This is a genomic window from Actinoplanes sp. NPDC049265 (genome assembly GCF_043197135.1).
Classification (GTDB): Bacteria; Actinomycetota; Actinomycetes; order Mycobacteriales; family Micromonosporaceae; genus Actinoplanes.
Genome location: NZ_JBICSP010000030.1, coordinates 57,672 through 100,499, shown reverse-complemented (window position 1 = coordinate 100,499; position 42,828 = coordinate 57,672). Strand labels below are relative to the sequence as shown.

The 42,828-nt window shown below is 69.3% G+C and carries 23 protein-coding genes (1 of these 23 cut by a window edge); 18 read left to right on the top strand and 5 right to left on the bottom strand.

Annotated features, from left to right (window positions below):
* Positions 1-414 precede the first annotated feature (414 nt).
* The 3 genes from ACGFIO_RS41185 (at position 415) to ACGFIO_RS41175 (ending at position 16,480) form a co-directional block, all read left to right on the top strand.
* A complete protein-coding gene (locus tag ACGFIO_RS41185; protein WP_392835919.1) occupies positions 415-8,796 on the top strand; it encodes a neuraminidase-like domain-containing protein in 8,382 nt (2,793 codons plus the stop codon).
* A 25-nt stretch (positions 8,797-8,821) separates the two neighbouring features.
* Positions 8,822-15,469 (top strand): SpvB/TcaC N-terminal domain-containing protein, encoded by a 6,648-nt coding sequence (locus ACGFIO_RS41180; RefSeq protein ID WP_392835917.1) that lies wholly within the window; start codon positions 8,822-8,824, stop codon positions 15,467-15,469.
* Between the two features lie 699 nt (positions 15,470-16,168).
* A complete protein-coding gene (locus ACGFIO_RS41175) occupies positions 16,169-16,480 on the top strand; it encodes a DUF4326 domain-containing protein (protein ID WP_392835915.1) in 312 nt (103 codons plus the stop codon).
* On the opposite strand, the gene ACGFIO_RS41170 is transcribed toward ACGFIO_RS41175, so the two are convergent.
* From ACGFIO_RS41170 to ACGFIO_RS41155, 4 genes are all read right to left on the bottom strand, one after another.
* The gene (locus ACGFIO_RS41170) at positions 16,470-17,339 is read right to left on the bottom strand and encodes a hypothetical protein (RefSeq protein ID WP_392835914.1); all 870 of its coding nucleotides are present in this window, start codon (positions 17,337-17,339) and stop codon (positions 16,470-16,472) included. The genes ACGFIO_RS41175 and ACGFIO_RS41170 overlap by 11 nt on opposite strands.
* Before the next feature lie 446 nt (positions 17,340-17,785).
* Complete coding sequence (locus ACGFIO_RS41165; protein WP_392835913.1) at positions 17,786-18,223, bottom strand: chemotaxis protein CheW; 438 nt, start codon at positions 18,221-18,223, stop codon at positions 17,786-17,788.
* A gap of 357 nt (positions 18,224-18,580) precedes the next feature.
* Positions 18,581-19,579 (bottom strand): HD domain-containing protein, encoded by a 999-nt coding sequence (locus ACGFIO_RS41160; RefSeq protein ID WP_392835911.1) that lies wholly within the window; start codon positions 19,577-19,579, stop codon positions 18,581-18,583.
* A gap of 207 nt (positions 19,580-19,786) precedes the next feature.
* A complete protein-coding gene (locus ACGFIO_RS41155; RefSeq protein WP_392835908.1) occupies positions 19,787-22,987 on the bottom strand; it encodes a family 78 glycoside hydrolase catalytic domain in 3,201 nt (1,066 codons plus the stop codon).
* Positions 22,988-23,370: 383 nt separating this feature from the next.
* Between ACGFIO_RS41155 and ACGFIO_RS41150 the strand changes: the two genes are divergently transcribed.
* From ACGFIO_RS41150 to ACGFIO_RS41135, 4 genes are all read left to right on the top strand, one after another.
* A complete protein-coding gene (locus tag ACGFIO_RS41150; protein WP_392835906.1) occupies positions 23,371-23,793 on the top strand; it encodes a nuclear transport factor 2 family protein in 423 nt (140 codons plus the stop codon).
* Positions 23,794-23,930: 137 nt separating this feature from the next.
* On the top strand, positions 23,931-24,095 hold the full coding sequence (locus ACGFIO_RS41145; protein ID WP_392835904.1) for a hypothetical protein: 165 nt from the start codon (positions 23,931-23,933) through the stop codon (positions 24,093-24,095).
* Positions 24,096-24,127: 32 nt separating this feature from the next.
* On the top strand, positions 24,128-25,666 hold the full coding sequence (locus ACGFIO_RS41140; RefSeq protein ID WP_392835902.1) for a GMC family oxidoreductase: 1,539 nt from the start codon (positions 24,128-24,130) through the stop codon (positions 25,664-25,666).
* 61 nt (positions 25,667-25,727) lie between these two features.
* On the top strand, positions 25,728-26,210 hold the full coding sequence (locus ACGFIO_RS41135) for a cupin domain-containing protein (RefSeq protein ID WP_392835900.1): 483 nt from the start codon (positions 25,728-25,730) through the stop codon (positions 26,208-26,210).
* Positions 26,211-26,287: 77 nt separating this feature from the next.
* Here ACGFIO_RS41135 and ACGFIO_RS41130 read toward each other — a convergent pair whose 3' ends face one another.
* A complete protein-coding gene (locus tag ACGFIO_RS41130; RefSeq protein WP_392835898.1) occupies positions 26,288-27,034 on the bottom strand; it encodes a S1 family peptidase in 747 nt (248 codons plus the stop codon).
* A gap of 274 nt (positions 27,035-27,308) precedes the next feature.
* Here ACGFIO_RS41130 and ACGFIO_RS41125 point away from each other — a divergent pair, with 274 nt between their 5' ends.
* From ACGFIO_RS41125 to ACGFIO_RS41075, 11 genes are all read left to right on the top strand, one after another.
* Positions 27,309-29,642: a ricin-type beta-trefoil lectin domain protein gene (locus ACGFIO_RS41125; RefSeq protein ID WP_392835896.1), complete on the top strand. Its 2,334-nt coding sequence runs from the start codon at positions 27,309-27,311 to the stop codon at positions 29,640-29,642.
* Between the two features lie 96 nt (positions 29,643-29,738).
* Positions 29,739-30,176, top strand: coding sequence for a peptidase inhibitor family I36 protein (locus ACGFIO_RS41120; protein ID WP_392835894.1), 438 nt, complete (start codon positions 29,739-29,741; stop codon positions 30,174-30,176).
* A 147-nt stretch (positions 30,177-30,323) separates the two neighbouring features.
* Positions 30,324-31,706: a serine hydrolase domain-containing protein gene (locus tag ACGFIO_RS41115; protein WP_392835891.1), complete on the top strand. Its 1,383-nt coding sequence runs from the start codon at positions 30,324-30,326 to the stop codon at positions 31,704-31,706.
* 139 nt (positions 31,707-31,845) lie between these two features.
* Positions 31,846-33,429, top strand: coding sequence for an ABC transporter substrate-binding protein (locus ACGFIO_RS41110; RefSeq protein ID WP_392835890.1), 1,584 nt, complete (start codon positions 31,846-31,848; stop codon positions 33,427-33,429).
* Between the two features lie 80 nt (positions 33,430-33,509).
* Positions 33,510-34,469 carry an ABC transporter permease gene (locus ACGFIO_RS41105; RefSeq protein ID WP_392835887.1) on the top strand — a complete coding sequence of 320 codons (960 nt, stop codon included), beginning with the start codon at positions 33,510-33,512 and terminating at the stop codon, positions 34,467-34,469.
* A gap of 3 nt (positions 34,470-34,472) precedes the next feature.
* Positions 34,473-36,467 (top strand): dipeptide/oligopeptide/nickel ABC transporter permease/ATP-binding protein, encoded by a 1,995-nt coding sequence (locus ACGFIO_RS41100; protein WP_392835885.1) that lies wholly within the window; start codon positions 34,473-34,475, stop codon positions 36,465-36,467.
* Positions 36,464-37,426, top strand: coding sequence for an ABC transporter ATP-binding protein (locus ACGFIO_RS41095; RefSeq protein ID WP_392835883.1), 963 nt, complete (start codon positions 36,464-36,466; stop codon positions 37,424-37,426). Before ACGFIO_RS41100 ends, ACGFIO_RS41095 begins: the two co-directional genes overlap by 4 nt.
* Before the next feature lie 70 nt (positions 37,427-37,496).
* On the top strand, positions 37,497-39,053 hold the full coding sequence (locus tag ACGFIO_RS41090; protein WP_392835881.1) for a PucR family transcriptional regulator: 1,557 nt from the start codon (positions 37,497-37,499) through the stop codon (positions 39,051-39,053).
* Between the two features lie 92 nt (positions 39,054-39,145).
* A complete protein-coding gene (gene pepN / locus ACGFIO_RS41085; RefSeq protein WP_392835878.1) occupies positions 39,146-41,650 on the top strand; it encodes an aminopeptidase N in 2,505 nt (834 codons plus the stop codon).
* A gap of 67 nt (positions 41,651-41,717) precedes the next feature.
* Positions 41,718-42,761 carry a Glu/Leu/Phe/Val dehydrogenase dimerization domain-containing protein gene (locus ACGFIO_RS41080; RefSeq protein WP_392835876.1) on the top strand — a complete coding sequence of 348 codons (1,044 nt, stop codon included), beginning with the start codon at positions 41,718-41,720 and terminating at the stop codon, positions 42,759-42,761.
* Between the two features lie 13 nt (positions 42,762-42,774).
* Positions 42,775-42,828: the 5' end (the start) of an indolepyruvate ferredoxin oxidoreductase family protein gene (locus ACGFIO_RS41075; protein ID WP_392835875.1), read on the top strand. The gene runs 3,486 nt beyond the window's last position; only the first 54 of its 3,540 coding nucleotides appear in the window; it begins with the start codon at positions 42,775-42,777; its stop codon lies beyond the right edge, outside the window.

Below are 42,828 nucleotides of genomic sequence, written 5' to 3'. Positions count from 1 at the left end.
TATCCACGACGGCTTCGTCGGTCTCGCCTGCGCCCTGATCTGCTGGCGCCGCTTGATCAACTGGACCAAACAGAGATCGTGATAGGAGCTTTTAGCGTGCCTGAGCCCGCCGCGTGACTAACAGAGAGTTAGAACGGCACCGTCTGAACGTGGCGTCGTCGCTCTGGTTGCGAGTGTCGGGTCGAACGCCCATATCCCTGCCCCTTGGGTCTCAGCGTCTACCCGGTGAGGCGCTACCTGAGGACGATCATGCTGAAGCTTGGCGCGTTGTCCAGGGTGGGAAGCCGTGGTCGCCGGTGCTGTTCCAGTCCTTGTCGGGCGCGATCGCAACGTGTTACGGTGCCGTTACTTTCCACTGTGGACATTCTCGGCCGCTGATGTAGGCCGATCTCTCCCGCGAGCTGGAGTCGTCTGGTGACCAGTGAAGATGTGCGTGTCCGCCTCGGAAAGCTGCACCCGGACGGCGATGTCCGACGAGCGATGGTCGACGCGGGATTCACCTCGGCGATGGAGATGAGTCAGCTTTCCCGAAGCGTGGCCGTCCGCCGGATCGCGGCGAAGCTGAATGGTGACGAGGTCCGTGCCGGCCAGGCGTACAGCGAGGCGGTATGGATCGGGAACGCCGTGATGCACGCCTGGGCCAACGGTCATTCCGCGGTGAGGGACCGGCACTTCAACGCGCTCAAGGTGAGCAATCTCGGGTCGGGCGGCTCGGTCTCGTTCGACGACCTGCCCGGATATCAGGCGTTGTTCGGATCACTGGACTACTGCTCCTGCGACGAGTGCCGCTCCATTCTTGGTCCGGCCGCCTATCTCGTGGACCTGTTGCGCGTCATCGACACCCATGTCACCCAGCCGAATGCCGCGACGCTGCCGGTGGGTCTCTCCTTCGCCGAGCGGCGGCCCGACATCGGTGCGATCCCGCTGACCTGCGAGTCCACGAACATCACCGTTCCGACGCTGCAGATCGTCAACGCCAGGCTGTCCGGCCAGGCCAGGGAGATCCTGAACGAACCCAGTGACCTGAATCAGCGATTGAGCACCTTGACGTACCCGTTCCAGCTGCCCCTGCATCTGCCGTTGCGGCAGGTCATCAGTTGCCTCGATCAGCTGGGTGCCCCGCTGCCGGCGGTGCTGAGCGCGTTCGGCTCGCCGCCCGCGGAAGTCGGCCGGGCGCAGTTCGGGCTGTCCGCCGAGCAGGCGGCGTTCGTGGCGACTCCGCTTGCCGCAGACCCGGACGCGCTGGCCGCCGCCTACGGCACCGATCGCGATGGGCTCGCCGCGCTGGCCACCGTGCCCACCTTCCTGGAGCGCACCGGACTGACCCTGACCGAGTTGCGCGCTCTGCTCCGGCAGGATCTCAGCGATGCGGAACTGGAGGCGGGCGTGGCGGCCGGCCTCTTTATCAACCGGGGCATGGACGGGGCCTGGCTGACCTTCCAGCCGGGAGACAGCACCACCGGGACCGCCGCCACCATCGGCGGGCTCGACGGCACACCGCATGACCCGCTGGACCGGATGGGCCGCTTCGTACGGCTCGCGGCCTGGATCGGCTGGGACCACCCGACCACCGACTGGGTGTTCCGGTGCATCGGTGCCGCGGCGCCGCTGTCGGCAGGTGCGATCGCCCAAGCCGCGCAGGTCGCGTCGCTGGCCGACCGGCTCCGCGTCGACATCGTGACGACGTGCGCCATCTTCGCAACAGTCAAGCCTTACGGCGAGAGCGCCGGGAACACCCCGTTCGACAGTGCGTTCAACGATCCCCGTCTGGTCGGCGGTGACGTCTATCGGCCTGCGACACCCTTGAACCCCCTGTACACCAGCGCTGTGCGGAGCTGGATCGTCGGGTCGGGCGACCCCGCCCAGACCGCTGCGGCGTCCCGGCTCGCCGCGGCCACCGGCCTATCGCCGCGCCAGCTCGTCACCCTCGCGTCGGAGCTCTGGGGACATGGCAGTGAGGTGGCGCTGAGCTTCGACAACCTGGCCGCGCTGTATCGGCACGCGACGCTGCAGCAGGCGCTGGGTTTGACGGTCGTCGACTACTGCCGCCTGGTGGAGCTTCTCGGCCTGTCGACCAGCGGTCGGCTGCCCGCGGCACTGAGCCTGGATGACATCACGCTCATCTGCGACCGGGCAGACTGGCTGGCCGGCTCCGGGCTGAGCCTCGACCTGCTGGCCTACGTCCTCGGCGGGCCGCCTGCGGCCACCGTCGACCCCGCCTTCCAGCCCGAGGAGGTGCCCGGCTGGCTGACGGCGCTGCGTACGGCCGTCGGCGCGCCGGGCGCCGCGGCGGACATAGCGATCAGCGGGCAACTCGCACTGCTGTTCTCGATCACCGAGGAGCGGTCCGCGGCGCTGACCGCCCGGGCTCTGGCCGCCGCGCCACTCCCGAGCGGGCGGACCTTGGCCCAAGTCTTTCTCGCCACGCCGGACGACCCGGACGACCCGGACGACCCGGACGACCCGGACCTGGCCTATGTGCGGACCTTCCTCGGCTGGTTCTCGCGCTGGCTCGTCTTCTGCGACGCGCTGGCCCTGCCCGTGCCGGTGCTGAACAGCCTGAGCGCCCGCCCGGAGGTCTACGGCGTCACCCTGCCGCTCGATCTCGACTCCGTCCACCGACTCTCGCGATTCCAGCAGCTGGTGACCGGGTACGCGGACCGCGCCGGTCGCATCCTGACCTTCGTCGATCCGGGCCCCGGCGACGATCCGGCCGCGGAGTTGGTCAAGGCGACCGGCTGGGACGCGGTGACGCTTGCCACGCTGCTCGAGCCGTTCGCCGGCCGGCGGGACCGGGTGTCGGTCCTATTGTCGGTCGCCGCCCAGTTTGATCTGCTGCAGCGGCTTGGCGCCGAGCCGGCGTTCGCCCGGGACCAGCTGGTCGCCGTCGTCACCGGCCGGGAGGTGACCTGGGAGTCCTGGACCGGGGTGGCCCAGCACCTGCTCGGGTTGGTGCGCTCGCGGGTTCCCGCCGCGCAGTGGCCTGCGGTCGCGGCTCAGCTCGGCGGCGCGGAGCAGGTCCGCCTTCGGGACGCCCTGGCGTCCCTGGTGATGTCGCGCCCGTCCGGTGGGTCGTTCCCCCTCCGAAGCCAGGGCGATCTCTCGGATTATCTGCTGACCGACGTCGCGACCAGCGGCGTGCCACGCGTGTCGCTGATCAGGGAGGCGCTCAACGCGGCGCAACGTTATCTGCAGCGCTGCCGTCTGGGCCTGGAGCCACTCGGGACCTTCGATATTCCTGAGGCGTGGTGGCCGTGGTTGAACAACTACACCGTCTGGTCGGCGAACCGGCAGGTGTTCCTGTATCCGGAGAACTACCTGAGCCCGGGCTTGCGCAAGGGCAGCACCAGGCTCTTCGATGCCCTGCAGGACCAGCTGTCGCAGGGGGAGGTCGCCGAGGGGGCGGTCGACGCGGTCTTTCAGACCTACGTCGACGGCTTGGTGCGGCTGACCGACCTGGAATACGTGGACGCCTACCACTGCACCGTCGACGATATTGAGCAGGGACCGCTCGACACGACGTACCTGTTCGCGCGTACGGCCACCGATCCGTACGCCTATTACCTGATTTCCTACGCCAACGGCGTGTGGGGATCCTGGCAGCAGATCGGCATCACCATCCCCGCCCCGTTCATCAGCCCGGTGCGTGTCTTCAACCGGCTGTTCCTGTTTTGGGTCGAGCAGTCGGTCGTCAAGGACGCGCCGGCCGAACCGGCGCCGTCCGCTGCGGGCGCCACCCAGGAGATCGCCTACCAGGCGACCGTCAAGTACTCCTTCGTGGACCTCAACGGCAACTGGATCCAGCCGCAGACCCTGGTGGACGACGCGGTGGTCTTGTACATGCCGTCTCGATCCGATCGGACCGGCGCGCTGGGCCCTCTCGCGGACCGGACGGATCTGTTCGATATGACCGATCCGGCCTGGAACAAGGTGTCGCTGGTCGTCGTCGACCCGCCGGAGCAGGACCGCCGCGGGCTGGCCGACCCGGCAGCACAGAAGCTGGTCGTCACCTACGGGACGATGCTGAAGAAGGAGGCCGGCTCCGGGCTGCTCGACCAGCCGGCCGGGCCGCCGGCGACGCTGGTCGATCCCGGATCGAGAGCGCAGGCCTTCGAGCAACTGATCCACGACGCCACCGCCGGCTACAACCAGCTGATGGGCGCTGATCTGTACGGCTACCTGCCGGTGGTCCGCAGTGTCGTGCTGGATCACCAGCTCCAGCCCAGCTTTGTCCGCCGCCCGAACGAGGTGCTCGTGTTCGAGGCGGACCTGCGCGAGACGGCTCCACCGGTCATCGAGCCCGAGGTCGACCGGTTGCTGGGGACTGTCTCGGTGGTGGGCGCCGACTGTGCGTACGTGCCCGCCGCAAAGACCGGCACCGGTCCGGCGATTCCCACCGCGCGCCCGCCCTCTCTCGTCACCGCGGCGTCGTTCCGGTCTCCGTTCATCTACGGCGAGACCGCGCAGACCATCTTCGACGTGCTCAAAGCCTTCGTGATCGAGGACGGCGTCGTGGGGCCGATGTGGGCCAGATTCCCTTATCTGGCCCCGCTGGACGGGGTGGTCAGCGAGGCGGCCATCGCCCATGCCCGTGCGGTGCTGTGGGCGGCGTGGGGCGATCGGCCCCTGTTCACCCAGCTCCCATCGCTGACCGCGCGGACCTGCTCCGTCAAGAACCAGGTCGGCAGTCACCTGCTCGCAGTCGGGGACGAGACGTTCCTGCTGACTCCGCGGGCGGTGCGTTACCCCGACCTGTCCGGCTCGACCCGAACGGCGACGGTCGCGTCGTCGCCGGTGATCTTCGACTCCCTTTTCCGGCCGGTCGACGGCACCCGCTACCACGCGATCTTCCTGGAGCTGGCCGGCATCGGCGTCATTCGGAGGGGCGGCGACGACGCAGGTTGGGGCTGGCTGTCGGACAGTTTCGGGCGGGACACTGACCTCTCCGCCATGTTCGCTGGGGAGCCGTCGGCGGTGCGCCGCGGGAAACTGATCGAGCAGACCCGCCGGATCCTGCTGGCGGCACCGTCGATCACGTCGCTGACCTACGACGACCGGGCCATCGAGCGCTTCATCACCGAGGACTCCTTCGTCACTGACGACATCAGTCCGGGGCTCTCCGGCGAGGTGTACGACGACCTGGTCATGTCCGGCTTCGCCACCCCTGTCCCGGGCGAACGTTACGCGGTCCTGCGCACCGTGGTTACCGCGACGACCGATTTGCCGCCGCTCCCGTCGCACATGCCGGAGCCGATGCGTGAGTCCGTCCGTACCGTCCTGATGTCCACGCCCAAACAGGTGCAACCGGCGTCCTTCCGTGCCACCGGGCTCAGCCGTGCGCAAGCGGTCGAGGCGATCGGGCGGCTGGTGGACAATCGGGTGCTGAAGGCGACCCGCGTGGTGGCGCCTGGGTTCTCCGCGTCCGGCGACCTCTCTTTCCTGTTCCCAGAGGTGCCCGAGCCGGCTCGCGATCTGCTGACCGGGCAGGTGCGCTCGGTGTTGCTGAAGTTCTGGGACGCGACCTACCGGACCGACCCCAACGAGATCGGTTTCACCGTTGAGCGGATCAGCGCGCGCACCAGCGCGCGCACGCTGAGCTATACGCTCTTCGCGGGTGGGGTCAGGCAGGCTCTATCGCTGGAGAGCCAGAACGCGCCGGTGACCGCGCGGCTGCCGTTCAGCCGGCTGGGCGGCGACGGACTGCGTCTCACGGCACCGACGCCGGCCGACGGCGCCCAGATCGACTTCGACGGTCCGTACGGGTTGTACTACTGGGAGCTGTTCTACCATGCGCCGCTGTTGGTGTCGGCGAGCCTGGCGGCCAACCAGCAGTTCGAGGCGGCCGAGCGGTGGCTGCGCCTGGTGCTCGACCCGACCGCGACCGAGCAGTTCCTCCGGCCGGCCTCGTTCGAGACCGCCGAGATCACCGCGCTGGACGCGGTCGCATACTACGGCGCTTTGCTGGACGCCGGCGTTCTCGTCGCGGCCGGTGACGGCGCCCGGGTCGCGCCGGGTTACACCGACGCCACCTCGCTTGGCGGGTTCTTCGCCGGCTTCTCTGAGGAGACCATCGGCCAGGTCCGGGCGGTGCTGTCGAACTTCCGGCTCGCCACGCCGGCCGGTCATCACTGGCAGTTTCGGCCGTTCCGCCAGCACACCCTGGAATCGCTGCTGGACACGCTGACCGACCAGGGGCAGATCGCAGTATACGAGGACGACCCCTTCGATCCGGACGCCCTGGCCCGGCTGCGGATCGGCGCGTACGAGAAGGCGACGGTGATGCGGTACGTCGATCTGCTACTCGCCTGGGGCGATGCCCTGTTCACCAAGTACACGTGGGAGGCGGTCACCAGCGCCACGCAGCTGTACACCTTCGCCCAGGATCTGCTCGGTGACCGACCGGTGGATCTCGGCCCGGGCCCGGCGCCCGCCGGCGACCTCACGTTCGACGAGATCAGGAGCAGGTACGGCGAGCAAGGCATTCCGGAGTTCCTGATCGGCCTGGAGGACGCGCTGCCGCCGCTGTCCGGGCCGGTCGCCGGTCCGAACCCGCCCGGCACCCCGTTCAACGCGCTCGACGCCTGTTTCGGCGTGCCCCCGAACAGTCACCTCGCCTCCTACTGGGACCGGGTTGAGGACCGGCTGACCAAGATCCGCAACGGTGAGAACATTGACGGTGTCGCCGCCCCGCTCGCACTGTGGGATCCGCCGCTGGACCCGATGGCGCTGGTCACGGCCGCGGCGTCGGGGAACGGCTACCTGCCTGCGGCGGGCCCGAAGGTCGCCGAGCCGACCTCCGGTTACCGCTTCGGCCCTCTCCTCGAGCGCGCGGTCACGCTGGCCAGCCACGTCTCCGCGCTCGGCTCGGCGCTGCTCGGCGCGCTGCAGAGCCGTGACGTCAGCGCCTTGGAGATGCTCCGGAACACGCAGGAAGCCGCCCTGCTCACCCTGACCACCACGGCCAAGCTGCAGCAGATCGAGGACCTGACCGCCGGCCTCGACGGCCTCACCCTGAGCAGGGACAAGGCGCAGTTCGAGGCCGACTTCTACGGCCGGCTGCTCACCGCCGGCCTGTCGGTCGAGGAGTCGACCTCGCGTAAGCTCGACATCGCGGCGATCGCGGCGCAGACGATGTCCCTGCCCTACAGCGGCCTGGCCGTTGCCGCCTACCTCGTGCCGACCATCTTCGGTCTCGCCGACGGCGGCATGCAGCCGGGCAATGCGATCAGCCAGGTATCGCAGGTCATGGCCGGCTCGGCACAGGTCCTGTCGCTCAGTTCGGCGCTCACCTCGGCGACCGGCGCGTTCGGGCGCCGGGCCGAGGAATGGGAGTTCCAGGCCCAGCGAGCCGCCAAGGACGTAGAGATCTGCGGCAAACAGATCGACGCCGTCACCGCACAACTCGCCGCGGCCCGCCAGGACCTGCTGACGCACCAGCGGAGCATCGACCAGGTGGCGACGGTGTCGGCGTTCCTCGGGTCGCGGTTCACCGGCATGGCCCTGTACGACTGGATGGCGCAGCGCCTGGCCGCGGTTTATTTCCAGTCCTACACCGCGGCGGTCGCCGCCGCCCATGACGCGGAACTCGCCTACCAGTTCGAGCAGAACCGCACGGACAACTTCATCGTCTACGGGTATTGGGACAGCCTGCACCGGGGGCTGTGCGCGGGGGAGAACCTGATGTTCTCCCTGGACCAGCTCAGGACCGCGTACCAGCAAGCCGATCGGAGCCGGTTGCAGATCACCAAGACGATCTCGCTGCGCCACCTCGATCCGTACCAGCTGGAGAAACTGCGGACCGGATCGCCGGCCACCTTCGCCATCACCGAGACGATGCTCGACCTCGACTTCCCCGGACACTACGGACGGCAGCTCAGCTCGGTGACGGTCTCAATACCGGCGATCGTCGGACCGTACGAGAACCTGAACGCGGTGCTCACGCAAACGTCCAGCGCGGTCGTGCTGAGCGCCACCCCGACCGTCGTCGAGTCCCTGGTCGCGGGCGACAGCGGAAACATGCGCGATCTGCGCCGGGACTGGCTACCCGGCCAGCAGGTGGCGCTCTCCCGCGGGGTCGACGACAACGGCGTGTTCCGGCTGGACTTCAGCGGCCCCACGTTCATGCCCTTCGAGGGCACCGGCGCGGTCTCCACCTGGCAGCTGGCGATCCCGCCGGAGAACAACCGTGTCGACCTGAGCGACCTGTCCGACGTCATCGTCACCATCAACTACACGGCTCTCGACGGCGGAAGCACCTTCGACGGCAGCCGATCCTTCCGCCAGGACGTGATCGACATCCTGCGCAAGCACCAAGCCCGCTACACCGGCGGCCTGTATCTCGACGCCGCACAGTCCTTCGCCGCGGACTGGTACACCTTCCTGCATCCGGCGCCGGAACCGGGCACGCAGAGCCTCTCCTTCGACGTCCGGGCGACGATGCTGCCTCACCTGCCGACCGCGGTGCTGCGCAAGGTCCTGATCAAGATGGCCGTCGGGCCGTCCGTCACCAGCACCGATTCGAGCACCTTCGCAACGCTGTCGATCGGCGCGGGCCACTACCCGCTCGTTTTCGCTGGTGGCTGGGCCGGCGTCGAACCGCTCCAGCTCGCCGCCGCAGACTTCCAGCAGCGCTGGACGCTGACCCTCGACCTGGCCGACCCTCCCGACCCGCACCTGGTGCGGGACGGCTGCCTCGACCCGGTGGCCCTGCTCGACATCAGCTTCCTGCTGTTCTACGACGCCGACGTACTCGGCCGCGGCCCGTCCGCAGCAGGTGGGCTCAGCAATGAACGGTGACAGGGGGAGTGGCGGTCCCGCCACGATGCCGGAAATCGCCGCGCCGGGCGGGCAGCAGATCGCCGGCCTCGGCGAGACCTTCCGGCCGGACACGGTGACCGGCGCAGCCGAAGTGACGGTGTCGATCTTCTCCGCGCCGGCCCGGGGAGCGGAACCTCACCTGGCCCTGCGCTACACCAGCGGGGGCGGCAACGGCGTGTTCGGCCTCGGCTTCCAGCTTCCGATGCCGTCGGTGACGCGCCGCACCGAACTCGGCGTGCCCATGTACGCGGGCGACGACACCTTCGTGCTGGACGGCGGTGACATACTCGTGCCGCGGTACGCCCCGGGAGGTGGAGCGTGGCAGCCGGTGCTGCGAGTCGCCGGCCTCGAGGGGAGCTCTTACCGTGTCGCGGCCTTCCGGCGTGGGGTCGAGTCGACGTTCGACGTTATCGAGTGGTGGACGAACGTCGCGGACCCCGTGGACTCCTTCTGGATCATCGTGGGCAGCCGCAACGAGCGCACGGTGCTCGGCCGCGACCCGGCCTGCCGCATCGCCGATCCGGCTGACCCTGGGCATGTGTGGCGCTGGCTGGTCGAGGAGCAGACCGACCCGCATGGTAACCGCACGGTGTACACGTACACCGGCGACGAGCACGCAGCCAACCGCTACCTCACGCGGATCGACTACGGGCCGTATCGCGACGATGCCGGGCTGACCAAGTATGCGTTCGCCATGCACTTCGACTACGGCGACCGGACCGGCGGAGCACCCGCGTCCCGGCCGGACCCGTTCTCAACCTTCCGCGCCGGCTTCGAGATTCGCACGGATCGGCTGTGCCGCGCCATCCGGGTGACCCACCATCTGCCGGAGGAGCTCGGACCCGAGCCGGTGACCGTCAGCGAGACCACGCTCGACTACGAGGACGCGGGCGTTTCCCTGCTCAGCCGCATCACCCGGACCGGGCGGCGAGACGACGGACCGGACGGAGCATGGACCATGTCGCTGCCCGCGACAACGTTCGGATACACCCGGTGGGAACCGGCGCGGACGGGTCTCCGTGACGTCGCGGTACGGGGTGCCGTTCCCTTCGACCACGGCAGGGTCCGCTTCGTCGACCTCAACGCCGACGGCCTGCCCGGAGTGCTCACCGCGGCCCCGGGCGCCTTGCTCTACGCCCGCCCGCTTGGCGGCGGCGCGTTCGCCGCTCCGGCCGTGCTGCCCTCGGCGCCGACCCACCGGCCGGGGGAGTCCCGCCGCGCCGCACTGCTCGATATCACCGGCACCGGCCGGCTCGACCTGGTGATCGCCGAGCGGACATGGGGCGGCTTCTACGCCAACGAGAGCACCGGTTGGACCGCCTTCGAACCCTTCCGCGCGTACACGCCGGAGCTTCGGGACGCCTCCGCCCGGCTGGTGGACCTCACGGGTGACGGTCGTCCCGACCTGCTCAGCCGGTGGGCCGGCACCTGGTGGGTGAGCCGGTCGGCCGGGACGGCGGGGTTCGCCGCGCCGGTCCCGACCGCGCCGCCGCCGGGCATCAGCGCGCTGGACGGTGGCGGCGAGACTGTTTTCACCGGCTTCGCCGATGTGTTCGGCGACGGGCTGTCCCATCTGGTGCGGATCAGCGACGACGGCTTCGAGGTATGGCCCAGTCTCGGCCACGGCCGGTTCGGTGACCGACGGCAGGTACCGGGAGCCCCGCGAGCCGAATCGGTGCTCACAGCGTCGCACCTCCTGCTCGCCGACGTGGACGGCGACGGCGCCGACGACCTCGTCTGCGTGCGGCCTGGCCGCGTTGAGCTCTACCGCAACCGGTTCGGTCGCTGCTTCGAGCCGCCGGTCGTGCACCGGCTGCCGGACGGCCTCGCGACGGCCGACGGCGTGCTCATGGCCGACCTGCTGGGCCACGGCACAGCGGCGCTGGTGGTCAGCCGGGCGGTCGGCGGCGGGCACAGCTATCTCGGCTACGCCGGCAAAACACGGCCGTACCTGCTCTGCACGATAGGCACGGGAACGGGCGCGACGACACAGATCGAGTACCGCAGCTCGACGGAGTACTCGCTGGCCGACCGTGCCGCCGGGCGGCCGTGGAGCAGCACGCTGCCCTTCCCGGTGCCTGTTGTGGCGCGGGTAAAGTCGGTCGATCCGGCCTCGGGGAGCCGCCTGGACCGCGTGTTCCAATACCGCGACGGATACTTCGACCCGGTCCGGCGCCGGTTCGGCGGCTTCGGCTTCGTCCAGTCCCAGGACCGCCCCTCAGACGACCGGCAAACGTGGCACTTTCCCGCCGCGGCCGGTGACACCGCCGACGAGATGACCGGCGAGGCCCGGCTGCACCGGACCTGGACGCACAACGGCGCGCTGCCCGCCGGCGACCCCGGTATGCCGCATCAGGCGGCGGACGAGCTCCGGCGACAGGATCCCGGCGCCCTCGTGCTGCCGGCGGCACGTATCGAACCGGCCATCGTCGCGCTCGGCGCGGACGCGGTCGACCAGGCGTGGCAGGCGCTGGCCGGCGAGCAGTACTGCGGGACCGAGTTCGGGGTGGGTCCGGCCGGTCGCCCCGGCGACGTCCCCTACCGGGTCAGCCAGAGAACGCCGTCGGTCTGCCTGATCCAGCCGCCGCTAGACGGCCACCCGGGCGTCTATCGGGTGGTGGATTGGGAGAGCGCACGGTCGGAATACGGCGACGACGCCGATGACCCGCGTACCGAGCACTGGCTCAACGTCGGGTTCGACAGCTTCGGTCACCCGCTTCGCACCGCGATGGTGGCCTACCCCCGGCGCCCGGCACCGGGCCGGGAACGCCTGCCGGAACAGCAGAACACGCAGATTCACCTCCGAACCGCCGGTGTGGTGAACCATGTCGACGGCGGTTACCGCAACGGCCTGCCCCTCGGCGTGGACGTCCAGGACGACGGGGCCGGGTTCCACGTGGTCGGCCTGGCCGTTGAGGAGACTCAGTACTGGCTCTCCGGCTTCTCTGCGCCGCCCAGCTATCTAGGTCACGGCCAAGCGGCGGACATCGTGACGGCGAGCCTGTCCGGCGACGGGGACGTCCTCGCCCACCTGACCGGCTGCCGGCGCAGCGTCTTCTGGGACGACGAGCAGACCGGCCCGCTGCCGCTGTTCCGGATCGGCGCGCACATCCTGCCGCATCACAGCCGGACCGCCGTGCTGCCGGACGCCTTGGTGGCCGAGGTGTACGGCGACCGGGTGACCGACGAGATCCTCCGGCAGCGCTGCGGGTACCGCCACGAGGACGGGTGCTGGTGGTCGTGGCCGCAGGTGATCCACTACGAGGATGTCGGCCGCCATCACCTGGTGCGGGCGACCGAGGACCCGTTCGGCGGCATGACCACCGTGGAGCACGACCGGTACGCGCTGGCTCTGACCAGCAGCACCAACGCGCTCGGGCATCAGGTCACGGCCGTCACCGACTACTACGCGCTGCAACCGAAGCGCGTGGTGGATATCAACGCGAACGTGTCCGAGGTGCTTTACGATCCGCTTGGCCGGCAACTGGTGCTCAGCCACCACGGCATACGGGACGGCCGGCTGGTCGGCGACGACCCGCTGGCCGGCTATAGCCTGATTATTGGCGCGACCGTGGCGGACGTGCTAGCCGACCCGCTCCGCTTCGTCCAGGGCGCCGGCGCCTTCACCCTGGCCGACCTGGAGGGCGAACCGGCTCGGTCGGTCACAGTGCGGCGCAGGCATTGGCACCATCCCGAGGAGCATGACGACGTCCCCGACGACCAACTCGCCGTCGAGGTGTCCTTCCTCGACGGCTTCCTGCGGCCGCTGGGGCGGGCCGACCGCGAGACCACCGGCCCCGCCGCCAGCTGGGTGTACGCAGCGGCCGTCCGGTACGACGATCGGGGCGCACCCGTCCACCACTACCTGCCCTATCGGGTGAGCTCGCCGGATTTCGAGATCAGCCCGGCCGCCCCTCACCGGCGGACGCGCTACGACGCGGCCGGACGCGAGGTGGAGACGCGGACACCAGACGGCTTCCTCACCCGCACGAGACATCATCCCTGGCACGTGACGCTCGCCGACGAAAACGACACCGTGCTCGAATCCCCGTACTACCGCGCACATGCGGATGACCCCGATCTGCCCGCGCCGGAGCGGGAGGCCTTGGCCACGGCGGTCCGGCTGCGGGACACACCTGCGGTGCACGACAGCGACGTCCTCGGCCGAACCGTCCGGATCACCGACATCCTCGTCGACCCGGACGGCCAGAACCGGCGGGAACTGCGGGAACAGCAGTTTCTCAACGCCCGCGGCGACGTCGTCGCCACCGCCGACGCGCGCTTCACGACGCCGGACGGTATCGGGCCGCCGCGCTACCACAACACCATGTCGGCGCACGATCTGGCCGGCCGCGTCATCGCCCTGCGCTCCTGCGATGCGGGCCGGGCAGCCCTCGACCGACCGGACGCTGGAGTACCCACAATCACGCTGTACGACGCCGCGGGCGCCGTCACCGACAGCTGGGACCCGCGCGGCTACCACGTCGCCCGCCACGTCGACGAACTGCGGCGGCTGGTCCGCGTTCACGTCACCGGCGACGATCTGGATCAAGACACCCAGCTGGTGCGATACGGCTCGGATCCCGGTGCCAACACAACCGGCCGTGTGGTCCAGCGATTCGACCAGGCCGGAGTCGTGATGTGCAGCGCCTACGCATTGAACGGCGGCCCTTCGGTCTGGGCCCGCCAGTATCGGGCCGACGATCGCGCCGAGGCGGACTGGACCGACCCGGCAGGCGTACCGCTCTCCCCGGAGATCTGGGCGGGCGGCAACCGGTACGACGCACTCGGCCTACCCATCTCGACCTCCGGCCCGGCCGGCGTGGAAGTGATCCACCAGCGGTACGACAACGGCTGGACCCGGGCCGTCGCGGTGCGCACCAGCGCCGGCGACACCCCCATCGTGACCGGCGTCGAATATCAGCCGTGGGGCGAACCCGCGCTGGTACGGCACGGTAACGGGACCACCGTCGAGTACCGGTTCTCGGAAACCACCCAGCGGCTCACCGCGATTCTCGCGCGAGCCGGGGCGGAAGCGCCGGTTCTCGATGTCGGCTATACCCATGACCCTCGGGGCAACGTGACGCGGCTGACGAACCGATCGGCCCTCCCGGGCGACGCGGCACCGGCCGTGGACGGCTCTGGCGACTATCGCTACGACTCTCTGTACCGGCTGCGCACCGCGACCGGCCGGGCGGCGGCCGGATCAGCCTCACCGGACGGCCGCGCCACGGCGGCGACGAGGCCGGCGCGATACACGGAACGCTACGAGTACGACGACGCAGGCAACCTGACACGAACGGAGCATCGCGGCGAGGCGGTTCAGACTCGGTCGATCGCGGTCTCCATGTTCGCGAACCACGGCGTGCCGGTGGAGCAGGCGCGCGGACGGGCGCCGGACAACCTCTTCGACGCCGGAGGCAACCTGACCGAACTGCCGAATGGAGCACGTCTCAGCTACGACCACCTCGGCCGCACGACGACCGCGCGGCTGGAGGAGGCCACAACCCGGTTCCAGTACGACCACACCGGCAAGCGGGTCCGGCGGGTGACCGGAGACGCCGAGACGCTCTACGTCGATGACCTGGTCGTCGAACGAAGTGGATCGGCTCGAATGACGGTCCGGGTCGGCATCGACGGACACCTCGCGGCCCTGGTGGACATCGAGGCCGACGGAGAACCGCGCGTCGCCGCCAAGCGCTACCAGCTCACCGACCGGCTCGGCTCGGTGGCCTACGAGATGGACGACGACGGCGCCATCCTGACCTGCGAGGAATATCTGCCATTTGGGGGAAGCGCGCTGATCCTGGGGCGGCCGGAGGCCACCGCGACCAAACGCTACCGATTCGGCGGCAAGGAACGCGACCAGGCCACCGGCCTGTACGACCATGGGCGCCGCTACTACCTTCCCGGCCAGGGTCGATGGTGCACGCCGGACCCCGCGGGACAACTCGACGGACTCAACCTGTTCGCCTTCGCCCGAGGCAATCCGGTGACGCTGTCCGACCCGACCGGGCTCAACGGCGAAAAAGAGAAGGAGAGGAAGCCGACCACGGTCCTCAAGGATATCAGCGACGCGACGCTGGCCGCGCACATCGCGGCGGAATACCGCACCTACAAAAATGCCGAGACAGGTTCCAAAGGCTTTATTCACGCATTCAGGTCGCTGTTCACATCGTCACCCCACCCGTTCCCCTCCGTGTCGTTCCTCCCGAGGGTGGGGGCAAACACGGCGGTGATTGGCGGCTTGACGAGCGGAGGCTACTACGCGCACGACATGGCGACCCACGGTGCAACTCCTGCGAACACCCTGAACCTGGCGGGCAGCGTCGGCTTCGTGGTGCAAGGCGGCATGCTGTTCCACTCATTGATTCTAACCGGTCACGCCGCACACCTCGCTCACCAAAGGATCGGCGTTGTCAACGCATTAGTCGATGCCGCGAAGTCCGCCGGCGCTGCCCTGGAGGGCGAATACCGCAAGGCCGGCGTATACACGCTGCTCAGCTCCGCCGGCGCGCTCACCGCTATGGCGGGAAATCGATATGTCAAATGGGCAGCGTCCCTCGGAGTGAGTCCCGCCACGGTGCTGAGCGCAGCGGCGTTTGCGATGATCAGGAGCCCCGCGCCGGAGCCCCGCGAGCGGCTGCGCTGAGAAGCGGCGCCTCGTGCAGCCGTCACGCATCACCTCGCTGAACACCATCCAATGCTTGTGTGTCGTCGCAGGGCTCAGCGTGCGGGCCAGGCCAGTATCGCTGCTGTCCTAGAACCTTGCTTTATGGTCACTGCGGCTATAACCATTGCCCTTCGTGGTGCAGTAAGCGGCATCAGTGAAAAGGTTCCGGAAAGTATTTCCCAGTGATGCTTCGAAGCACCTATTCTGGCACGAAGGCGAGCCCTGAGGACGCTGCCTACGAATGCGTCAGATGGTATAGGGTGCAGACGATGTCGATGGCAACCATGCCGACGAAGGCAATCACGATGGCATTTGACACTCTGTCATCAAAATCTTCGCCGGGGTCCATGATGGACCAGGCGGACGCCAAGCTGCCAGCTCAAAGGGCCTAGCCGGGGTGCGGGAACTGAGGTACGCCGTCCAATCGGACTGGCTGAGTCGTGACCATTTCACCGCGGTCTGCGGATTCATGCCGACGAGGTCGGCCAGGACTGCGGCCGGCAGGTCTGCGGCGAGGCTGATCAGGGTGGTGTTGCGGGCAGGCCGGGCGTGAATGCCGTGGCGGTTGAGTAGGGTGATCAGGGCGCCGGCGCTGCGGTGTTGGCCCGGGAACTGGCCGGGAGACAGCATGGGCGTACCAGTGCCCTCTCGAGGTGCGTCAGGTCGTAAAGTGCTGCCGTGCATTCGGATCCCGCCAGACGCTCGACACGCGTACGAGTGTCCGGGGATCTCTACCATCCGGTAGTGCCGCTTGACGCGATCTATGTAGGACGTCAGGGTTTCGGCCTGCGACGGTCGCCGTGGGCAAATCCCTACAGCGTCCGCACGCACGGCCGTGGGGAAGCGCTGCGGCTTTACCGTCAGTGGCTGCAGGACCGACCCGAGTTGATCGAACGGGCGCGGCGTGAGTTACCGGGGCGCCCGCTGGCGTGCTGGTGCCCTTTGGACGTCGACTGTCACGCTGATGTCCTGCTGGACGTCATCGGTTGACCCGCAAGCGGTGCCGGCTGGTGGCTCGACGCGGGGCGTAGACGCCGCCGATGCTGAAGGCTTGTGGTCGTGCGGCTTGATTGCCGACGTAGAAGGCGACCTCACGTTCGGCAGAGCACAACTGGTCGAGGAACTTGGTACGCAACTGGCCGGCGGCTTGGGCGTCGGTGAGCCCGCCGAGGCGACGTTGCAACGCGACGAACTCCCAGTCGAGCAGGCTCTGCCGATGGCCGCGGCAGCGTGGATCGGCGCACCGGTACCGGTACGAACCGGTGAACCGCGGGGCCTGCAGCGGTGCGCGGTGATGGTCACCGAGGATGTCGAGCTGGCCCAGGTAGCCGTTGATCTTGGCTTGTTGTTCGGGTGTCCAGCCCGGGTGCCGGGTGATGGTCAGGCCGCTGATGTCATGGGCGCGGATGAGCGCGATCGACGGGGCGTCGGACGCTTCTCGTGTCTTCTCGATGAGCCGGCACATCGAGTCCTGGACGTACGGGTCGAGATAGCCGCGCCGGGCGGTCCCGGTACTGAGATGGTGCTCGGGCCGGACGGAACCGACGATAGGGTGCCAGCTCTCCGGACGCCTGTCCTGGACGGCCGGGAGGGCGTCGACAGTGACGATGTCGTACTTGCGGAACTTGTTGTCGTCGTCGAGGTCACGAAAGTGGATCGGGTAGAGGCGGATCCAGCTGCGCCGGCCCGGGTCCACGCTCAGCGCGCCCACGCATACGGTCTCACCGTGCCTGGCTGACGGGTTGGGTGCCGCCTTGACGGTGATCAACAGCCGCAACGTCGCTACCTTGCCAGCCTTGGGCTCAGGGCTGCGCTGGTCGTCGGGGCCCCAGAAGGATAGTTGGGTCACGCCATCAACCGCACGAAGAGTGTTTACATAATGACTCCTAGCGACAGATGCTGGCAGATGTCTTTCATGAACGCGAGACAGTGACCCACACCGTCGGGATAACGACAATCACCGATTCGTGGTCATGCGGTCAGCGCCGAAAATCGACCATGAAGACGGTCACGCTCGCCGATGGTCGCGGCCAGCGGCGAGCCGTTCGGCCCCAATCCGATCCGCCCGCTCGCTCGCTCGCCACCACGGTCAAACCGCGGCCCTCATCTCGTACGGTCCAGCGACGCAGGCAACCTGGATTTCAACTCCCACGTCGGCAAGTACACCTATCGGCGGGAGCCGACGCCCTGGTGAGGCTCGGCGTTCGGCACTACGACCCCCATCTCGGGCGATTCATCTCGCCAGACACCATCGTGCCGGACCCGAAGCTCCTAGGCTTGGGAGGTGGGACAAGCTCAGGCCGTGACGCGGGCGGTGTTCACACACTCGGCGACGTCCAGTACCAGCAGCAGCGGACCTTCGGTCTTGTACGCGCCGGTGACCAGCGCCCGTGACGGGCCGGTCAGGTGCGCCGGCGATTCCTCGAACAACTCGGCGTCCAGGTCGGCGACCTGCCCGATGCGGTCCACCAGCAGACTCACCGCCTCACCGGCGTACCGCACGATCACGTTCATCACCTGGCCGGACATGTTCCGGCGCGGCAACCCGAACTGAACACGCAGGTCCACCGCAGCGATGACCTGCCCGCGCAGATTGAACAGTCCTCCGACCGCGTCCGGCGCCATCGGCACCGGCGTGTACTCGCCGTACGACAGCACCTCCTGCACAGCCTCCACGCTCACGCCGAAGAACTGGCCGGCGACCTCGAAGGTAACGAACTGGCGACTGGACATGCGACTCCCCCGGGGGTGACGTCCGCCGAGGGACGTGCCGCGACGGATCGCCAGGAATATCGGAAGATCGGGTACCGGAACCAAGGAATCCGGCGTGATCAGTCCCAAAACCTGCGGGGCCGCTTGCTCAACAGACTGATCCGGCCTTGGGCCAACGACTGATACCGGATCAGACTGGCTGAGAACTCACAATGGGGCCCAAATCTCCCTGTCAGTCGAACGCACTGCCCTGGCCCGAGCCCGTTAGGACGACACCGCACGCCGCCGGCAACGCGTCCTCGACGTTCTCGCCGGGCCGCCTGGTCTCGCTCTGCGGTGTCGGCTCGGGAGGGCTTGTAGTCGGAAGCCGAGTCCCTGCTACGAGGCGAAGGGGGTCGTCATCATCATCTCGACGAGGAACGGCGGGCGGAAGTCGGGGACTCGGCCGGGCTCGAACAGGGCCGGGAAGTGCAGGTTCATCGCCGGCTTGGTGGCGTACATGTCGATCATGTTGGTTCGTGCCTCCTCTTTGAAAGCGAGGCGGGGGTACGCCGAGAGCACGGCGTCGATGGAGCCGTCAGGCATCGATTCGTAACCGATGCCGGCGAAGTCGAGGCCGCCGCCGAGGGACACGATGGCGATCTCCGGCCGCTTGCGGAGGGCGATGCCGAAGACCGTGTGCAGCGCGATGGCGTCCCAGACGACCTCGACCCGGTCCGCCGTCAGCCCGCGGGCGGCCAGGAACTCGCCGGCGGCGTCGGCCCCGTCGACCTCGAAGCGCTGCTCCGGCGTCCAGTTCTGGCGCAGCGTGCCCAGGTCGTGCAGGAGGCAGGCGAGGAACGTGAGCTCCTCGTCGTACTCCACGACGCTTTCTTCCCGTTGCAGGACGCTGCCGAACAGGAACGTACGCATGACGTGGTTGAACAGCACCTCCGACAAGGTCTTGCGCGCGTACGACACCGTCTCGTCGATGAGCTCCGAGCGCGGGATCCGGACGCTGGCGATCTCGGCCGGCAGCTGGACATCCGGCTCGTCGGCGCTGTCACGCCCGGCCGTCGTACGCCGTCCGACGACCTTGGAGCCGGGCAGCCGGCCGGCCTTGGACCGCCCGCGCATCTCGTCGCCGGAGATGATGACGTCGAAGGTGAGGTGCAGCCACATCGGCTTGGTGATCGTCTGCGCCCAGGTCAGCCGATCGCCGTCGAGGACGACGTCCCGCAGGGGGACCTCCTCGCCCGATCCGGTGTCGCGCGCGACGCCCCGCAGCGGACCGCCGTCGGTCGACAGGTCGAGGACGACCTGCCTCTTACCGATCGGCGTGTGCAGGGTGAGGTCCCAGGTTCCGTCCGGCCCGCTCATGCGGTTCTCGATAGCCACGAACCGGAAGTTACGCCCGGCCGCCGCCGGCCGGAATTGGCACGAGTGCCACGTACCACCGGATCCTCGCCAATCGCGAAGCCTCAGCGGGCGGCGCTGGCCGTGGCCGGGCGCTTCCCCGAACTGGGCCGGTTCACCATGAGGCCGGCATAAAGCGGCTCCGTCCGGAACAGTTCGTGGGTGATCTCGGCGTACGCGACCGGGCTGTCAGGCCCCTGGCCCGGCTGCTCGGAAGGAGTGGCGGCCCGGTCCGGCGGCGAACTTCACGTAGCCGTCGGTGGTGCCGATGAAACGTGCTCCGGGTGAGGCCACGACGGCCGCCCGGCTGCGGGCGGGTACGAACACCGTGGCCCGCCCGCCGGCCGGTATCCGCGTCTGCAGCGTGAGGTGGCCGGCCGACCTCGTCCAGCCGGAGCTCACCTCGCCGAGCGGGGTGTCGACGTGGCCGGCGGCGTGGCGCAGATCCCCCATCGGGTGCGGCTTGATGACGACGTCGGTGTAGCCGGGTGCGGCCGGCTGGATGCCGGCGACGTACTGGTAGAGCCAGTCGTCGACGGTGCCGAGGAACGCGTGGTCGTGCGAGCGCGAGGTGGCGGCCCACTCCTCCCACATCGTGGTGGCGCCGAGGCTCTGGAACCAGTAGCCCCAGCCGGGCGCGGTGGGGTTGGTGGCGACCTGGTAGGCGAGGTCGGCGTGTCCGCTGTCGGTGAGGACGGGCAGCAGGGCCTTGGTGCCGAGTGCGCCGGTGTTGAGGTGCGTTCCGCGGCCGCGGATGTCGGCGATCAGGTTGTCCACCACCGCCGGGCGGCTGGCCCGCGGGACCAGGCCCAGGGCCAGGGGGAGCAGGTTGGAGGTCTGGCGGTATCCGGCGTCCCGGTTGTCGTAGTAGACGCCGGCCGGCTCGTCCAGGAAGGCCGCGTTGAAGGCGGTGGCGATGCTCGCCGCCAGGGTGGTGTAGTGGGCGGCGTCGCCGGTGCGGCCCAGAGCTTTCGCCATCTCGGCCATCCTGGTCGTGGTCTGGTAGAGGGTGGCGGTGCCGACCAGGCGGGTCCCCTCGGGCGCGAAGGCGTAACCGGGCGCGAGCCAGTCGCCATAGCTGAAACCGGTGTAGATGTTGCCCGTCGCCGCGATGGTGCGCTCGTAGTACCCGAGCCAGGCCTTCATGCTGTCGTAGTTGTCCTCGACGGCCCGCCGGTCGCCGTAGTACCAGTACAGGTCCCAGGTGATCTGGACCAGGCTCGCCGACCAGACGGGGTCCTTGACCGCCCGCCCCGATTCGGTGGTGGGCTCGGTGATCCCCAGTGACCCGTCCGGGTTCTGGTCGTCGCGATGCGACCGCGTCCAATTCTCGTAGAACCCGCGCATGTCGAAGTTCAGGATGGCGGAGTCGGCGTACAGATAACCGTCGGCGGTGTACGGACGCTTCTCGTACATCGGGGTGTCGGTCGGGATCGAGTGCAGGTTGTTGAGGATCGTGTCGGCCTGCGCGTTCTGGTAGCGGTTGAGCAGATCGCTGGAGCTGCGGAAACCGCCGGTGGGGGAGACGGCGGTGTGCACCCGTACGCCCTGGACGGATGCGAGGGTGACGCCGGGCGGGACGGTGATCTGGGCGTAACGGAAACCGGCATAGCTGTAGCTGGGCTGGTAGGTCTCCAGGCCACTGCCGTTGAGGGTGTACGCGTACGACTGCAACCGCAGGCCGAACCCGCCGGTGTTGTCGACGGTGCCGTCCGCGCGCAGCTTCTCGCCGTAGACGATCCGTACCGTCGTGCCGGACGGCCCGCGTACGCCGATCCGCGCCCATCCGGCCGTCGGACCGCCGAAGTCGTACACATGTGAACCGGCGACGGGGGTGGTGACGGCCGCGACGTGCAGCGGCTCGGTCACCTTGACGGCCGGGAACGCCTGGGACCGTGGCGTGCCACCGGGCGGATCCACGTTGACGGCGGGCGTCCAGCCGGTTTGGTCGTAGCCCGGCCGGTCCCATCCCGGCCGGTCGAGGCGGGCGTCGTAGGTCTCGCCGAACCAGAGGGACTCCGAGCGGGTCGGGCCGTCGGCCACGGTCCAGCTGTTGTCGCTGAGCAGCCTCGTACGGGTTCCGTCCCGGTAGGTGACGTCCAGTTCGAGCTTGAGTTTCGGCTCGCCCCACCAGGCCGAGGCCTTCCACTCGTCCGGGTCGGTCATCGAGTGGAAGCCGCGCCCGAGGCTCACGCCGATCGCGTTGGCCCCGCGCCGTAGTGTCGAGGTGACGTCGTACGTGCTGTAGAGGTAGGTCTTGTCGTAGACGGTGAATCCGGGGTCGAGTTCGTGGTCGCCGATCCGCCGCCCGTTGAGGTAGAGCTTGTTGTAGCCCAGCCCGGCGATGTAGGCGCGGGCCGAGGCGATCGGCCGTCCGAGGGTGAAATCCCGGCGCAGTAAGGTTTCCGGGGGTGGTAGGGCGGCGACCGAGCTGCCCCACGGCCCGCCGCCGTACGCGGGACCCACGTGCGCGGCGGGCCAGGCCGCGTCGTCGAAGCCGATCTGTTCCCATCCCGGCTCCGGGCCGGCCGCCGACCTCCACGATCCGTCGGTCACCAGGCCGGCCGGTCCGCCCGAGGTGTCGACGTGAAGTTTGGCCAGCAGCCCGGCCGGACCGGGTTGCGCGTTGGTCGCCTCGACGGCGATGACGTTCGGGCCCGGTCGCAGCGAGGCGGTGAGATCGATGATCGAGGCGGTACGCCAGGTGTCGGCCCCGGCGGCCGAGTGACCGGCCGACCGGCCGTTGACCAGGACGCTGAACGAGTCGTCGGCGGTGATCTGCAGTTCCGCCGCGGTGATAGGCGCGCCGGCCGGCAGGTCGAACGTACGCCGGAAGTAGCGCGTGCCGGCGGGGGCCGAGGCCGCCGGATCGCCTTCGGGGTACCAGATCCAGGCGGCACCCGAGAGCGCCGGCGTGGGTATCGTCCGGCGTGCGCCGATCCAGCCGCCGAGAAAGTCGGTGGGCCTCAGGAACGCTGTCTCGAACGACGCCGGCCGGCTCCACCGGGAGACGTGCTGGGGATCCGGCCAGACGCGGACCCGCCAGTAGTAGCGGGTGCGCGAGGTGAGGGCCGGCCCGCCGTACTCGACATCGAAGGATTGCGCCGAGTCGACCCGTCCGCTGCGCCAGACGTCGGCCGGGCCGCCGGGTGACGTCGAGACCACGATCTCGTACGCCGACTGCTGAGCGCTCCGGCCGCCGGAGAGTCTCCAGCCGAGACGCGGGCGCGGGACGTCCACGGCCAGCGGTTCGATCTGATGTTCGACGCTGAGCCCGTCGACCGGCGGGACGGTGGGTTCGAGGGCGCGGGCGGCGGTTCCGGGACCGACCGGCAGAGCGACCACGATCAGCCCGAGGAGCGATGCCCTGAAACGACGCTTGTCCATCATGCACTCGCCTCCCGAATGAATCGTTTCAAGATCACCAAATGTGACGGCGTCAGATCCTTGGGCTAGTACGGCCACTCTGCTGCGGACAGTCAGTGTGTGTCAACCGGCAACGCGAACCTCGGGGAAGGTCAGCGGGGAATCGGTGCGGGTGCGATGGCCGCGGGCTGCGGTGACTCAGCCGACCTAATCCGTTGTGGACGCTCTGATCCCACGCCGTGTTCATCAGGGCTCCCATCCGTTGTCGGCGATCGACGCGCCGACAGTGCGAACGGGGGTGTTGCCTCGGCGTCTCGCACGCTGTCACGGATTCATTCAACAGGTGTTGACCGAAAAGCGCTGTCGTTCTACTCTCATTCAACATACGTTGAATGAATGGAGTGGTCATGACCGCCACGTCACGTGAAGTCGTCGAGCGGATCCTGCGCGCCGGCCGCGAGCAGGACACCGAAACCTTCGTCAGGCTGTTCGCGCCGGACGGGTATGTCGAGTGGCCGTACCGACCGGCCGGCATCCCGGGCCGGGTGGAGGGCCGCGACCAGATCCGCACGTTCCTCACCGCCCAGGCCAACGGCCTCGTCAAGTTCGACGAGTACCGCGACACGGTGATCCACGAGACCACCGATCCGCAGGTCGTGATCGTCGAGTACGAGGCGCACGGCACCGTGATCCCCACCGGCGCACCCTTGCACCAGACGATCATCGCCGTCTTGCGGATCAAGGAAGGCCTGGTCGTCTCGTATCGCGACTACCTCAACCCACTGGTACTGGCCGAAACCCTGGAGAGCGCGCGGAGTCAAGGCTTCTGACCAGTCACGAGGGTGGCGTGGCCGCTGCCGGGTGGGCGAAGTCGGCCCGCCATGAACAGCGGCCGCGTCCGATCCGTCAAGAGGTCAACGCCTCGGCCAAGCCTGGGAGGGGTCTCGCGATCGGAAAGGACTTGCGGATGACGTCGATCCTCTGTCTCGCCGTCTTCGGCTTCACGACGGTCGTTTTGCTGTCACTCAGCCGCCGGGCGCGGAGACCGAGTCGCTATCAACCGGGTTCTGGCTATGACGGCGGGAGCTATGACGGTGGTGGCGACGGCGGTGGTGGCGACGGCGGCAACTGAACGCGCCTCAGGAGCGAGAAGAAGGGCAGTACATGGAGAGGTCCAGGACCGAGTTCGACGTCATCGTCTGCGGGGCGGGAGCGGGCGGTTCGACGGTCGCGGGTCTACTCGCCGGTGATCAGTCGTTGCGCGTGCTACTGGTCGAAGCCGGTCCCGCCGACGCGGACGGGCGAGTTTCCGATCCTGATCGATGGCCGGAGAACCTGGGCAGCGAACGTGATTGGGGCTATCGCACCGAACCGGGCGCTCAGACGGCCGGTCGGCGCCTGTTGTACTCGATGGGCAAAGGGCTCGGCGGAGGCTCGAGCATCAACGTCGGCGTCTGGTCCCGGGGTCACCAGCGCGACTGGGACGATTTCGCCGAGAACTGCGCGGATCCGCGGTGGAACTATCGCTCGATGCTCGACGTCTACCGCCGGCTGGAGACGTGGCGAGGGAAGCCGGACGCGGCCCGCCGAGGCAGTCGGGGTCCGATGCACATCCAGCCGGCGCAGCAGGTGCATCCGTTCTTCCACGCCATGCTCGACGGGGCCGAACAGCTGGGTCTCGAACGCTTCGACAGCCCGAACGGCGAACTCGCCGAGCGTGGGGCCGGCTGCGCCGTGCGCGACGAGATCATCGACAACGGCGAGCGCCGATCGCCTTACCGTGCGTTCGTGGCACCCCGGCTGCATCAGGACAACCTCACGGTCCTGACCGGAGTCCGGGTCGACCGGGTCCTCGTCGAAGGCGGCCGGGCGGTCGGCATCGAAGCGTTCGCCGACGGCCGGCCGGTCACCTTCCGCGCCGCGCGTGAGGTGGTGCTCAGCCTCGGGGCCGTGCAGACTCCGAAGGTTCTCCTGCGATCCGGCATCGGCCCGGCTCGGCACCTGGAATCGCTCGACATTCCCGTACAAACCGATCTTCCCGGTGTGGGCGAGAACCTCGACGACCACCTGCTGTTCGGTTGTGTGTGGGAGGCGGCCGGGCGAGACCTGCCGCCGCCGCCTCGGGCACAGGCGGTGTGCTTCTGGGGTACGGACGGTCGGCCGCGATCGCCACGGTTCGTCATGTACTCGGGCGCCGCCGCGTTCATGAGTCCCGAGGCCGAGGCCCGCTACGGGCACCCGGATCCAGCGTTCACCTTTCTGCTGGGCATGCGCTTGCGTTCGCGCGGCTCGGTGCGGCTGCGCTCGTCCGATCCGGCGGCGGACCCCATGATCGTGACCGGCTTCCTCGACGATCCGGACGACGTCCGCGACGCGGTCGAAGGGTTCCGGTTCGCCGAGGCCGTCGCGCACTCGCGGCCGATGGACGAATATCGAGGCGACCGTGGTGTGCCGGGCCAGGTTTCCGACGCCGACGTCGTGGCCTATCTGCGCACCGCGGCGAGCACGTTCTGGCACCAGAGCGGTACGGCCCGGGCCGGCCTGGATCGAACCGCGGTCGTCGACCCGGAACTCCGGGTGTGGGGGGTCGGCGACCTGCGGGTGGTCGACGCGTCAGTGCTCCCCGGCGTGACCTCGGGCAACACCATGGCGCCATGTGTGGCGATCGGCGCGCGGGCGGCCGACCTCATCGGCGGCGGCTGATCCCGCCTCGACCGGCCACGACTACGACTGAAACGTTCCAGACAGTGGAGGGTAAGAACGCATGAGCATTACCTCGGACGAGAGCCGGGACCGTGTCTTCCGGTTGAGTGAGTCGACATCCACGACGATCCTGACCTTCGGCGACGAGACCGACGGCCGGCACGACTTCACTGACACCTATCAAGCGGCCGGCGCCCGGACCTCGCTGCACATGCACACCCGGTACGACGAACGATTCTGGGTGGTGGAGGGTTCCCTGCACGTCTGGGCCGGCGACGAGGCGCTGACGCTGCGCTCCGGTGACTACTACGTCGTACGGATGGGAACGCAGCACGCTCTCCAGGCCGGGCCCACCGGCTGCCGGGCTCTGCAGATATCCTCGCCCGCGGGTTTCGCCGAGCTGATCAGCCGAGTCGGCATTCCCGAGCGGCAGGTGGAAGCCGGCATCGAGTTCGATCCGGAGCGGTTCCTGCGGGTGGCGACCGAGCTGGGTGACGTCCAGCTCGGGCCGCCCGGCGCCCTCCCGCCGAGGTCGCGGTCCTGAGAGAGCCGGCCGCCTCGCCACGGCCGGGCAGCGTGCGTGCGCCCGGCCGTGGCGAGGCGCGGCGGTGACGCCCGTTCTCAGGCTCCCGTGACCGAGCGGATCCAGTCGCGGTTGCGGGCCACGCTGGCGTGGTCGTTGAACCCGTCGGAGCGAGGAGCGCCGACGCTGGTGCTGATGACCCCGACCTGCGTTCCGTCGACGATGAGCGGGCCGCCGGAGTCGCCCTTGTAACCGGCGCCGGTCCCGCCCAGGCTCCACGAGGACAGGCCGGGACCACCGTCGCCGTCGGCGTTCTCGTCGGTGAAGATGAAGGTGCTGGCCTGCTTCAGAACCGGTGACATCACTGGCGGCTGCCCCGGCGCTTCGGCGGCCTCGGCTCCCCACCCGTACATCGTGCCGTGGGTCGGCAGCGCCGGGTCGGTGCTGGCGAGACCGACCGGCGCGATGTCGACCGGAGCGGCCAGATGGAGCAGTGCGACATCGCCGGCCGCGGGAGGGGTCCGCGACTCGTCCACGGCGATGCGGGTGCCGCCGCCGAGTTCGGTGCGGCCGATGCGGATCGCGGTGGTCTCGCCCGCGTCGGCGAGGCAGTGGCGGGCGGTCAGGACCCAGCTGTCGGCCACGAGGGTGCCGCCACACTGGAACACGTCGCCCTGGGCGGGACGGACGTCGAAGACCTGGGCCAGGTAGGGGGCCGGTCCGGCCGGTCCGCCGCCGACGATGCGGATCGGGACGCCGGGCAGTGCCGCGGAAGCCGGCGAAACAGGAATCCCTACCGCTGCGGCCACGGCGACCACGACGGCCACGGGCATGCGTACACGCATGGCTCTCCACTCTCGAGAAGGATGACGCTCGACCTGAGCGCATCGATGGTCGCGAGTCGCAATGTCGCGTTGCAATAGTGAAGGCACGTCTCTCTGTGTTGTGCCCTTGTGCGCCATGGCTTTGCCCGGTCGGCGCGACTGACTGTCACCGCGTCCGGCCGTTTCGGACGAAAAACATCAGGCCGTGAACGCTCGCGCGGCCGGCTCCGTCTCTGCAAGTGTCCGGCCCGGTGGTCCGGCAGTAGTCGTCGAGCGTCACAGGATGGATCGATACATGCGGACCCGAAGTTCCCCGTTGCGGAGCAGCAAGTTGCGCGTGCTTGGTTTCGCCTGGGTCGCGTTGCTCCTCTCCGCCTTCGCCGTGCACGCGGCGGAGGCGGCACAGACGCCACCGGCGGCCGACGCCGGATGCCACGTGGACGCCCCGAGTGTGCTGACGGACTACATCGAAGGCCACGGGCAATCGATGACCAGGATCGACTGTGACGCCGACGTGGCGCTCTACTTCGATGACGGCCTCCAGGCCGCGCCGGCGGCCGAGACAGCCTGGATCGGACCGCTGATCACCGATGTCTGGCAATACTTCAAACGTTCGTACGGCGACTGCGCGGTCCCTCGGGAGCTACCGGCGCCGATCGGGCCGGGGTGTGAGAAGTTCGGTGCTCCCAAACCGTTGGTCGCGTTCCTGCACCGCGACGCCGTCCGTGGCGGCACGATCCAACAGCGGTTCGACGCCGGTTCCGGCTATCGCAACACCATCGACGTGGGCTCGGCCAGCTGGTCGCCGAACAACGACAGCCTGCGCGACCGGATCGTGCACGAGGCCTGCCATCAGGTCGAGGGCGCCGGCCAGGGTGTGCACGACTCCCCGGCGTTCTCGATCTGGGGCGACAGCAAGTGGGCCGAGTTCTGCGTGTTCGACTTCTACTGGCACGCGGGGCGGGCCGAGGACGCCTATCGCGTGTTCAACCAGTGGATGAACGGGAAGGACGACCTGCCGGCGGGTGGGAAGTCGGCCGCCTGGTTCCGCGACTGGTTCGTACCGATCTGGCAGGCCTCCGGCAAATCACCGGCGGTGATGGACCGCTTCTTCGGACTGCTGTCGCGCCATTTTCCGACGTCGGCGGAGAACAACGGCAGAAACCTCGTCTACGGCCGCCGGATGAACGCGGGCGAGTTCGTCCACTTCCTGAGCGGCGCCGTCGGTGAGGATGTGAGCGGCCGGGCCGCCTTCGCATTCAACTCCGGATTCTCCCGGAGCCAGTTCGATCAGGCCAAGCGAGACTTTCCCCAAGTGACCTATGCTCCCGCCGCCTGCGTCGCGCAGGGCGTGCCGTGCGCGCCGATCCGTGTCACCTATCCCGGCCCGGCGATCTTCGCCACCAGGGGAGCGAAGGCGCTGCCCATCACCACGGAGCAGCCGCCGGCCGGCACCCTGCGATACAGCGCCGAAGGGCTGCCGGACGGTGTTTCGATCGATGCGTCCACCGGGCTGATCTCAGGTGTGGTGATCACCCCGGGCCGAGGCCTGGCCACGGTCACCGCGACGGCCGGCGATGCCAGCGGCGTCACCTCGTTCGTGTGGACGGCGGCCGAGCGCGCCGGCGCCCTGCGGGACGGCACCGGCCAGTGCGTCGACAACTGGGACGGCCGGACGGCCGACGACAACCAGATCATGTCTCAGAAGTGCACCGGGATTCCGCAGCAGACGGCGGCGATCACCGGCACCCAGGTCGGCTTCGCCGGAAAATGCATGTCGCTGCACAACGGCGAGGTGGCCGTCGGTGCCAAGGTCGTGTTGTGGCGGTGCAACGGCAGTGACGCACAGAAATGGCAGATCGATCAGGCCGCCGGGACGGTGCGAAACGGCGCTTCCGGGACCTGCTTGACCGCGAACGGGTTCGAGCGCGACCTGACCGTCACCCCGTGTGCGGGCACCCCCGGTCAGCAATGGCAGCTACCCGGGCAGGACGTCACTGTCATCCACCCGGGCGCCCAGTCGATCGGCACCGGGCAGGCCAGCACTCTGCGGATACGAGCCGAGCCGGCCATCGCGGGAACGGAGCTGACCTATCAGGCGACCGGCCTGCCGCCGGGCCTGACGATCGACAGCGCCACCGGGGTCGTCTCGGGCCGGACGACCGCCGCCGCGGCCAGCTACACCAGCGTCATCACCGCGAGGACGCCGACCGGCACCCCGACGGGTGTCACAGTCGTCTGGACGGTCGTCGACTTCGTCGGCGCGGTGCGCGACGGCAACGGCTTCTGCCTGGACAACTGGGACGGCCGGACGGCCGACGGCAACCGGATCATGTCTCAGGAGTGCACCGGAATCCCGCAGCAGAACGTGGCGGTCAGCGGGGACCGCATGACCCTCGCCGGCAAATGCCTGTCGCTGAGCGGCCGGGCGATCACCGACGGAACCAAGGTCGTGCTGTGGACCTGTGACGGCGGCGACGTTCAGCGATGGCGGTTCGACCCGGTGGCGGAAACGCTGCGCAACGCGGCCTCGGGAACATGCCTCACCGGTAACGGGTTCCAGAGCGACCTGACGATCGCCCCCTGCGTGGGCACAACCGCCCAGAAGTGGCAACGCATCACACCATGACCCGAATTGCCCGATGCAGAGTTACATGCCGTCGCCGTGTTAACAGTCGTAGCCGAATCTGTTCAGGAGGTTGAGACACGCATGAGGTCCCTACGCATGTTCATCGCTGGTGGCGCCGCCGCGACACTGGGGCTGGTGACGGTGTTCGTGGCGCCGTCCGCCGCCCAGGCCGCGTTCTCGGACTGTCCGGCCGACCTCTTCTGCCTGTGGACGGACCCAGACGGCGGTGGCCCCGGCATCTGGTCCAAGGCCGACCGGCCGGATCTGCGCGTCCAGAACATGGACGATCGGACCAGTTCGGTGGCCAACAACTCGACCACCCGAGGGATCTGCCTGTACCCGGACCTCGACTTCGACGGTGCCTGGGCCGCCTACGTGCCGGCCCGGACCTGGGCCAACATCACCGATTCGGAGGCCGACGACCAGGTCACCTCCGTCCGCTGGGCGCCGTCGGAAGACCCGCCCGCCTGCTGGGTGGTCTCCGGTTCCCGGAAGACCCGCGTGGCCGGGTCGGCTCAACCGTTCGGCCGCTGATCACCGACCAGGCCCGCTCCTCCCTGAGCGCGTTGCGTCTGGAGGGGTGTGGCCTGGTCAAACGGTACGAACCGGCGGTACCGGAATTCGCAGATCCGTACAAGGACGGGTGCTCGGGGCGGTCACTATCGTCCCCATCATGACCCGTTGCCCGACTGGAGAGGCTCGCTGATGTCCGACGTCGATGCCACGTTGCAGGACCGGCTCGCTGCCCTGGCCGAGCGGCACCACGTCGTCGGGGCCAGCCTCGCCGTGGCCGTCGGCGACTGGTCGGCGACCGCCGCCACCGGCGTGCTGAACACGCGTACCGGGGCGCCGGTGACCGTCGACAGCGTCTTCCAGATCGGCAGCATCACCAAGGTCTGGACGGCCACGCTCGTGATGCAGCTCGTCGACGACGGGCTGCTCGACCTCGACACCCCACTGATCTGCTACCTGCCCGACTTCCGGGTCCTGGACGAGGAGACCACCGCGGCGGTGACCGCCCGCCATCTGCTCAACCACACCAGTGGCATCGGTGGCGACTTCTTTCCCGACGCCGGTCGCGGCGACGACAACCTGGCCCGCTATGTGAGCGCGATGTCCGGCCTCGCGAACAGCCACCCACTCGGCGCGACCATGAGCTACAACAATGCCGGTTTCGTGCTGCTCGGCCGTCTGGTCGAAGTGTTGCGTGGCAAGTCGTGGGACGCGGTCGTACGTGAGCGACTGTTCGTACCGCTCGGGCTGCCCGCCGCCGGAACTCTTCCCGAGGAGGCACTGCTCTGGGGGGCGGCGGTCGGCCACTTCGGGACCGAGGTCAGCCCGGAATGGGGACTGCCGCGGTGCGTGGGACCTTCGGGGTTGATCCACGCCCGTGCGGTGGACCTGCTGACCTTCGCGCGGCTACACCTCGCGGACGGTGTGACCGCCACGGGGGAGCGGTTGATCTCCGCCGAGTCGGCGGCCGCCATGCGGACCCCGCAGGTGGCGGTCCCGGAGCCCTGGACGTCGGGAGCTCACGTGGGGCTCGGCTGGATGCTGTTCGACTGGGGCCGCCCGGTGCTGGGCCACGACGGAGTCACGCTCGGGCAGAACGCGTACCTGCGTATCGTCCCCGGTCCCGTGCCGACGACCGTCGCCCTGCTGGTCAGCGGGGGCGACGCCGAACAGCTCTACCAGGACCTGTTCGCCGAACTGCTCCTCGAACACGCCGGCGTCACCATGCCGCCGGCCCCGCAGCCCCCGCCGGAGCCGGTGCCGGCCGACCCGGCCGGCGTCGTCGGCACCTACGAGAGCGTCCTGATGACCTACCTCGTGGAGGATCGTGCCGACGGTCTGGTTCTCGTCACCCGGCCCAGTGGGGTGCTCGCCGTCTCGCTCGGCGCGGACGAGATCGAGTCTCCACTGATCCCGTTCGGGCCGAACGCGTTCCTGACCCAGGTCCCGGGACGCCAGAGCTGGCTGCCGGCGGTCTTCTACCAACTGGAGAACGGGGACCGTTATCTCCACCTGGGCGCCCAGGCCACCCCGCTGGCGAGCCGGGTTTGAGCGCGCGTGCTCCTTCACGCGCACATTTCGTCGTACGGATACACCAGACCAGACGGTGAATCTCGTCGCCCGCAACGTAAGACGGCGTTCACGTGACGGCGCAGGCTGCATGGGCCGGATCGAGGAACGGGAGAGCGGCATGAGGTCGTACGCAGCAGTTGCCGGAGCATGTGTCGTCGTCACGATGGCGGCCGGGTGCAGTGGAACCAGAGACCAGGGCGGATCGGCGGGCGCCGTCGTCGACGGGGCGACCTTCACCCTGGCCGTCAGCGCCGATCCGGGGAACCTGGATCCGCAAGGCTCCGTGACCAGCAACGTCTTCGAGATGAGCCAGTTCGCGTACGACCACCTGCTCAACGCCGACAGCGCCGGGAAGATCTCGTCCGGCCTCGCGACCGAGTGGAAGGTCGACGGCACGAAGGTGACGTTGACGATGCGTAAGGGCGTCACCTGTTCGGACGGCGCGCCCTTCACACCAGCGGACGCGGCCGCCAACGTCAACTACGTCGCGGATCCGAAGAACAAGAGCCCGTTTCTCGGCGTTCTCCTGCCCTACGGTGCGCACGCCACCGTCGACGACCAGGCGGGAACGGTCACCGTGGCCGCACCGGACGCGCCGTTCGTACTCACCGGGCTGGGCAACCTGCCGATGGTCTGCGCGGCCGGCATGAAGGATCGCAAGACTCTGGCGCGGCAGACGAACGGCACCGGACCGTACCAGCTCAAGCTGGCCGAGCCGGGCAATCAATACACCTACACCAGGCGGGCGGGCTACAGCTGGGGGCCCGGCGGCGCCAGCACCTCGACCCCGGGCCTGCCGGCCGAGGTCGTCGTCAAGGTCATCGCCAACGAGACCACCGCCGCGAACCTGTTGCTGTCCGGTGGCCTGAACGCGGCGACGGTCCGTGGGCCTGATGCCCAGCGGCTGACCGCGGCTCACCTGTACTCCAGCGACCAGAACAATCTTCTCGGCGAGATGTGGTTCAACCAGTCCAAGGGCCGGGTCACCGCGGAACAGCCGATCCGGCTGGCCCTGACGAAGGCGCTCGATCTGTCTCAGCTGGCCAAGGTGATCACCTCCGGGCGCGGTGGACCGGCCACCACGCTGGCGGCCGACCCGCCGGTGGCCTGCCCGGGGAAGTCGGTACCGGATGCGCTCCCGGCCCACGATCTCGCGGCGGCCGGCCAACTGCTGGACCAGGCGGGCTGGACGGCCGGACCGGACGGCATCCGTGCCAAGAACGGCAAGAGCCTGTCCGTGACCTTCGTGCACGACACCGCGGGCGGTCCGGCCGGCTCGGCCGCGGCCGAGCTCGCGGTGGCCGGGTGGAAACAGCTCGGCGTACAGGTGACAGTGAAGCCGCAGGATCAGACCGCGATCGGCAGCACGCTGTTCAGCACCGGCGATTGGGACATCTCGTGGGAGCCGGTGGGTGTCGGCAGCCCCGACCAGCTCCGGCCGTTCCTGTCCGGTGCGGTCCCCCCGAACGGCACCAACTTCGCGAGCATCAACAACGCCGACTACCAGGCCGGCGCGGCCAAGGCGGCGACCAAGCCGGGTTCGGCGGGGTGCTCCGACTGGCTGGCGGCCGAGACGCACCTGGTCAGCGCGGCCGACGTGATTCCGTTCGCCAACCAGACGGTCAAGACGTTCGGTAACGGCGCCCGGTTCGACCAGGCGATGACGCTGATTCCGATGAGCATCCGGATGGTGGCCCGTTGATCGTCGCCCGATCGACGTTCGGACGAGGGTCCGCGGTCGCTGACGGGCCGGGCCTCGGTGCGGCGACGCCTCGAATCGTCATGATCTGGCTCGACCACCCCTGGGCGCGGTTCGCGGCGCGGCGTGCGGGCCGGCTCGTGGTGTCGGTGTGGGTGCTGATCACCGCGTCGTTCGCGATGATCCACCTCATCCCGGGGGACCCGGTACGGGGTGCCCTCGGACCGACCGCGCCGGCCGCGCTGGTCGACGCGCGCCGTGCCGCGCTGGGCCTGAACGATCCCCTCTGGGTGCAGTACGGGCACTATCTGCGTGGCGTTCTCACCGGTGACCTGGGCACGTCGATCACCGCGAACCTGCCGGTGTCGCACGTGATCGGCGAACGGCTGCCGATGACGCTGGAGCTCGCTCTCCTCGCGTTCCTGACCGCCGCGGTGATCGCGATGCCGCTCGGAGTCTCGATGGGCGTGCTGACGCGAGACGGCCGCGCCGGTCGGGCCGAGCTGGCGTTCACCTCGGCCGGTGCGCTGGTCGGCGCGGTTCCGGAGTTTCTGCTCGGGGTGGGCCTGGTCTACGTGTTCGGCGTGCATCTGGGCTGGCTGCCGGTCGCCGGCCAGGCCGGGCCGGAATCGTTGGTCCTCCCGGTGCTGTCGCTCGCGGTCGGCCCGGCGGCCATCCTGGCCCGGATCGCACGGGTCGAGATGGTTCGGGTCCTGCAGGCCGACTTCGTCCGTACCGCCCGAGCCAAACGGTTGCCGGCGCCCGTCATCTATCTGCGCCACGCCCTGCCGAACGCGCTGACCGCGGTGATCACGATCGGTGGACTGTTGCTCGGGTCGGTGGTGGCCGGGACGGTGCTGGTCGAGAACGTCTTCGCCTGGCCCGGGCTGGGCAGCACGATGGTCCAGTCGATTCTGGTCAAGGACTATCCGATCGTCCAGGGCATCGTCCTGATCTACGGCGTCGTGGTGCTCGCCCTGAACCTGGCCGTCGATGTGACACTCGCCCTGCTCGATCCCCGCTCGACGATTCGGGAGAGCTGAGCGATGGCCGTGACCACCCTGGCCCCGCCCCGGGCCGGCGGGAACTCCCCGAGGCGCCGGGGCAAGGCCGCGCGCTGGCTGGCCGTCCTGCGACAGCCCATCGGCGCGAGCGCGGGCCTGCTGGTGGCCGCCCTGCTCGTCCTGGCCGTCATCGCTCCGTGGCTGTGGTCGGACCGCGCGGACCTGGTCGATACGGATCAGATGTTGCTGGGTTCGTCGGCGGCGCATTGGCTCGGAACCGACAACCTCGGGCGGGACCTGCTCGCACGGATCCTGGTCGCGACCCGGTTGTCCATCGGACTGGCCCTGACGGCCACGGCCATCACCGTGGTCGTGGGACTGCTGCTCGGTGCGGCGCCGGTGCTGATCGGCCGCCGCGGGGGACGGCTGGTCACTTCGGTCATCACCATCGGCGTGGCCTTCCCCGGCCTGCTCATGGCCTTGTTCTTCGCCGTCATCTTCGGCGTCGGTGAACGGGGCGCCGTGCTCGCGATCGGGCTGGCCGGGGCTCCGGCGTTCGGCCGGTTGTCACAGACGCTGGTCGCGGGCATCGCCGAACGGGACTTCGTCGCCGCCGCGCGGGTCGCCGGCGTCGGCCGGATCCGGTTGCTGGTGCGGCACATCCTGCCCAACATCGCCGAGCCGCTGATCGTGAACGCGACGATCGGCGCGGGCGGTGCCCTGCTCGCGTTCGCCGGACTCTCGTTCCTCGGCCTCGGGGTCCAGGCGCCGGGCTACGACTGGGGCCGGTTGCTCGGCGACGGGCTGAGCGGCATCTACGTACAACCGACAGCCGCACTCGCCCCCGGTGTCGCCGTGGTCATCGCCGGGCTCGCGTTCAATCTGTTCGGCGAGGCGGTGGCCAAAGGGATGGGTCTGAGCACGACGAGCGGCCGCACCCGGCCGCTCCGGGCCGCCCTGAAGAAGCTCCGAGGCGGCGCGAAACGGGAGACCGACGGAGACGTCGTGCTCGACGTACACGACCTGTCCGTCACGTTCGCCGGCGCCGACGGACCGGTACGGCCGGTCCGTGGAGTGAGCTTCACCCTGCGCCGGGGCGAGGCCGTCGGGGTGGTCGGCGAGTCCGGCTCGGGCAAGTCCCTGACCGCGCACGCGGTCGCCCGGCTGATCGAGGAAACCGGTCAGGTCGACGGGCAACGGCTGGAGTTCCTCGGTTCCGACCTGCTCGGCGGCACCGTCCGCACCCACCGCGACCTGCTCGGAACCTCGCTGGCGATGGTGTTCCAGGACCCGATGACATCGTTCAACCCGACCCAGCGGATCGGCCGGCAACTCGCCGAAGTCGCCCGGCAGCACCAAGGGATGACCTGGAACAAGGCATTGGCCCGGGCGGTGGACCGGCTCCGCGCGGTGCGGGTGCCCGCCGCGGAACGGCGCTCGCGGCAGTACCCACACGAGTTCTCCGGCGGCATGCGCCAGCGCGCGATGATCGGCATGGGTGTCATGGGCAACCCGGCGTTGATCATCGCCGACGAGCCGACCACAGCACTGGACGTGACCGTACAGCGCGAGGTTCTGGGCCTGCTGCAGGCGATCCGCGCCGCCGATCACGTCGCCGTCATGCTGATCAGCCACGACGTCACAGTGGTGGGTCAGATGTGCGACCGGGTGATGGTCATGTACGCGGGACGCATCGTCGAGGACCTGCCCGCCTCCGAACTCGGCCCAGCGGCCCGCCATCCCTACACGCGTGCGCTGGTCGCGGCGGTCCCGAACATGCGCACCGACCTGAGGCGGCCGCTCGCGGTCATCCCGGGGCGCCCGGTGCTGCCGGCCCAGGTGCCCGTCGGCTGCGCCTTCGCGCCGCGCTGCCCGCTGGCCGACGACCGGTGCACGCGGGAGGATCCGCCGATGGTCACCGATCCGGCCGGGCGACGGGTCGCCTGCTGGCATGCCGGTGAACCGATCACCCGGGACGCCGGGAACGCGCGGACGCGAGAACCGCTCGGAAACCTCACGTTCGGGAACGGAAAATGAGCGAACTGCGGCTGGAGAACGTCAGTGTCCGCTACGGCAACCGGTGGAGCGGCGTCACCGCGGTGGACCGGGTGAGCCTGACCGTTCCGGACGGGGAGATCGTCGGCCTGGTCGGGGAATCCGGCTCGGGCAAGTCGACCCTGGCCCGCGCCGTCGTGGGACTCGCACCGCTGCACAGCGGCCGGGTTCTGGTCGACGGTGAGCTACCGCGAAACCGGGCCGGCCGCCGTTCGCTCCAAATGGTCTTCCAGGATCCGTACTCGTCGCTCGACCCGCGCATGACGATCGGGGACATCGTCGCCGAGACGATGACTCGTGATCAGCGGTCCGGTGCCGATCGGCGCCGCGAGATCACCCGCCTGCTGGAACTGGTCAATCTGGAGCCGGATCGCGCCCGCGACTATCCCGGACAGCTCTCCGGCGGGCAACGTCAGCGCGTGGCGCTGGCGCGTGCGCTGGCCGCCCGGCCCGACGTGGTCATCGCCGATGAGATCACCTCCGCGCTGGACGTCTCCATCCAGGGCGCCGTGCTCAATCTGGTCCGGGAGCTGCAGGGCGAGCTCGGGATGTCGATGCTGTTCATCTCGCACAACCTGGCGGTGGTGCGTTACATCGCGACCAGCATCGCCGTGATGTACCTGGGGCGGATCGTCGAGCACGGGCCCGTGCACCAGGTGCTGAGCGATCCGCAGCACCCGTACACCCGTGATCTGCTGGAGTCGGTGCCGGATCCCGCGCACCACGGCGTGGTCGCGAAGGAAGCCGATCCGCGGTCCGTGCCCGCCGCCGAGCCGGCCGATCCGCACCACCCGCCGACCGGCTGTCGCTATCACCCGAGGTGCCCGATCGGTCCACTGGTACACGCCGAGCGAGAGATCTGCCGCACCGTGGAACCCACGGCCGAGCATCGCCACAGGGCGGCCTGCCACTTCGCCGCGGGTGACGGATCGGGGAGTTGACCCGTACGGGCATCGCTGGATTTCTGGACATTCAAAGCGATCCGCATGGCACGGTGGGAGGAGGGCTGCAATGCTCGCTGACATGGCGGTTGACGAGCGGGATCCCACCCTGGGCCGAGTCGTGGAGGCGCTGGGCACCGGTGCCGTGGTGCTCCTCAACAACGAGTGCTCGCACCTGCGGGTCGGCGGGGCCCGGCTGTGGGACGCGTGTGACGTGACCGACCTGTCGCCGCGCGACGTGGTGCTCGGCGTCAATGTGACGCCGGCCGACAAAATCATCGAGATGCTCGACGGATCGGGAGTCACCGCCGTGGCGTTCAAGGGCGATGTGCGGCCGGTGGCCGCGGCGGCGCAGCGGTGCGGCATCGGTCTGCTGGCGGTGGCCGAGGATCTGTCCTGGGACCAGCTGTACCGGCTGATCCAGCGCGCCGCGGCGACGCAGGGTCCCTCGCACGAGGGAGATCTGTTCGCGTACGCCAACGCGCTCGCGGCACTCCTGGGCGGTGCCGTCGCCATCGAGGACCCGCAAGGAACGCTGCTGGCCTACAGCACTCTCGAACAGCCGATCGACGACGCGCGCCGGCAGACCATCCTGGGGCGGGGCAACCCGCCGAACTGGTCCCGCCGGCTCGAGGACGAGGGCTACTACCGGTTGCTGGCCGACGCCCCGGGACCGGTCCGGGTCACCGACCCCGAGGGCCGGGCCAGCGCCCGGGTGGCGACGCTGGTGCGCGCCGGGCCCGAGGTGCTGGGCTCCATCTGGGTGGTCAGCGGCGCCGAACCGCTCGGCCCCGAGACCGAGCAGGTGCTGGCCCAGTCCACCCCGCAGGCCGCGATGCACCTCCTGCGGTTGCGTTCGTTCAGCGACTCGAGCCGCCGCGACCGCGGATTCCGGTTGCGGGCGCTGCTCGAAGGCCGGCTGGAGACGAACCTGGGCATCGACCCGGCGACGACCGTCCAGCTGGCCGCCTTCCACGTCGCGGGTACCGGCGGCCCCGAACTGCTGACCAACCGCACCCGCGTGCTCGACGCGATCATGCTGGCCTGCGAGGCCTTCCGGCGGCAGGTGTTCTGCTGCTGGATCGGCGAGACCGTGTACGCGTTGTTCCCCGACGTCTCCGCCGCCACCACGGGCCGGCTGGTGGCGCTGGCCGGCGACGTGTGTGCCCGCACCAGCCGGACGCTCGGCGTCCGGGTCATCGCGGGCATCAGCGACCCGCGCGCCGGTCTCGCCCACGTCCTGGAGTGCCGCGCCGACGCCGACCGGGTGCTGCAGGCCATGATCGCCCGGCCGGTGGACCGGTGGGTCGGCACGGTCGACGACACGCGGATCACGCACGTCCTGATCACCCTGGGCGAACTGGTCCGAGACCGGCCCGAACTGCGCCTGCCGGGTGTCCGGGAACTGCTCCGGCAGGACGAGGAACGCGGCAAGAACTACCTGGAGACGCTGAAGGCCTACCTTGACGCCTCGGGCAGCATTCCGGCCGCCGCGGCCGCGGTCGGCGTGCACGTCAACACGATGCGGTACCGCGTGACGCGGGTCCAGGAGGTCTCCGGGCTGAATCTCGACGATCCGGCCCACCGGCTCGTCGTCGCCGTCGAACTTCTCGCGCTGCGTTTGTAGGAATCTCCGACGCGACGTCCGGCCCGCGCCCAGAACACTGGCCGGATGGCTGAGCTGACACCAGAAAAGGTCGATTTCTCGGCGGGAATCCGATGAGCAACGACCTGCACCGTTCGGAAGCCCAGCTGCGCGCGCAAACCGTCGGCCGGGTGGCGTACCAGGTTGCCTTGGATCTCACCACCGGACCCGAGGTGTTCCGGTCCACGACAGTTGTGCGGTTCGATGCGGAAGCCGGCGCCGAGACCTTCGTGGACCTGGTGGCCGATCGGGTGCTGGCGGTGGAACTGAACGGCGTCGCCCTGGACCCCGGCACCGCCTTCGACGGATTCCGCGTCGCACTGCCGGCCCTGGCCGGGCGCAACGTGCTCACCGTGGAGGCGGACTGCCGCTACAGCTCGACCGGGGAGGGACTGCACCGATTCGTCGACCCGGTCGACGAGCAGGTCTACGTCTACACCCAGTTCGAGCCGTTCGAGGCGCACCGGGTCTTCGCATGCTTCGACCAACCCGACCTGAAGGCCTCGTGGACGCTGACCGTCCGATGCCCGAGCACCTGGCTGGTGGTCTCGACCACGACCGGCGTGCCATCGGCCGAGGGCGACGTCACGAGGTGGGACTTCCCCGGATCGGCGGTGGTCAGCACCTACCTCTACGCGCTGGCGGCCGGGCCGTTCGCGCGGGTCCGCTCGGAACACGGCCCGATCCCGATGGACGTGTACTGCCGGGCGACGCTGGCCGCCCACCTCGACGCGGACGCGGTGCTGACCGTCACCCGGCAAGGCTTCGACCACTTCCGGGTGTTGTTCGACCAGCCGTACCCGTTCGGCAAGTACGACCAGGTGTTCGTGCCCGAGTTCAACTCCGGGGCGATGGAGAACGTCGCGTGCGTCCTGCTCACCGAACGGCTTCTCTTCCGCTCGCAGGTGACCCGCACCATGGCGATGCGCCGCGCGGAGATCCTGCTGCACGAACTGGCCCACATGTGGTTCGGCAACCTGGTGACCATGCGCTGGTGGGACGATCTGTGGCTGAACGAGTCGTTCGCTACCTACGCCTCGGTGCACGCACTGGTCGAGGCGACCGAGTTCACCGAGGCGTGGACGTACTTCAGCGACGTCGCCAAGACGATGGCCCGTACCGAGGACCAACTGCCCTCCACCCACCCGGTGATCGCCGACGCGCCGGACATCGCCACCGCGACCGCCAACTTCGACGGCATCACCTACGCCAAGGGCGCCTCGGTGCTGAGACAACTGGTGGCGTGGGTGGGGGAGGACGCGTTCTTCCGCGGACTGCGAACGTACTTCACCGATCACGCCTGGGGTAACACCGAGTTCACCGACCTGCTGCGGCATCTGGAACGCAGCAGCGGCCGGTCCCTCACCGACTGGAGCCGGGCGTGGCTGCACACCACCGGCGTCAACACGGTGCGCGGCATCATCACCGGCGACGAGGTGGTCCTCGAACAGTCCGGGGAACCGATCCGCCCGCATCGGATCGGAGTCGCGGTGTACCGCATGCGGGACGGGAGGCTGGCGAATTCCGCGTCGGTGACGCTCGACCTGACCGGGTCCACGAGCCCGGTACCCGGACTACCGCCGGTCGGTCCGGACGACATCGTTCTGGTCAACGACGCCGACCTGACCTACGCCAAGGTCCGGCTCGATCCCCGGTCGTGGCACCAGCTGATCAGGCAGATCGACCGCCTCGACGACACCCTGGCCCGGTCGGTCTGCTGGGGCGCGGCCTGGGACATGACCCGCGACGCCGAGGTGCCGACCGCGGACTACCTGGCTCTGGTGCTGCGCGGTGTCGCGACCGAAGCCGACCTGGGCGTGGTGGAACGGTTGCTGCAACAGGCGCGTACGGCCGTCGTACTGCTGGGGGCGCAGAGCCTCGTCGCCGACCGGCTGGCCCGGCTCAGCGACGGCTGGCTGGAACTCGCCCGCACCTCCGAGCCAGGCTCCGATCGGCAACGCGTCTTCGCGACCGCCTTCATCGCCGACGCCGTGACGACGTCGCAGAGCGACCGGCTCCGTCAGATGCTGGCCGGCCGTCCGGACCTGGCCGGGCTGGCCGTCGACAGCGGCCTGCGCTGGGCGATCGTCCGGCGCCTGGCCGCGCTGGACCGGATGACCGACGACGAGCTCACGGCCGAGCTGGCCCGGGACGACACCACCGAGGGACGGCTCCACCACCTGACCGCGCGGGCCTCGCGACCCGACCCGGCGGCCAAGGCCGAAGCCTGGCAGCTGCTCACCGCCGACACCCGCCTGTCCCATCAGGAGAGGATGGCTGTCATCGAGGGGTTCAATCTGGCCGAACAGCCGGACCTGCTCAGGCCGTATCTCCCGGGCATCTACGGCACGCTCGGCACCGTCTGGTCGGCTCGGGCCGACGCCTCGGCCACGGCGCCGCTGCAACTCCGGGCGCTGCTGCCCACATGGGACGCGACCCTCGACGGGCTGGCGCGGACCGACCAGGCCCTCAGCCGGCCGCTCCCCGGCTCGCTGCGCCGAGTCCTGGAGGACAGCCGCGCCGAGCAGATCCGGGCGCTGCGTTGCCGGGAACGGGAAAGCCAGGTCACCGGACGATGAACTTCTCGGCCGTGGTTTCGTAGAAAGCTCCAACGAAGTTCCCGGCCACCTTTTCGACACTTGTCCGGTGGCACAGCTCAGGCACGAGAAGATCGTCATCTCCACCGGCCGCCGTTCGGGCCTCCCGGTGATCGTCGCGGTGCACTCCACCGCCCTCGGCCAGGCCGTCGGCGGCTGCCGGCTCTGGCGTTACGACGACTGGCGCGCCGGCCTCGAGGACGCGCTGCGTCTGTCGAACGCCATGACGCTCAAGTGTGCGCTGGCCGGGGTGCCGTGGGGCGGTGGCAAGAGCGTCCTGCCCGTCCCCCCGCGGGTCGAGCTGACTCCGAGTCTGCGCCGCGACCTGCTGCACGACCTCGGCGACGTGGTCGAGTCGTTGGGCGGCACGTACGGGGTCGCCGAGGACGTCGGCACGACGGCGCAGGACATGGCGACCATCGCGGAGCGGACGGAGTTCGCCTACGGCCTGCCCCAGGCCGCGGGCGGGGTCGGTGAGCCTTCCGCGCCGACCGCCGCCGGGGTCTTCGACGCGATCCTGGTGACCGCCGAGCAGGTGTGGGGGACCCGTGACCTCGCCGGCCGTCAGGTCGGGGTCGTCGGCCTCGGTCAGGTCGGCTCACGACTGGCCACCAGCCTCGGCGCGGCCGGGGCGAAGCTGGTGGTCACCGACGTCGACCGGGGAAAGCGAGAGCTGGCCGAGGCCCTCGGCGCGACCTGGGTCGAGCCCGAGCAGGCGCTGGCCATCGAGGCCGACGTGCTCGTGCCGGCCGCGCTGGGCGGATCGTTGACACCGTCGACGGTCGGCGACCTGCGGTGCCGCGCGGTGGTCGGGCCGGCCAACAATCAACTCTCCGACGACGGCGTCGCCGCGCTGCTGGCTCAGCGCGGCATCCTGTGGGCCCCGGACTTCCTGGTCAACGCGGGCGGTGTGTTGTACGGCCACGAGATGGAGGTCGGCAGCCGGAACCACGACACCGCGATGGCCGCCGTCACGGGGATCGCGGACACGCTGCGGGACGTCTTCGCTCGCGCGACACACGAGGGCATCACGCCGCTGGCAGCCGCCAACGCCCTCGCCGAGGATCGCATCGCGGCCGCATCAGCGCGCTGAAAGGACGGCGATGATGAGCACTCCTGGTGCCGGAGACGCCCGGCCGGGCCCGGGCACGCTGGACGAG

Coding starts and splice junctions, on each gene's coding strand:
- ACGFIO_RS41180 (WP_392835917.1), top strand. CDS start 8,822: ATGCCGGAAATCGCCGCGCCGGGCGGGCAGCAGATCGCCGGCCTCGGC.
- ACGFIO_RS41165 (WP_392835913.1), bottom strand. CDS start 18,223: ATGTCCAGTCGCCAGTTCGTTACCTTCGAGGTCGCCGGCCAGTTCTTC.
- ACGFIO_RS41155 (WP_392835908.1), bottom strand. CDS start 22,987: ATGATGGACAAGCGTCGTTTCAGGGCATCGCTCCTCGGGCTGATCGTG.
- ACGFIO_RS41150 (WP_392835906.1), top strand. CDS start 23,371: ATGACCGCCACGTCACGTGAAGTCGTCGAGCGGATCCTGCGCGCCGGC.
- ACGFIO_RS41145 (WP_392835904.1), top strand. CDS start 23,931: ATGACGTCGATCCTCTGTCTCGCCGTCTTCGGCTTCACGACGGTCGTT.
- ACGFIO_RS41140 (WP_392835902.1), top strand. CDS start 24,128: ATGGAGAGGTCCAGGACCGAGTTCGACGTCATCGTCTGCGGGGCGGGA.
- ACGFIO_RS41135 (WP_392835900.1), top strand. CDS start 25,728: ATGAGCATTACCTCGGACGAGAGCCGGGACCGTGTCTTCCGGTTGAGT.
- ACGFIO_RS41130 (WP_392835898.1), bottom strand. CDS start 27,034: ATGCGTGTACGCATGCCCGTGGCCGTCGTGGTCGCCGTGGCCGCAGCG.
- ACGFIO_RS41125 (WP_392835896.1), top strand. CDS start 27,309: ATGCGGACCCGAAGTTCCCCGTTGCGGAGCAGCAAGTTGCGCGTGCTT.
- ACGFIO_RS41120 (WP_392835894.1), top strand. CDS start 29,739: ATGTTCATCGCTGGTGGCGCCGCCGCGACACTGGGGCTGGTGACGGTG.
- ACGFIO_RS41110 (WP_392835890.1), top strand. CDS start 31,846: ATGAGGTCGTACGCAGCAGTTGCCGGAGCATGTGTCGTCGTCACGATG.
- ACGFIO_RS41105 (WP_392835887.1), top strand. CDS start 33,510: ATGATCTGGCTCGACCACCCCTGGGCGCGGTTCGCGGCGCGGCGTGCG.
- ACGFIO_RS41100 (WP_392835885.1), top strand. CDS start 34,473: ATGGCCGTGACCACCCTGGCCCCGCCCCGGGCCGGCGGGAACTCCCCG.
- ACGFIO_RS41095 (WP_392835883.1), top strand. CDS start 36,464: ATGAGCGAACTGCGGCTGGAGAACGTCAGTGTCCGCTACGGCAACCGG.
- ACGFIO_RS41090 (WP_392835881.1), top strand. CDS start 37,497: ATGCTCGCTGACATGGCGGTTGACGAGCGGGATCCCACCCTGGGCCGA.
- pepN (WP_392835878.1), top strand. CDS start 39,146: ATGAGCAACGACCTGCACCGTTCGGAAGCCCAGCTGCGCGCGCAAACC.